We start from the raw sequence: 55,803 nt of genomic DNA on the forward strand, positions 1-55,803 counted from the left end.
CTAGACCAGGTTCCGTACCCGAGTGGGCGAATTGCCCGGACTCAGCCGAGCACCCCGCCGAGCCAGCCCTGGTCCTGCCAGTTGACGATCGCACCGTTCGACACGACCGTCGGTGTGCCGAAACCGCTCTGGCCGCCGCCGAAGTCCTGCGCCAGCTTCGGGTCGTTCTCGATCTGCTGGAACGCGGCGTTGATCTGGTCGTTGTAGGTGCCGGCGTTGACCGTCTGGGCGAACTTCGGGTCGGTGATGCCGACGTTCTTGCCCAGGTCGATCAGCTGCGCCTTGTCGTAGCCGCGCTTGCCCTCTTCGGGCTGGTTCGCGTACAGCGCGTCGTGGAACTGGAGGAACTTGCCGGCGTCGGCCGCGGCGAGCGCCGCGTTCGCCGAGTCGAGCGAGTAGCCGGGCGGGCTCGAACGGTCGTTGAGCAGCGGCACCATGTGGTAGCGCACCGCCAGCTTGCCGTCGTTGACCGCCTGCTCGATCTGCGCCTTGTTGTTCTTCTCGAACGTGCCGCAGATGGGGCAGAGGAAGTCGGCGTAGACGTCGATCGACGACTTCGCGCCGGTCTTGCCGACCGTGACCACCACGCCGTCGCGCGTCTGGGTGACGTCGGCGGCCAGCGCGCTGGTGTTCTGGCCGGGGTTGATGACCTGGCCTTCGGTCTTGTTCTTGTCGGAGATCGTCCAGATCACGCCGCCGATCACGAGCGCGGCCACGACGACCACGGCGGCGATCCCGATGATCCACTTCCGCTTGTCCCCGGACGCGCCCCTGGCCTGGGCCACCGCCCTCGCTCCCCCGGCCTGCGCGGCCTGACGACGCTTCCGAGCGGTCCGCTCAGCTCCACCCACTGTGAATCAATTCCCTTCCGCGATACCCGAGTAGTCGGGCCCGGGTTCGACAGAGTTCCCGCGACCTCGCGCCAGCCAGCCGTCGATCGACAGCCAGGTGCGCGGCCGCGCCAGCAGCCATACGGCCAGCAGCGCGAAACCGGAGTCGCGGAGGATTTCCTGGGGGTACGCGGTCTGCCCCGCCGCCACCTGGCCGCCGCCGCCGAAGCACCCGCAGTCGATGCTCAGCCCGCGCGCCCACGACTGGGCGATGCCGGCGATGAGCACCACGAGCAGCACCAGCGCGGCGCCGGCGACCCACCGGGTCGCCAGGCCGGCGAGCAGGAACAGCCCGAGCACGAGCTCGACGAGCGGCAGCGCGACCGCCACGACGTTCACGAGGGCGCCGGGCAGCACGTCGTACGCCTGGACGGCGATCAACGTCTGACCCGGATCGGCCAGCTTCACGGCACCGGAAACGAGCCAGACGGCCGCCAGCCCGAGCCGGGCGAGCGTGCCGACGGCGTCCAGCACGGGTTGGGACGGTCGCACCACACACTTAGGCTAACGGGACGACCTGAGAACTGCGTGAGGGCCCGACGGGGGCGGAGGGAGCGGCGGGATGCGGTGGCGCGTGCTGGTCTCTTCGGCGTTGCTGCTGGTCACGGTGGCCGCGTGCGGTCCCGCCCACGTTTCGCCGACCGACTCCGTGGTGGCCCGCGCCAGTGCCACGGATCACCTGACCATCGGTATCCGGTTCGACGCCCCGGGCCTGTCGGAGCACACCGTGGACGGCCGGTTCGTCGGTTTTGATGTCGACGTCGCAACTTTTGTGGCGGGTGAGCTCGGCGTCGACGCGAAGGACATCACGTGGCGCGAGACGACGTCGGCGACGCGGGAGACGGACCTCGCCTCCGGGACGGTCGACCTGGTCGTGGCGACCTATTCGATCACCGACAAGCGCAAGCAGCAGGTGTCGTTCGCCGGGCCGTACTTCACGACCGGGCAGGACCTGCTGGTCCGGCGCACGGCGGCCGACATCACCGGGCCGGAGACGCTCAACTCGCGCAAGCTCTGCTCGGTCACCGGCTCGACGCCCGCCCAGCAGGTCAAGGACAAGTTCGCCCAGGCCGTCCAGCTGGTCGAGTACCCGCGGTACCCGGACTGCGTGACGGCGTTGCTGGCCGGGCAGATCGACGCCGTGACGACCGACGGCGTGATCCTGGCCGGCTACGTCGCGCGGGACCCCGAGCTGCTGAAGGTCGTCGGGAAGCCGTTCTCGAAGGAGAACTACGGCGTCGGCCTGCGGAAGGGCGACACGCAGGGGGTGAGCAAGATCGACGACGCGATCGGCCGGATGGTCTCTTCGGGTGAATGGCTGCGCTCGCTCAACGCGAACATCGGCCCGTCCGGTTACCAGCTGCCCCCACCCCCCGAGGTCACCGAGAAGTGAAACTGCCCGACCTGCCCGTGCGGGCCGTGCTGCCCGACGTGCTCGCCGCGTTGGACGCGCACGGCACCGCGGTCCTCGTGGCGCCGCCCGGCACCGGCAAGACGACGCTGGTGCCGCTGGCCCTGATGTCCGGCGACGGCCGGGTCGTCGTCGCCGAGCCACGGCGGCTGGCCGCGCGGGCCGCGGCGGGGCGGATGGCGGCGATCCTGGGCGAGCCGGTCGGCGAGACCGTCGGGTACGCCGTGCGCGGCGACCGGAAGGTGTCCTCGCGCACGCGCGTCGAGGTCGTGACGTCGGGGCTGCTGGTGCGGCGGGTGCAGGGCGACCCCGAGCTGCCCGGGGTGGCGACGGTGCTGCTGGACGAGTGCCACGAGCGGCACCTGGACGCGGACCTGCTGCTCGCGCTGCTCCTGGACGTCCGCGCCGGCCTGCGCGACGACCTGCGGCTGCTGGCGACGTCGGCGACGGTGGCGTCCGGCCGGCTGGCCACGCTGCTCGGTGACGCGCCGGTGATCGAGGCGTCCGCCCGGACCTACCCGGTCACGACGTCCTACCTGCCGCCTGCGCGGAACGAGCGCGCCGAGCCCGCGGTGGCCCGCGCCGTGCGGACCGCACTGTCCGAAGGGGACGGTGACGTGCTGGCCTTCCTGCCGGGCGCGGGGGAGATCGCGCGGACCTCCGGGCTCCTGCGTCTGTCTGATGTGGACGTTCTCCCGCTGCACGGACGGCTTACGGCGGCGCAGCAGGACGACGCGCTACGGCCGCGTGCGCGACGGCGCGTCGTGCTGGCGACGGCGGTGGCCGAGTCGAGCCTGACCGTGCCGGGGGTGCGCGCGGTCGTCGACTCGGGGCTGGCGCGGGTGCCGCGCGTCGACCACCGGCGCGGGCTGCCCGGCCTGGCCACGGTCCGGGTGTCGGCGGCGGTGGCCGCGCAACGGGCGGGGCGCGCCGGACGTGAGGCGCCGGGCCGGGTCTACCGCTGCTGGGCGGAGCACGAGCAGGCCACGCTGCCCGCGTACCCCGAGCCGGAGATCCGGACGGCGGAGCTGGCACGGCTGGCCCTGGAACTGGCGTGCTGGTCGACGCCGGACGGCAGCGGCCTGGCCTGGTGGGACCCGCCCGGCGAGGGCGCGCTGGCGGCGGGGCGCGCACTGCTGGCGACGCTCGGCGCGACGGCGTCAGACGGCACGGTGACCGCGCGCGGACGCCGGATGGCCGACCTCGGCCTGCACCCGCGGCTGGCCCGGGCGTTGCTGGACGGTGCGGAGGCCGTGGGTGCGCGCAACGCGGCGGAGGTCGTGGCGCTGCTCGACGCGGGCGGCAAGCTGACGGACGTCGACGCGGAACTGCGGCGGCTGCGCGGCGCGAGCGACGACGCGGCACGGCGGTGGAAGCGCGAAGTCCAGCGGCTTTCGCGGCTGGTGACCGGCGACGGCAAGCCCGATCCGGCGTTGATCGTCGCCCTGGCGCACCCGGAACGGCTCGCGCGGCGACGTCCCGGCGGCGAACCCGTCTACCTCATGGCCGGCGGCACCGCGGCCGAGCTGCCGCCCGGCAGCGGCCTGGACTCCGCGTGGCTGGCCGTCGCCGAAGCGACCCGCGACCCCGGCCGCGTGCACGGCACGATCCGGCTCGCCGCGGCCGCCGACGAACGCCTCGCCGTGCGCGCCGGCTCGGTGTCCGAAGTGGACGAAGTGACCTGGGCCGACGGCGACGTCGTCGCGCGGCACGTCCGGCGGCTCGGCGCCATCACCCTGGCGTCGCGGCCGTTGAAGAACCCGAACGTCCACGACGCCCTGGTGGCTGGCCTGCGGGCCGAAGGCCTCGGCCTGCTGAAGTGGACCGCCGACGGGACCCGGTTGCGCGAGCGGATGGCGTTCCTGCACCGGGTGCTCGGCGCGCCGTGGCCCGCGGTCGACGACGCCGCACTGCTGTCCGATGTGGACAGCTGGCTGGACCTCTCCGCGGCCCGCCGGCGCGCGGACCTCGCGAACGTCAACGCCGGTACCGCACTGAAGGCGCTACTCCCCTGGCCCGCGGCGTCCAAAATGGACGAACTCGCCCCGGACCGGCTGGAAGTGCCGACAGGGTCGCACATCCGCGTCGACTACGGTGGTGACCAGCCGGTGCTGGCCGTCAAGCTGCAGGAGACGTTCGGCTGGACCGGCACCCCCACGCTCGCCGGCGTCCCGGTCGTCCTGCACCTGCTCTCCCCCGCCGGCCGCCCGGCGGCGATCACCGCGGACCTGGCGTCGTTCTGGACCAACGGCTACCCGGCGGTCCGCGCCGACCTGCGCGGCCGCTACCCGAAGCACCCGTGGCCCGAAGACCCGGCGACCGCCACTCCGACGCGGCACGTCACGCGTCGCCGCACCTGACGAAAGTCGGGGCCGGTCCGCGACCGTCGTCCGATGTCCCGGCGCCGCGAAAACCCCAGACTGGGTTGATGATCACGCTCAGGGGACTCACCAAACGCTACGGGGAGAAGACCGTCGTCGACGCGCTCACCTGCGACGTCGCGGCCGGGCAGGTGACCGGGTTCCTCGGCCCGAACGGCGCCGGGAAGTCGACGACCATGCGGATGACCGTCGGGCTCGACCACCCGCAGGCCGGCGAAGTACGCGTCGGCGGGCGGCGGTACGCCGAACTGCGGCATCCGCTGCGCGAGGTCGGCGCGTTGCTCGACGCCAAGGCCCTGCATCCGGGCCGCAGCGCCGGAAAGCACCTTCTGGCGATGGCGCGCAGCAACGGCATCCCGGCGTCGCGGGTCGAGGAGGTGCTCGCGACGGTCGGGCTTTCGGACGTCGCGGGCAAGCGGGCCGGGCAGTTTTCGCTCGGCATGGGGCAGCGGCTGGGCATCGCGGGCGCGCTGCTCGGCGACCCCGGCGTGCTCCTGTTCGACGAGCCGGTCAACGGCCTCGACCCGGACGGTGTCCGCTGGGTGCGGCAGCTGATGCGCTCCCTGGCGGGCGAGGGGCGGACGGTGTTCGTCTCGAGCCACCTGATGAGCGAGATGCAGCTGACCGCCGACCACCTCGTGGTGATCGGCAGGGGAAAGCTCCTCGCGGACGCGCCGGTCGCCGAGTTCATCGCGGGCAACTCGCGCACGACGGTCTCGGTGCGCGTCCCGGACGCCGCCGAGCGCGACGCGCTGTCCCTGCGCCTGCTGGCGGAGGGCGGCCGCACCGACGTCGGTGACCCGGCCGAGCTGGTGGTCGACGGCATCGGCGTCACCCGCGTCGGCGATCTGGTGCACGAGCTGGGGATCCGGGTGCACGGCCTCGCCGAGCGGACGGCGTCGCTCGAGCAGGCGTACATGGAACTGACAGCTTCTTCGGTGGAGTACGGGGTGTCGGCATGACGGCCGCGGTGTCTGTGGTGCCTGTGATCTCTTCGGAGTGGACGAAGTTCTGGTCGGTCCGCGCGACGTGGTGGACGCTGATCGCCGGGACGGCGCTGATGGCGTTCTACAGCGCGGTGTCGGCGATCTCCCAGCGCTTCGACAGCGAAGACCCGATGGGCGCGAACACGATCGCCCTCGGCGGCGGTTTCTACTTGACGCAGTTCGCGGTGATCGCGCTGGCCACGCTGTTCGTGACAAGCGAGTACGCGGGCGGCGGCATCCGGTCGACCCTGCTGTGGACGCCGGTGCGTTCACGGGTGGTCCTCGCGAAGGCGGCGGTGCTGCTGCCGGTGCTGTTCGTGTACGGCGTGGCGCTGTCGGTCTCGGGAATGGCCTTGGCGGGTGTGGTGAAGGACGGCCACGGCCTGCCGACGTCCGTCGCCGGCGCCCTCACAACAGCTTTCGGCATGGGCGGGTACTTCGCCTTGCTGGGGCTGCTGTGCACCGGGTTCGGCTGGGCGCTGCGAAGCGCGGCGGGGACGTTGGTGACGGTGATCGTGGTGCTGGTGCCGCTGCCGCTGATCGTCGCGTCGCTGGGCCTGCCGGGCTGGGTGCCGTACTTCCCGGGGATCGCCGGGGTGAACGCGATGGTGGAGGCGGGACAACCGAACCCGATAACCCAGGCCGCGGCGCCGTACGCACCTTGGGTGGGGCTGCTGATCTGCGCGGTCTGGACCGCGGTGGCGCTGCTGGCAGGCACCGCGGTGCTGCGCCGCCGGGACGCCTGAAGTCCGTGAATGTCACATTGAGGGACGCTGTGTCCCTCGATGTGACATTCACGGACTTGGGGAGATGCCCAGGCCCGCCAGCACTTCCCGGGCGCCGCGGGTCAGCGCGGCTCGGGAAGGGGGCGCGAGAGAGCCCGTGCCCGCGATCGCGTCGAAGATCGCGCCGTCCAGCCAGGCCACCAAGACCGACGCGTGCCGCTCCGGTTCAAGAGATCCCGCCGCCGCGAGGACCGCCGCGCACCGAGAGCGGATCAGCAAGCCGCCCTTGTCGTACGCCTCCCGCAGCTCCGGCCGTCGGGTCGCCTCCAGGGCGAACTCGTACCGCGCCAGCATCCGCGTCCGCCCCGAAGTGATCGCCGCGTGGACGAAACCCGCGAGGAACTCCGCCAGCCGGCCCGGCGGCGGCTCCAAGTCGACGTTGTCCAGCGTGACCATCCGCGCGATCGCCAGCTCCAGCAGCGCGCCCCGGGTTCGCGCGTAGTACGACGTCGACCCCGCGGGCAGCGACGCCGCCCGATCGACCGCGCGGTGGGTCAGGCCGCGCATGCCTTCCGCCGCGATCACCTCGATCGCCGCGTCACCGATCACTGCCAGACGGTCCACGAACCAGACTCTACAGGTGTAGAGTCCTCTACAGGTGTAGAGGAGGAGTCATGGACGCGGTGGTGGTCGGCGGCGGTATCGGCGGGCTCGCGGCGGCGGTCGGGTTGCGGCAGGTCGGCTGGGGCGTGACCGTCCTGGAGAAAGCACCCGGGATCACCGGCGTCGGCGCCGGGATCTCCCTCTGGCCGAACGCCCGGCGCTGCCTGGACGTCCTCGGCATCGAGGCTCCCCTCCAGGAACAGCGCGACGGCGGCTTGAGGGACAAACGCGGCCGACGGATCACCGGCTGGGACGCGGCCGCCTTCACGAGGAACCACGGGCTTCCCCTGGCCGCGGTTCACCGCCGGGACCTCGTCGACGCGCTCGCGCGAGCACTGCCCCGCGAGACGATAAAGACCGGTGCCGAAGTCACCGAAGTCCGCGACGACGGCTTCGTGCGCTACACCGGCGGAGAACTCCACGCCGACCTCGTCGTAGCCGCCGACGGGATCAACAGCCGGATCAGAAAGGGAGCACCACCTGTCTACAGCGGCAGTACGGCGTTTCGCGGCGTCGCCCACCGGCCCGGGACGCCGCTGAGCACCAACTGGGACCGCGGCGCCGAGATCGGCGTCCTCCCGCTGGCCGGCGGGGACGTCTACTGGTGGATCTCCTACGTCGTCCGGGCCGGCGAACGGACGTCCGACGTCAAGGCCTACCTGAAGCAGCACTTCGGCGACTGGCACGACCCGATCCCGGCGCTCATCGACGCGACGCCGGCCGCGGACATCCTCCACCACGACCTCTACCACCTCGGCACGCCGCTGCCCACCTACGTCCGGGGAAAGATCGTACTCCTCGGCGACGCCGCCCACGCGATGCCGCCGTTCCTCGGCCAGGGCGGCTGCCAGGCCCTCGAAGACGCCGTCGTGCTCGCCCACGCCGTGTCCACAGAGGACACCACGGTGAACGCACTCGGGAAGTACGACCAAGAGAGACGAAAGCGCAGCCAGAAAGTCGCACGAGACTCCGTCCGAGCCGGGAAGATCGGCCCGCAGCTCACCAACCCCGTCGCCACCACCCTGCGCAAAACGCTCCTGAGAATGACTCCCGCCCAAGCCACGGCCAGGATCGGCGCCGGGATCAGTGGCTGGCAGCCGCCGGATCTCCCCCGACCAGACCGGCCTCGTACGCCGTGATCGCCGCCTGCACCCGGTTCTTCGCGCCGAGCCGGGTCAGGATCGTGCTGACGTGCGCTTTCACCGTGCCCTCCACGACGAACATCTTCGCCGCGATGTCCGCGTTGGACAGTCCGGACCCCAGCAACGTCAGCACTTCCCGCTCCCGGTTGGTCAGCGACGCGATCCGCGCGCGGGCCGCCGACGCGCGGGCGAGCCGGCCGCCGGACAGCCGGGCGATCACCCGCTGCGCCACCTTCGGCGAGAGGAACGCGGCCCCGTCCGCGACGGCGTGGATGCCCGCCAGCAGCTCCCGCGGGTCGCCCGACTTGAGCAGGAACCCGCCCGCGCCCAGGCCGAGCGCGCGTTCGATGTAGTCGTCCTCCCCGAACGTCGTCAGCATGATGACGCCGGTCGCCGGCAGCAGCCGCCGGATCTCGGCGGCCGCGCCCAGGCCGTCCAGCACCGGCATCCGGATGTCGAGCAGCACGACGTCCGGGTGCGTGGCCAGCACCTGGTCGACCGCCGCGCGGCCGTCGGCGGCTTCGGCGACGACCTCGATGCCGCCGTCCGCGCCCAGGATCGCCGCCACCCCCGCCCGCATCAACGCTTCGTCGTCGGCCAGCACGACCCTGATCACGAATCCCCCTCGGCGAAGTTGTCCTTCGAAACCAGCTTCCCGTCGGCGAAACACAGCCGATAGGCGGCGTAGTCGTTGTCCATGAACGATCTTCCGGTGCCGTAGTACTCGCACGCGGCCCCGGGCACCGGCGGGAGCGGCGGCTCGCCGCGCGTCGGCCGGGCGCCGCGCTGGTTGCCCGGCAGCAGCGGCGTGACCTCGGCGCGCGGCTGCCCGAGCCGCAGCCGGTCGTAGACCGGGCCGGGCAGCTCCGAGGAGTTCCACAGGTACAGGAACGCGATCCCGGCGACCCCGAGGAGCACCGCGAACAGCCCGAGCGGGACGACGACGGCCTGGATCAGGCTGCGCCGGACGTCGCGCCGGGCCAGCTCCAGCGCCCGCGCGGACGTCGACTGCCCGACGGCGTCGTCGGCGGCCTCGCGCAGCTCCGCGGTCTCCTCGACCGGCGCGGCGTCGTGCGGCAGTGTCGCGGTGACGGCGAAGCCGCCGTCCCGGGGGCCGGCCTGCAGCGTGCCGCCGACCAGCCGGACGCGCTCGCGCAGCCCGATCAGTCCGCGGTGCCCGGACGTGGCGCCCGGCAGCGGTCCGGCGGGCGGCGGCGCGTTGACGACGCCGACGTCGGTCCGCGCACCGGAACTGGTCACCCGGACCGTCACGGCCGCGCCAGGCGCGTGCTTCGCGACGTTCGTCAGCGCTTCCTGGACGACCCGGTGGGCCGCGAGGGTGACCATCGGGGGCGCCTGCGAGCTGTCCACTGTGGAGTCAATGAGCAGCCCGGACGCCCGCGCCCGCGCGATCAGCTCGCCGAGGTCGCCCTGCACCGGTTCGACGGGCGCGGCGTCCTCGCGCAGCACGCCGATGATCTCGCGCAGCCGTTCGGTGGCGGCCGCGGCGCTGGTCCGCAGCTGGGCGGCCGCGCCGCGCTGGTCGTCGCCGAGCCCGCCGGCGACTTCGAGGGCCGCCGCGCGGACGGCGATCAGGCTCAGCTCGTGGCCCAGCGAATCGTGCATGTCGCGGGCGATCCGCGCGCGCTCGCGCAGCCGGGCCTGGTCGGCGATCAGCCGCTGCCGGCTCTCCATCTCCTCGGCGCGGCGCCAGCCGGTGCGGGCGAGCTCACCGCGCAGCCGGACGTAGCGGCCCAGCAGCCACGGCGACAGCCCGGCGAACACCAGCATCACGGCGAGCTCGGCCCAGTCGCCGAGCGCGTTGTCGCCGAACAGCGAGAGCGGCCCGCCGAGCACCGCGACCGCGCCGCCGAGCAGCAGGCCCGGTCGCGCCCGTGGCATCCGCAGGCCGGCCTGGTAACACATCGCGACCAGCACGAAGATCACCCAGACGGGCACCCGGTTGCCGTACGGGAACGGCACGACCAGCGCGCCCGCCAGCGCGATGCCGAGCGAGACGACGGGGAAGCGCCGGGCGGTGACGACCGACCCGAGGACGACGGCGAAGCCGCCGGCCATCTCCCAGTACGCCCGGGTGCCCACCGTGTCCGAGACGACGATGAACGCCAGGAACAGCGCGAGGACGACGTCGAACACCGCCCGCCACCTGCGCTTCGTCGCCTCCCGCACGGAACCGACGCTACAAGCGGGCCGGCGCGCGGACCACTGCCGAAAGTCAACCTTTCAGCGCGTCCAGGAAAGCCAGGGTCTGCGGCCAGGAGAGCGCGAACGCGTCGGCGTTGACCGCGGTGCCGTGCCGCGAGGAGTCACTGAAGCCGTGCTCGGCGCCTGGGAAGTGCTGGGTGAACGTCGCGCCCGCCGGCCGGGACTGCAGCGCGGTCTGGAGCCGGGCGAACGTCTCGTGCGAGACGACCGTGTCGGCCTCCGGGTAGGCGACGAGCACCGGCGCGGTGATCCCTGTCGACAAAGCGACCGTGTCGAGGTCGTGGTTCGGCGGCAGCGGGTCGCGGACCGTCGGGTGGTAGGCGACGACGCCGGAAAGGCGCTGGTCACGGGCGGCGAGCAGGAGCGCGAACCGGCCGCCGAGGCACCAGCCGATGACCCCCGCCGACGTGCAGCCGAGGTCGCCGAGCAGGTGGTCGAGCAACGCCGTCTGCTCGGTCAGCGCGACCTCGTCGGACAGCTCGCCGAGCTTCGCGCCGAGGTCCTCGCGGGAGGTGTTGTCGGTGCTCGCGCCGTGGAAGACGTCCCAGGTCAACGCCGTGATCCCGCGGCCGGCGAGCTCGTCGGCCCAGGCGCGGACCTGCTCGCCGATGCCGGTGATCATCGGCAGCAGCAGCATCCCGGACCCGGAGCCACCGGCCGGGCGGGCCAGGTAGGCGGAGAGGTCGCCGACACGGGTGGTGGACGTCTCGATGCTCATATCCGCACGGTAGCGCCCCGGGTGATGCATCATGATCCACCATGGCCGAGCGCACCCTCGCCGATCAGTTGGGCGGCGACCTCCCCGAAGGCATCGAGGCCCTCGAAGAGCACGAGCGGCAGGACCTCTCCGACGCGCTGCGCGACGCGCGCAGACGCCAGGCGAAGGCGTTGGCCGAAGCGGGCGAAGAGGGCCTCCGCTACGTCCCGGCGTTGCTGCGGGGCGCGGTCCGGAAGGCAGTCGGACTGTGAATGACAAAGCTGTGACTGACAACGCTGCGACCGACAACTACGAGGCCGAAGCCGAGATCCTCAAGCTGGCCCGCGTCCTCGGCGTCGAGCCGGAGCGGCTCGAGTACCTGGCCCGCGTCGACGCCGGTGACCTGCGGGCGTTCCGCGAGAGCGTCACCGACACGCTGTTCGACGCGAACCTCGCCGTGCTGCAGCGGATGGCGCTCGCCGCGCGGATCGTGCCCGGCGCGGTGCTGGCGAAGATCGCCGAGAAGGTGTTCGGCCCATTGCTGTGCGCCCGGATCGCCGGCGTGGTCGACGTCTCCCGCGGCGTCGACGTCGCGAAGCGCCTGAGCCCCCGGTTCCTGTCGGAGGTCGCGGCCGACCTCGACCCGCGCCGCGCGAGCGCGATCATCTCGCGCATCCCCCTCGACACCGTGCTCGCGGTCGCGGCCGAACTGGCCGGCCGCGCGGACTGGATCACGCTCGGCCGGTTCGTCGGGCACCTCCCGGACCCGACGGTGCGGCGCTGCCTCGAGGAGATCGACGACCCCGGCCTGCTGCGGATCGCGTTCGTCCTCGACGACAAGAACCGCATCGACCACGTCGTCGGCCTGCTCCCGGCCCACCGCCTCGGCCGCCTCATCACCGCGGCCGGCGCCGACGAAGACCTCTGGACCCCGGCGCTGGACATGCTGCACCACCTGAGCGCCGAGCGCCGGAACACCCTCGCCCCGATGCTCGGCGGGCTCCCGGACGACCTCCGGGAACGCGCTCAGGCGACGATCAAGTAGATCCCGTACCCGACGATCGCCAGGCAGACGGCGAAGCAGAGGATCGCGCCGGCCAGCGGGCCGGTGCCCGAGCCGCCCGCCTCGCGCGCGGTCTCGCGCTGCGAGAGCCCCACCACTCCGAAGGAGAAGAGGCTCGTCAGCACGACGACCGAGGCGAGGGCGACGACGAAGACGAGACCGAGGGAACCCCAATCGATGTTCACGGCGCTCCTCAGACGTTGGCCGGCTGCGGGGCCGGCTCGGGCTCGGTGATGGTGTTCGCGCTGATCGGGTTCCGCCGCGACGCGAGGTAGATGCCGGCCGCGATGACGACGCCGGCGAGGCCGATCAGGACCGTGCCCCAGGTGCCGAGCGTCGAGACCTCGGCGGCGATCGCGCCGACGATCGCGGCCGCGGGCAGCGTCAGCGCCCAGGCGAGCACCATCTTGCCCGCGACACCCCAGCGGACCTCGGCGAGCCGGCGGCCGAGGCCGGAGCCGATGATGCCGCCCGAGCAGACGTGCGTGGTGGACAGCGCGAAGCCGAGGTGCGCCGAGGTGAGGATGACGGCCGCGGCGCTCGTCTCGGCCGCGAACCCTTGCGGCGTCTGGATTTCGGTGAGCTTCTTGCCCATCGTCTGGATGATCCGCCAGCCGCCGAGGTAGGTGCCGAGCGCGATCGCGGTGCCGGCGGTCAGGATCACCCAGATCGGCGGGTTCGAGCCCGGCGCGAGCGAGCCGGACGCGATCAGCGTCAGGGTGATGACGCCCATCGTCTTCTGCGCGTCGTTCGTGCCGTGCGCCAGCGAAACCAGCGACGCCGAGGCGATCTGGCCGGCCTTGAAGGTGCGGCCCACGGTGTCCTTCTTCGCCCGGTTGGTGATCCGGTAGACGAGGAAGGTGCCCAGCGTCGCGACGATCCCGGCGACGATCGGCGAGGCGAGCGCCGGGATGAGGACCTTCTCGACGACCTTGCCGAAGTGGACGGCGTCCGAGCCCGAGGCGATCCAGGTGGCGCCGATCAGCCCGCCGAACAGCGCGTGCGACGAGCTCGACGGCAGCCCGATCAGCCAGGTCACCAGGTTCCACACGATGGCCCCGACCAGGCCGGCGAAGATGATCACCGGCGTCACCTTCGTGTCGTCGACGATCCCGCCGGAGATCGTCTTCGCGACCTCCACGGACAGGAAGGCGCCGACGAGGTTCAGCACCGCGGACACCCCGACCGCGACCCGCGGCTTGAGCGCTCCGGTGGCGATGGACGTGGCCATCGCGTTGGCCGTGTCGTGGAAGCCGTTGGTGAAGTCGAAGGCCAGCGCCGCGACGATCACCACCAGCACGATCAGCGAGAAGTCCATGCGGGGCTCATTTCCGTCGCCGGAGGCTGTTCGCCGAAAACGCTACTGATCGACCGACCGGAACCCGATCCCTGACGTGTGACGGCTCCCTGAACTCTCCATGAACCCGGAAGCGCTTTCCGGGAGGAACCGCGCATTTCCGGCAGGTAGGGCCAACCCGACCACGAAGACGGTGGTCCGGCCCAGTGTGTCCCGCCGCCGCCCCTGCGAACGTCGGGTCATGAGCAGACTGGGGCCGGGCTGGCCGATCGTCGCGACAGCGGTGTCGGGCGTGTTGTTCTTCTTCGGGACGGGCTTGGACCCGGTCCCCGAGCTGGCGTGGTGGGCACCACTGCCGATCCTGCTGCTCGCGCCGCGGGTGTCCGGAGTGACGGCGCTGCTCTGCGCGTTCGTCGCGTACGCCGCGGGCAGCACCGGCACGTGGAGCTACTTCTGGCACTCGCTGGCGGTCCCGCGGCCGGCCGCGATCGCGATCCTCGGCGGCAGCGCGGTGCTGTTCGCCCTGGCCGCCGGCCTGTTCCGGCTGCTGGTGCGACGTCGGCACGAGGTGCTGGCCGTGCTCGCCGCGGCCGGGCTGTGGACCGTCGCGCTCTACGCGGTCTCCCTGCTGAACCCGACCGGCCTGATGGGGACGCTGATGACGACCCAGGCCGACCGGCCGGCGGTCCTGCAGCTCGCCTCGGTGACCGGCGGCTGGGGCGTCGAGTTCCTGGTGCTGGCCGTCCCGGCCGCGGTAGCCGCGATCTGCGCGCCCGGCGTCAGGGGCCGCTCCCGGCTGATCTCGGTGGTGGCGGTCGCCGCCGCGCTGACCGGGCTGTTCTTCTGGAGCACCGCGCGGCTGAGCAGCCCCGCGGGGACCACGGTGAAGGTCGCGCTGGTCGTCCCCGCGAACGCGGGCTGGGCCACGGACGTCGCGACGCCGCAGGGCGCCACCCTCCTGCAGTCCTATGTGGACCAGATCGGCGCGCTGCCGGACGACGTCCGCGTCGCGGTCCTCCCCGAAGCCGCTTTCGCCGTGGACGACACTTCGCGGGCCGGGTTCGTCGAGCAGCTCCGGCGCACCGGCGTCGAGGTCGTCACCGGCGTCTACGACACCACGCCGCAGGGCCGGTTCAACGCGGCGCTCGACGTGCCGCCATCCGGGCCGACGATCGAATTCCGCAAGTGGCACAACGGGGATTCGAAGAACATCGCCGACGGCACGGACCTCGCGTACCTCGCGGGCCCGGCGAAGATCGGCCTGCTGGTCTGCATGGACGTCAACTTCGCGAACCCCAGCGGCGGCTACGGCGAGGCCGGCACCGGCTTGGTCCTGATCCCGGCGTCCGACGAGGACGTCGACGGCTGGGAACACAGCCGCACAGCGCTGATCCGCGGCGTCGAGAACGGGTTCTCGGTGGCGTGGAGCGCCACCCGCGGCACGCCGATGCTGTCCGACGCGCACGGCCGCGTCCTCGCCGACACCCACACGGGCGCGCAGCCGTTCTCGGTGGTGACCGCCGATGTCCCGCTCGGCAGCGGCGGCACGCCGTACGCCCGCTTCGGCGACTGGTTCGCGTGGCTGTGCGGACTGCTTGCGCTGGCCGGGATCGCGGCCGCGGCGAGCCGGGAGCGCGTCGACGCCTAGTCCGCGGCGCGGGCCACCACGGCCGCGCCGAGCAGCGTGACGTCCGCCGTCGACGTCGGGTCCAGGCCGGTCAGCGCCTGAACCCGGCGCAGCCGGTAGTCGACGGTGTTCGGGTGGACGTGCAGCTGGGCCGCAGTCGTCCGGCGGTCGCCGAGGCGCAGGTACGCCCGCAGCGTGTCGAGGAGATCCGCCTTGTCCGCCAACGGTTCCAGCATCTCCGCGAGCCGGTCGCGGGCCTCGCTCGGGCAGGACAGCTGGTACTCCAGCACGACGTCGTCCAGCCGGTAGACGCCCGGCGGGCGGCCGAAGGTCCGGGCCACCGCCAGGATCCGGCGGGCACAGGGTGCGGCCGCGGCGACGCCGTCGGGTTCGGCGACGACCACGCCGGCCGTCACGTCGACCGCCGCCGCGCGGGCCATCTCCCGGACCACGCCGTCCAGCCACGGCAGGTCGCGCTCGGGCAGCAGCGCCAGCCCGCCGTCCGTGGTCAACGACGTCAGCATCGGCTCGCGGACCTGCCGCTCCAGCTCGGCGCGCAGCCGCCGCAGCTTCCGGCGGGCCGCCACCAGCGGATCGACGTCCGCCGACGTCTCGTCCGGGTGCGCGCCGAACCCGAACGCCACGACCAGGTACGACGTCGGCAGCCGCAGCCCGGCCTGGTCGGCCGCGGCCTGCGCGGGCTCGCCGCCGAGCAACGCGGCCAGCAGGCTCTGCCGGGCCGAATGCTCGTCGCCGGAGATGGACTGCTGCTGCGCGAGGTAACCCGCCGCGACGGCCGGGGTGATCAGCTCGAGGTAGCGCAGCAGGAGCGCGTTGACGGCCATGACGTCGGCGAGGTCGCCGGGCCGGGCGTCGGCGGTCATCGTGTCCCAGGCGACCTGGATGCCGACGTGGTAGGCGGTCAGCACCACCTCGATCGGGATGCCCTCCTCCGCGCGCCGGGCCGCCGACTCGCGCAGGAACGCCACCTCGGCCGCCGTCGGCAGCGTCTTCGACCGGAGCACCGCGACGAACGACCGCAGGTTCTGCTCGATCACGCGGCTGATGTCGCCGGCCAGCTCCTCGCCGGGCATCAGCCGGTACGCCGTGAGCCGCGCGACCAACTCCTCGATCACCGCCCGGGTCAGCGCCGGCAGCGCACCGGTCAGCCGGTCGGCCAGCGCTTGCCCGCCGATCCGGAAGGCTTTGTCATCTTTCACAACAGCCTCCGGTCAAGTCTGAGCGTCATCCCATGTCGCGAACCGCGGGTTGTGCCACATCATGACACTCGTCACTACTGACGGGTAACTGGAGGCAACGGAAATGCGGGTCACCAACGGCGGTGTCAAGCGAATCCTGACCGCGCTCGTCGCGGCGGTCACTCTCGGCGTCGCGGCTCCGGCGGTCGCCGAAGCGGCGCCGAGCAGCGGCTGGAACGACTGGTCGTGCCAACCCTCGGCCCAGCATCCCCAGCCCGTCGTGCTGGTGCACGGCCTCGGCGCGAACGACACCGTCAACTGGTTCTTCCACGCGCCGAAGATCGCCGCGCAGGGCTACTGCGTCTACTCGCTGACCTACGGCACCGGCGTGCTCGGCCCGCTCGTCGGCGGTCTCGCGTCCATGCGGGACAGCGCCGCCGAGCTGGGCCGGTTCGTCGACCGCGTCCGGAGCACGACCGGCGCGGCGAAGGTCGACATCGTCGGGCACTCCGAGGGCAGCACAATGCCCGCGTATTACCTCAAGTTCGGCGGTGGCGCGGCGAAGGTCGCGCACTTCGTCGGCTTCGGCGCGAACTACCGCGGCACCACGCTCGGCGGCCTCGACGCGCTCGCCAAGGCCCTGCTGACCTCGGTGCCCGGGCTCGACGGAATCCTCCGGACGGCGTGCGGCTCGTGCAAGGAATACCTGGCACCGTCGGCGTTCCTGGACGACCTCGCCCGGGGCGGTGTGCACGTCGCCGGGCCGACGTACACGAGCATCGTGAGCCGCTACGACGAGGTCGTCACCCCCTACACCAGCGGGATCCTCAACGAGCCGGGCGCGACGGACATCGTGCTGCAGGACTTCTGCCGCTCCGACGTCTCCGGCCACCTCGGCCAGGCCGTCGACCCGAACGTCACGGGCCTGATCCTGCACGCCCTCGACGCGAAGTACACCCCGCGCTGCACGCCGTTCATCCTGCCGCTGTAGCCGCTCGTGAGTGTTTAGGGCGGTTCTAACCGCCCTAAACACTCACGAGGCGTCAGACCGGGAGCGGGTTCTGGCCCATGAACCGCCGGCCGTTCGCCGCGGACTCCCGGACGGCCGCGAAGCCGTAGTCCACCATCGCGGACTCGTACGCCGCGACGGCGTCGAGCAGCGGAGCCCCGGCCAGCGCGGACGCCAGCGCCGCACCATCACGCAACGCGGTGTTGGCACCCGCGCCGGCGGCGGGGCTCATCGCGTGGATCGCGTCGCCGATCAGCGTCACCCGCGACGGTGACCACGGCCCGATCGGCACGCTCGTACGGATCGGCTGCGGGAACGTCGCGGTGTCGTCCCAGTGCTCGACCATCGCGCGGGCCCGCGGCGCGAAGTCCTTCACCAGCCCGAAGCCAGCTCCTGCAGCTCGGCCGGCGGCATCGCGGCCAGTTCGGCATCGCTCAGCCCGACGACCTCGCGACGGGCACCGACCGCGCACGTCATGTACGGCTCGTGGTCCCGCAGTTCGAGCCCCGGCACCAGCCGCGCGGCCGCCTCGGCGACGGGCTCCGGGTAGTCGACCGGCGCGAACCCGACCATCGTCCGATCGGGCGCGACGGCCATCGAGAACACCGCGAACATCTCCGGGTCGAACAGCGCGCGGGTGGGCGCGGTGAGTGGAATCCGGCCGTACAGCTGGAGAAGCCCGGTGTCGACGACTTCGGCGTGCGGCAAGTACTGGCGCCGCACCGGGGAGTTGACGCCGTCCGCGCCGACCAGCAGGTCTCCGCGGGCCGACGTGCCGTCCGCGAAGTGCGCGGTCACGCCGCCGGCGTCCGTCGTGTAGTGCGTGAACCGCTTGTCGTAGCGCACATCCAGGCCGTGCAGCAGGATCTGGCGCACGGTGAAGCGGTTGATGTTGAGGTGGGGCCCGGTCTCGGCGAGGATCAGCTCATCGACGCGGCGCAGCTGCTCGTCGTAGATCTGGGTGGCGGGCAACGCCCGGCCGGCGGTCGCCCGGAAGAGTTGGTGCAGCTCGGCTGGCAGGACTTCACGCAACGCCGAGTCGCCGACGTGGTCGATGTGCAGCCGGTACCCCTGCACCCGCGCGCCGGGTGCAGCGTCTCGTTCGTAGACCTGGCAAGGGATTCCGGCGCGGTGCAGTCCTTGGGCGAGGCTCAGGCCACCCATCCCGGCGCCGATGATGATGACAGACACACTTGTCCCTTCGTCGCTGGCGATGAAGGGACGCACGGGTGAGCGCTGGAACGGGTGCCCGGACTAACCCATACCGGACCGTGCGTTCGCGCGTCCTCTGCGATCCACGTTAGCGCACGAGATCTCCGGCGCGCCACACCACTTTCGTGAGCGGCACTCCGGGGCGGTAGGCCAAATGTGTGACGGACGGCGCGTCGAGCACGTGGACGTCGGCCCGCGCGCCGGGCCGCAGCACGCCGACGTCGTCGCGGCGCAACGCCCGCGCGCCGCCCGCCGTCGCGGCCCAGACGGCCTCTTCGATCGTCATGCGCATCTGCAGCACCGCCGTCGCCACGCAGAAGGCCATCGATGTGGTGTACGAGCTGCCCGGGTTGGCGTTGCTGGCCAGGGCGACGGTCGCGCCCGCGTCGAGCAGCCGCCGCGCCGGAGCGAGCGGCTGCCGGGTCGAGAGGTCGCACGCGGGCAGCAGCGTCGCCACGGTTTCGGACGCGGCCAGCGCCTCGACGTCCGCGTCGCTCAGGTACGTGCAGTGGTCGACGCTCGCCGCGCCCAGCTCGACGGCCAGCCGGACGCCGGGGCCTTCGCCGAGCTGGTTGCCGTGCACCCGCAGCCCCAGTCCGCGTTCCGCGGCGGCCTTGAGCACCCGCGCCGACTGGGCCTCGTCGAAGGCACCCGTCTCGCAGAAGACATCCGCCCAGCGCACGCTTTCCGCGACGGCGTCGAGCATCTCGCCGCAGACGAGGTCCACATAGGACTCGGCGTCGGCGCCCGGCGGGACCAGGTGCGCGCCGAGGAAGGTCACCTCGTCGGCGACCTCGCCTGCGATCCGGGCGCTGCGCGCTTCGTCCGCGACGGTCAGCCCGTAGCCGGTCTTGGTCTCCAGGCAGGTCGTCCCCTGCCGGGCCGCTTCGTCGACGTGCCGGCGCAGGTTCGCGGCCAGCTGCTCGTCGGACGCCTCGCGCGTCGCGCCGACGGTGATCGCGATTCCGCCTGCGGTGTAGGGATTTCCGGCCATCCGGGCTTCGAACTCGGCGGTGCGGTCGCCGGCGAAGACGAGGTGCGTGTGGCTGTCGACCCAACCCGGCAGCACCGCGCGGCCTTCGACGTCGACGTGCTCGTCGGCGTCCGGCGCCTGCGCGCTCGGGCCCACCCACGCCACCTTCGTACCCTCGAGGACGAGAGCCGCGTCGGTCAGGCGGCCCAGCTCGGGGTCGTTGGTCGTCAGCTCGCCGATCCCCGTGATCACGACAGCCACAGTTCCTCGATCTCCTTCGCCAGAACGGTTTCCGGTCGTTCGACCAGCTGGTGCGTCCCGTCGCGGACGACGTCGCGGCCCGCGACGACGACGTGCCGGACGTCGGCCCCGGACGCGGCGAACACCACTCCGGACGGCTCGATCCCGGCCGTCCGCACGGAGTCCAGCCCGACCGTCACGAAGTCCGCACCCGCGCCTTCCTCGAGGCGCCCGGCCTCCGGCCACCCGACGGCGGTGTGGTCGGTGCCCGCGGCCAGGAGTTCCTCGGCGGTGAACCGGCCGCGTTCCTCACTGGCCAGCCGGTCGTCGAGTTCGAGCGCGCGGGTTTCCTCGAAGGCGTCGACGACGGCGTTGCTGTCGCTGCCGACGCCGAGCCGCACACCCGCGTCCCGCAGCGCGCGGGCCGGGCCGATGCCGTCGCCGAGGTCGCGTTCGGTGGTCGGGCAGAAACACGCCCCGGCGCGGGCGGCGCCGAGCCGGTGGATGTCCGACGTCGTCAGGTGCGTGGCGTGCACGGCGACCAGGCGATCGGTCAGCACGCCGTGGTCGTCCAGGAGTTCCGCCGGAGTGCGACCGTAGGCGGTCAGGCACTGCTCGTTCTCGGCGCGCTGCTCGGAGAGGTGGATGTGGACCACGCGCGCACTGTCCACAAGCGACAACTGATCGGCCGGGACCGCACGCACCGAATGGATCGCGGCGCCGACGCGGAACAGCTCGTCTTCTTTCAGCGAGGCGACCCGCGAAGCCCACTGTGAAGCCGAGCCGTCGGAGAACCGCCGTTGCACCTCGTCGGGTTCGACGCCGATGCCTCCGGCGAGGTAACACGTGTCGAGCAGGGTCAGCCGGATCCCGGCGTCGCGCGCGGCTTCCCGCAGCGCCTCCCCCATCGCGTTCGGGTCGGCGTACGGCTTGCCGCCAGGCGCGTGGTGCAGGTAGTGGAACTCGCCGACGCTCGTGTACCCGCCCAGGACCATCTCGGCGTAGACACCGCGGGCGAGCCGGTAGTACGAGTCCGGATCGAGCCGCGACGCGAGCGTGTACATCCGCTCACGCCACGTCCAGAACGTGCCGCGCTCGTGGTGCGTCCGGCCGCGCAACGCCCGGTGGAACGCGTGCGAGTGGCCGTTCGCGAACCCGGGCAGCGTGAGTCCATTCAGGATGGTTCCGACACGGGGCGAGTCCGACGTGACGCCGGTGATCCGCCCATCGGCGACGTCGATGCGCACCCCGCCCGCGATCCCGCCGGGCAGCCACGCCTGCTCGCACCAGTACGTCATCGCGTCAGCTGCTCCAGCGCGGTGGCGAGCGCCTGGGCCCCGGCCTCGACGTCGGCGGCCTCGGCGAACTCCTCCGGCGAGTGGCTGATGCCGGTCGGGTTGCGCACGTACAGCATCCCGGCCGGCACGAACCCGGCGAGGATCGCCGCGTCGTGGCCGGCGCCGGTCGGCAGTTCCGGCACGCCGCCGAGCCAGCCGCCGAGGTTCCGGCGCAACGCGTCGTCGAACACGACGTCGCCGGAGTACGACTCGCGCGTCACCCTGACCTGGCAGCCCTCTTCCGCCGCCGCGGCCGACGCCGCGCGGCTGATCTCGGCGACCAGCCCCGGCGTGCCCTCGCCGGGCACCCGCGCGTCGAGCCACAGGTCCACTGTGGACGCGATGACGTTGGTGCCGCCGGGCGTCGGCACGAGCCGGCCGACGGTCGCGCGCGCGTCCGGCACGCCCGAGGCCAGCCGACGGACGGCGGTGACCGTCGCGGCGGCGGGCAGCATCGGATCCGCGCGGTCGGCCAGCAGCGTCGCGCCGGCGTGGTTTCCCTGTCCCTCGAAGGAGAACCGCCACCGGCCGTGCGCGATCACGGTGCTGCCGACGGCCACCGGCGCGCCGAGGTCGATCAGCCCGCGGCCCTGCTCGACGTGCAGTTCGAGGAACCGCCCGATCCGGTCGAGACGCTCTTCGTCCGGCCCCATCCGCGCCGGGTCGATCCCGGCCTTCTTGGCCGCTTCGGCGAACGTGACGCCGTCGGCGTCGCGCAGGCCACGCGCCTTGTCGGCGTCGATGGTGCCGGTGAGCAGCCGCGAGCCGAGGCACGGGACGCCGAACCGGCCGCCCTCTTCTTCGGCGAACACGACGACGGCGAGCGGCTTGCGCGGCCGGAACCCCTGGGCCCGCAGGGTTTCCACGGCGGAGAGAGCGCTCGCGACCCCGAGCGGGCCGTCGAACGCCCCGCCGCCGGGCACCGAGTCGAGGTGGCTGCCGGTGACGACGGCGTTGCGCCCCGGCGGTCCCCACCAGGCCCAGATGTTGCCGTTGCGGTCGGTCTCGACGTCCAGCTCGAGCCCGAGCGCACGGTCGACGAACCATTCACGCAGGTCGTGCTCGGGCGCGTCGAAGGCGTGGCGGGAGTACCCGCCGCGCTTCGGGTCGCGTCCGACGTCGGCGATTTCTTCCAGATAACCAGCTGTGTTCATGCCACCTCCGCGGGAAAGAGTACGTCGGCGGTGGTCACGCATCCTCCTGCATCGGCACCCGCACGCCCCGCTCGTCGGCGACGTCGGCCGCGCGATCGTAACCGGCGTCGACGTGCCGGATGACGCCCATTCCCGGGTCGTTGGTGAGCACGCGCTCCAGCTTCTGCGCGGCCAGAGCCGTCCCGTCGGCCACGCTGACCTGGCCGGCGTGGATCGAGCGGCCCATGCCGACGCCGCCACCGTGGTGGATCGACACCCAGCTGGCGCCCGAAGACGTGTTGACCAGCGCGTTCAGCAGCGGCCAGTCGGCGATCGCGTCGGAGCCGTCGGCCATGCCCTCGGTCTCGCGGTACGGCGAGGCGACGCTGCCGGAGTCGAGGTGGTCACGGCCGATGACGACCGGCGCCTTCAGCTCGCCGCTGGCGACCATCTCGTTGAACCGCAGGCCGGCCAGGTGCCGCTCGCCGTAACCGAGCCAGCAGATCCGCGCCGGCAGGCCCTGGAACGCCACGCGCTCGCCGGCCAGCTTGATCCAGCGCGCGAGGGATTCGTTCTCCGGGAAGAGTTCCAGCATCGCGCGGTCGGTCGCCGCGATGTCCTCGGGGTCACCGGACAGGGCCGCCCAGCGGAACGGGCCGTTGCCCTCGCAGAACAGCGGGCGGATGTAGGCGGGCACGAACCCGGGGAAGTCGAACGCACGCTCGCAGCCGCCGAGCTTCGCCTCACCGCGCAGCGAGTTGCCGTAGTCAAAGACCTCCACACCCTTGTCGAGGAAGCCCAGCATGGCCTCGACGTGCTCGGCCATCGACTCGCGCGCGCGGTCGGTGAACTCGTCGGGCTTCTTGGCCGCGTAGTCGTGCCAGTCGGCGACGTCGACACCCTTGGGCAGGTACGACAGCGGGTCGTGCGCGGACGTCTGGTCGGTGACGATGTCGACCTCGACGCCGCGGCGGAGCAGCTCCGGCAGCACGTCGGCGGCGTTGCCGACGACACCCACCGACAGCGCGCGCTTCTCCTGCTTCGCCTTGGTGACGCGGGAAATCGCGTCGTCGAGGTCGTCGGCGACCTCGTCCAGGTAGCGCGTCTCGACGCGGCGGTGCGCGCGCTGCGGGTCGCACTCGATGACCAGCGCGACACCGTCGTTCATGGTCACGGCGAGCGGCTGCGCGCCGCCCATGCCACCGAGGCCGGCGGTCACCGTCAAAGTTCCGCGCAGCGAGCCGCCGAACTTCTTCTTCGCGACGGCGGCGAACGTCTCGTAGGTGCCCTGGAGGATGCCCTGGGTGCCGATGTAGATCCACGAACCGGCCGTCATCTGGCCGTACATCGTGAGGCCCTGCTGCTCGAGGCGGCGGAACTCGGGCCAGGTGGCCCAGTCGCCGACCAGGTTCGAGTTCGCGATGAGCACGCGCGGCGCCCACTCGTGGGTGCGGAACACCCCGACCGGCTTGCCGGACTGCACGAGCAGCGTCTCGTCGACGTCCAAAGTGGTCAGTTCGCGGGTGATGGCGTCGAAGCTGGCCCAGTTGCGGGCGGCCTTGCCGGTACCGCCGTAGACGACCAGGTCCTCGGGCCGCTCGGCGACGTCGGGGTCGAGGTTGTTGTGGAACATCCGCAGCGCGGCTTCGGTCTGCCACGACTTCGCGGTGAGCTGGGTGCCGCGGGCGGCACGGACGACACGGGACATGCTCAGACCTCCAGGTAAGCGGTCGTGAGTGTTTAGGGCGGTTAGAACCGCCCTAAACACTCACGAGAGCGGCGGCGTCGAGGACGGCGCCGGAGCGGACGAGTTCTTCGGCGGCCGCGATCTCGGGCGCCAGGTGCCGGTCGGGGCCGGGGCCCTCGACCTTGGTGCGGAGCAGGTCCCGGACGCGGCCGGTGACCGGTGACGGCTCGAGCGGCGCCCGGAAGTCGAGCGCCCGGGCCGCCGTCAGCAGCTCGATGGCGAGCACGGTCGTCAGGCCGTCGACGGCCTTGCGCAGCTTCCGCGCGGCCGACCAGCCCATGGAGACGTGGTCCTCCTGCATGGCGCTGCTCGGGATGGAGTCCACGGACGCCGGCACGGCGAGCCGCTTCAGCTCACTGACGATGGCGGCCTGCGTGTACTGCGCGATCATGTGCCCGGAGTCGACGCCGGGGTCGTAGGCGAGGAACGGCGGCAGGCCGTGCGAGCGCGCCTTGTCGAGCATCCGGTCGGTGCGGCGCTCGGCGATGCTGGCCAGGTCGGCGATCGGGATGGCGAGGAAGTCCAGCACGTACGCGACGGGCGCGCCGTGGAAGTTGCCGTTGGACTCGACCCGGCCGTCGGCCAGCACGACGGGATTGTCCACCGCGGACGCGAGTTCGCGTTCGGCGACGAGTTCGGCGTGCGCGAGGCTGTCGCGCGCGGCGCCGTGGACCTGCGGGGCGCAGCGCAGCGAATACGCGTCCTGGACGCGGTTGCAGTCCGGGCCGCGGTGGCTCTCGACGATCTTCGAGCCCTGCAGCGCGTCCCACATCCGCGCGGCGCTGAGGGCCTGACCGGGGTGCGGCCGCAGCGACTGCAGATCGGCGGCGAACGCGCGGTCGGTGCCCAGCAGCGCCTCGACGCTCATCGCGGCGGTGAGGTCCGCGATGTCGAACAGCCGGTGCAGGTCGGCGGCGGCGAGCAGCAGCATGCCGAGCATGCCGTCGGTGCCGTTGGTGAGGGCGAGGCCCTCCTTCTCGGCGAGGACGACCGGCTCGATCCCGGCGTGCTTCAGCGCTTCTCCTGCGCTCATGACCTCGCCGCGGTACTCGACGTCGCCCTCCCCCATCAGCGCCAGCGCGACGGCCGCCAAAGGCGCGAGGTCGCCGGAGCAACCGAGGGACCCGTACTCGTGGACGATCGGCGTGATCCCGGCGTTGAGCAGGGCCGCAAGCGTTTGCGCGGTGCCCGGGCGGACGCCGGTGTAGCCGCTGGCGAGGGTCCGCAGCCGCAGCAGCATCAGCCCGCGGACGACCTCGGTCTCGACGGCGGGCCCGGCGCCGGCGGCGTGCGAGCGGATCAGGCTGCGCTGCAGCGCGGTCCGGCTCTCGACGGGGATGTGGCGGGTGGCCAGCGCGCCGAATCCGGTCGAGACGCCGTACGTCGGTGAGACGGCGTGGGCGAGGTCTTCGATGTGCTGGCGGGTCGCGGCGAGGTTCTTCTCGGCCGCGTCCGTGAGCCCGACGGGCGCGTGGCCGCGGACGACGTCGACGACCTGGGCGGCGGTCATGGGTTCCGCACCCAGGAGCACTTTTTCCGGCATGGGCCCATTGGACACGGCGCTTCCCGCTGGTGGGATGCCCCACCGAGTGGTTTCGTCTGGGATCCCAGACATTAGGCTGGGGTCATGGGCGAGAGCAGCGAGGTCCCGGCGCTGCGCCGCGGGCTGGCGGTGCTGCGGCTGCTGGCGACGCGCCCCGGCCCGGTCACGGCGTCGGCGATCGCCCGCGAAGCCGGCCTCCCCCGCTCGACGACGTACCACCTGCTCAGCGAACTCGAAGCCGCCGGTTTTGTCGTGCACCTGCCCGCGGAACGCCGCTACGGCCTGGGCATCGCGGCGTTCGAGCTGGGCTCGGCGTACCTGCGCCACGACCCCCTGGAACGGCTGGCCGGCCCGTTGCTGCGCAAGCTCGTCGACCGCGCCGGCCACACGGCCCACCTCGGCGTCCTGCACGGCAACGAGTCGCTGTACCTGATCAAGGAACGCCCGGCCCGCCCGGAAACGCTGGTGACGGAGGTCGGCGTCCGGCTCCCGGCCCAGCTGACGGCATCAGGCCGCGCAATCCTCCGGCACCTGCCCGCTCCGCACGTCCGGGCGCTGTTCCCGTCGGCTTCGACGTTCGTCCTCCGCACCGGCCGCGGCCCGAGCACCCTGGCCGAGCTGCGCCGCACGCTCACCGCGGAACGCCGGCTGGGCTGGTCGATCGAAGACGGCCACGTCACGGATGGTTTCGCCTCGGTGGCCTGCCCGGTCTTCGACCACGGCGCCCGCCCGCTGGCCGCGATCAGCGTGACCTTGCGCCACCACTGCACGTCAGAGCCGTGCGAAGAGACGTGGCCGGCGCTGGCGGCGGAGGTAGCGGCCACGGCAGCCGAACTGACCACCCGCATCGGCGGCCACCCGGGTTAGCCATCGAGCGCTCCGGCCGCGTCCCGGATGCCGGCGCCCATCGCCAGCATCAGCTCCGGAGCCCGGACTGCTCGCGCGTCGTTGGCCAGCCTGCCCAGCACGTCGTCGTCCTCGACGATCCGGAGCAGCACCTGCACTCCTTCGTCGTCGAGCAGCCCGGGCAACTGCGAGCCCAGGAGCCAGGCGCCCGCGAGCTCGTGATCGAAACCGAATCGGCCGAGCAGGTCCACGTACTCGTCGTACAGAAGATCGAAGTACGTCCCTGATGAGTACCAGGAGATCATCGTGGCGAGGTCGATCGCGTCGCGAGTGGTGAGAACCCGGCGATCCCACCAGGTCAGCAGCTTGAGCAAGGCCAGCGCGGGCACAGCGGGAACCCGGACGGTGAGCCCGCTGGGCAGGAGAACGGACTCAGCTGACGCCACCGCCTAGCGCATGCCGCGGACGTTCATCCGATGGTCGTCGGGCCAGAGGATGGTGCGGTCCGGTTGTTCGATGCCGCCGTAGGGCAGCACGTCGACTTCGATCCCGTCGACGAGGAACGAATGCTCACTGCGGCCGTGCTTTTCGAGCTTGCCGGCGAGCCGTCGGAAATCGTCCCAGCTGCTGACCTCGGCAGCGATGTCGACGTCCCGGGTGGCCCGCTCGGTGACCGTCCGATCAATCCCAGCGACAGGATCGTGCGCGCCGTCGCGCCGACCACCAGGTAGTCCACTCCGGCCGCTCGGGCCGCGGCGTCCACCTGGGTCAGCGCCCGGGTGGCCAGGAGGATTTCAGGATCGGCCGAGGCGGATAAGTCGATCATCACTGGTTCGGATCCGGTCTCCGTGTTCGCGCTGGCGGGGATCTCCCGAAGCCAGCAGGTCGGCGTAGATCAGTGGGGATGGCACCGTCCAAGCATCGGGTTCGGGCCTGTGCCAGAACCGTTCCCGGATGTGGACGTTGCCCCGGTCCTCGGCCCGGACCAGGCGGTGCCGGCCGATGAACCGGGCCGGGAGCTGTTCGGCGTAAAGCGTGAGGGAGGCGGGCCGCAGGTGCGGGTCGATGAGGCCGGCCCCGGCCTCTCCCCCCACCTGGATCCCCAGCGAACGCATCTCGGATTCCGAGTCCGGCCACCACGAGAGGTCGTCCACGGAAAACTCTCCAAGAGCGAGCGCGGCGTGCAGGTTGATCGAATATGCCTCCGACCAGTGGTCGAGCAACTCCCCACCGCGGGCCAGCCTGCGGCCTTCCGCCCCCGTGTAGAGGTAACCGGCCCCGGTGAGCTCGTCGATCACCGCCTTGACGGTTCCCAGCGAGGCTCCGCTCGCTCCGGCCAGCACCCGGTACGGCTGGGCCGCCATGTCCGGCCAGCTGAGGAGGACGAACACCACCCGCAGACCCGCCCGGCCGAAAGCACCGGCCCCGCTCGGCGAAGTTCTCGAACGCGGGACCGCCGGATTGCGACGTCCCCGGACATCGACGAGGACGTCGTCCCAGGCGAGGTGGGCGTTGCCCGCGGTGTCCACGTAGTCGATCCCCAAGGCACGCAGCCGCTCGGCGACCGGTTCGCTGATGTAGGTCGTGACCAGCAACGCCGGGAACCGCGTGGACAGGTTGAGGCTGGTGGCCAGCTCAGGCGTCAGCCGGGGCTTGATCTCGACCCCGTAGGTCCGGGTGACCCCCGACCCCGCCGTGAGCCGCAGCACGGCGTCGACCCGGTGCCTCTCCGCGGATTCGGCGTGTTCCACGGCGAGCACCTCACCGCGGAGCCCGAGCTCGCCCAGCCGCTCGACTGCCACACCGGCCAAGCTTTTCGCGTTCAACGAGCGAGCATGTTCATTTGAATTGAACATGCTCCTATTCTGAACACTCTTCCGCTTCTCCGCAACCCGCCGGGCTGACCTCCACCCGGCGGGCACCCGGCTGGTGCGATCGGGGCAACTGTCACCGAACGCCTCGATTCCGCTCCGCTGGGTGATTACCTTTGGTGCGCAAGAGACACCGGTCGTGGGGGCACGAGGGGAACCGGCGGATGGACGACGTCGTGGCAGCGTGGCAGCCGGGGCACCGATGGTGACCCGGGTGGGCTTCGGCGCGGTCCTGGCCGTCGCCGAGTTCCGGGCGATGTGGGCCGCCGAGCTGCTGTCGATCTGCGGTGACCAGCTCGCCCGCGTCGCGCTCGCCGTCCTGGTGTTCCAGCGGACCGATTCGGCCGCGCTGACCGGCCTGACCTACGCCCTCACCTACGTCCCGTCGCTGCTCGGCGGGGTCCTGCTGGCCGGCGCGGGCGACCGGTGGCCGCGCCGCGACGTGATGATCGGGTCCGACCTGGCGCGGGCCGCGCTGGTCGCCGTCATCGCGATCCCCGGCGTCCCACTGTGGGTCCTGTGCGTGCTCGTCGCGGTGATGACGGCGCTCGGCGGGCCGTTCAAGGCGGCGCAGCAGGCGCTGCTGCCGTCCGTCCTCGAAGGCGAGCGCTACCTCGTCGGGATGGCCCTGCGGAACGTCACGATCCAGGGCGCCCAGCTGGCCGGGTTCGCCGGCGGCGGCCTGCTGATCGCGGCCCTCGCCCCGACGGCGGCGCTGGCTCTGGACGCCGTGACGTTCCTGCTCTCGGCCGCGCTGCTGGCCTCCGGCGTGCGACGGCGGCCGGCCGTGGCCGCCCCGACGACGACCGGCGGTCGTGCCTGGCTGGCGTCGACGACGGCCGGCGCCCGGCTGATCCGGCGCGATCCGGCGCTGCGGACGCTGGTCGCGCTCAACTGGCTGGCCGGCTTCTACATCGTCCCGGAGGCGCTGGCCGCGCCGTACGCGGCCGGCATCGGCGCGGGCGCGACGCTGGTCGGGCTGATCATGGCCGCGGACCCGGCGGGCAGCGTGCTCGGCGGGTTCGTCTTCGGCAAGTGGATCCCGGAAGCGACGCAGGTCCGTGTGCTCGGCTGGCTGGGCATCGCGGCCGGGCTGCCGCTGATCGTGTTCGTCGTCCGGCCGGGGCTCGTGCCGGCGGTGCTGCTGCTGGCCGCGTCCGGGCTACTGGCGACCGGCTACAACATCCAGGGCACGGTCTCGTTCATGCGGCGGGTGCCGGACGAGCACCGCGCGCGGTGCGCCGGCGTGAACTCCGCGGGCCTGATCACCGTGCAAGGGGTGGGCGCGGCGGCCGCCGGCGTGCTGGCCGACGTGCTGAGCCCGGCGCACACCATCGCGGTGGCCGGCGCGGCGGGGGCCGCCGTGGCCGTGCCGATCGCGCGTGCGTGGCGCCGGGTCAGACTGCTGGACTCGGAGGGAGAGCGATGACATCAGTTGTCGCGACCGCACATGGCGCGCCTCCTTTCGCCGGCTCGACCCGTGCCGCCTGCGTCACCGGGCGGACACCATGAGTATGCGGAGCGGCGGTGGAGCATCGCGCGTTGTGCCACGCTTTCGTGACGTCTTCGTCTCGCCACGGCGCTGGGCACTGTGGCGGCAAGGCCTGCGGGTGACCACGTATTGCCTGGTCAGCGAGGCCATCGCGGTGGTGCTGACAGTGAAGCCGTCGCCCATCGAAGTCGATCGGCGGACGCTGGCGATCCTCGGCGTCCTGCTGGCGCTCGGCGTGCTGCAGTCGGAGACGGGACGCCGTGTCGAGCGGATCCGCCGCCGCGTCTCGGGCACGCCGCACATCAACATGACGTCGGTCTGGACGTTCGCCGGTGTGCTGCTGCTCCCGCCGGCGCTGCTCGCGGTGCTGGTCGGCGGCCTGTACCTGCACCTGGCGATGCGCAGCTGGTACCGCCTGCAGCGCGTCCCGGCGTCCCGGACGATCAGCAACGCGGCGATCATCCTGCTGTCCTGCTACGCGGCCCAAGGCGTCCTGCGCCTGGCGGGCTTCGACGACGTCCGCGCGGCGCTGGCCCACCCGTGGCCCGGCACGTTCGCGGTAGCAGGAGCCGGCGCGACGTTCTTCGTGGTCAACGCCCTGCTGGTGCTGCCCGCGCGAAGGGAGATCGGCCGTACCCCGGAAGCCCTGTTCGGCACGTGGTCCGACAACGGCCTGGAGGTGGCGACGCTGTGCCTGGGCGCGTTGAACGCGCTGGCGATCACGCTGTTGCCGGGCTTGGTGGTGCTGGTCCTGCCGCCGCTGTTGTTGCTGCACCGCACGGTCCTGGTCAAGCAACTGGAGGTGGCCGCCCACCGGGACGACAAGACGGGTCTGTACAACACGAGCGGCTGGCACGCCCAGGCCGAGCGCACGCTGGCCGGCGCGGCCCGGCAGGGCGGCACGTTCGGTCTGCTGATGCTGGACCTGGACCACTTCAAGCAGGTCAACGACACCTATGGCCATCTGGCCGGTGACGCGGTGCTCCGAGCGGTGGCCGAGGCGATCATCGCGGCGGTCCGTGGCCGCGGCGACGCGGTGGGCCGGTTCGGCGGTGAGGAGTTCGTGGTCCTGTTGCCGGGAATCGCCCACCCGGACATCAGCGCGGTGGCGGAGCGGATCCGCCGGGCGATCAGTGCGCTGAGTGTCCCGGTGGGGCAGCTGCAGGTGACGGGCCTGTCAGTCTCGATAGGCATCGCGGCCTACCCGAGCGCAGGTACGGCGCTGCAAAGACTCCTGGACGCCGCGGACACCGCTCTCTACCACGCGAAAGCCACGGGCAGGAACAAGGTGGTCCACGTAGCGGACCTGGTCTAGCAGGGGTTATGAGGCCCGGACGAAGCGACGTCGCCCGGAAGAGGCATCGAGCCCCAGCATGGCGAGCAGTTCGGCACACTCGGTGACGTCCGAGGAGTGCCCGGCAACGGTGATGACGGCTTTGTCGTTCTGCTCGGCAAGCCGTTCGGCTTCCTCAGCCCGGATAACACCCATCCGGCTGTCTTCGTCGTTGGCGGTGGAGCTGCCATTGGATCGGGCCCAGGTCATCTGGCACCTACTTCCGGCACGGGCATCCCCGGCCGAGACCGACCGGAACCCACAACCATTCGTCGACCCACAGCATGACATCCCGAGTGAAATCACCCACAAGGAGGTCCCCCACAGCACCCTCAGTGAACACCCCAACACGACAACCTGAGCCCCACCCAGCCACCCGGACGAGACCCAAACCCCCCACTAGAACCAAAGCAAACACCCACACACGCCCCGCACCCAAAAGCACCCCAAGACCCCCACAAAGCAAGCCAGCCAAACAAACGCCCAGCAAACCAGCCCCAGCAAACCAGCCCCGGCACACCAAGCCCCCACAAGCCAGACAGGCAACCAAGACCCCAGCAAAGCCAGACAGGTGCACCAAGACCCCCAGCACAGCTAGACAGGTGCACCCACACCCCCAGCGAAACCAGACAGGTGCACCAAGGCCCCCAGCGAAACCAGACGGGTACACCAACACGCCCAGCGGAGCCAGACAGGCACACCCACACACCCAGCGCAGCCAGACAGGTGCACCAACACGCCCGAGTCAGCCACGGGAGCAGGGGCAAGGGGCGGCAGCCCCAGGGGGGGTCCAGGGGGCGGAGCCCCTTGGCGGGGGTCTGGGGGTCCGACCCCCAGAGACAATGGACGAAACCGAAGAGAAGGCCCAAGCTCCGAAGGAGCGAGGGCCTTCTCGAAGGTGGAGGTGCCGGGAATTGAACCCGGGTCCTCTGGCGTATCGACAGGACTTCTCCGTGCGCAGTCCGCTTCGTCTCTACTCGGCCCCTTCAATCACGCGAACAAGCTGAAGTGACGGGCCCAGCCACTGTTTGCTTCACGGCAGGTCCCCGTGGCCGGGACTGCCGCTGAGCCTCCTAGCTGATGCCGGTACCCGGGTCGGAGGCACACCCGGGCCGACAGAGACGCACTCGCTCAGGCGGCGAGGGCGTACTCGCGCTGATTGGAATCGGCGCTTATTCGATTGCGATGACGCTTACGGTGGTCTCTCGCCTGCACCGGCACGCTTCTCCTGGCTCAACGTCCAAAGTCGAAACCGTTCACCCCCTTGGTGGGACACAACCCGTACAGCATAACGCGTGGCGCCAGCCCTTTAGTCCAGGGCGGGGTAGGGCCAGCCCTACCGGCGGGATGCCCGCGCGCACCATGTCGGCCGGCGGTCCGGCGAACGATGCTTGGGGGCATCGTGGGACTGAAGGGAGCCAGGTCATGGCTAGCGAGAGGCGGGATCCGCCGTTCGGCGGTTCGGTGGTTTTCCTGCTGATGAACCTGCCGTTGGGGGTGGCGGCGTTCACGGTCTTGACGTCGTTGACGGCGGCCGGGCTGGGGACGGTCGTGGTGTGGGTGGGGGTTCCGCTGCTGGCGTTGCTGGTGCTGGGGATCCGCGGCGCGGCGCGGATGGAGCGGGCGCGGGTCTACGCGTTGCTGGACCGGTACATAGATCTGCCGTACCTGCCGTTGCCGGCGGGGAAGCAGAGCCTGCGCTGGAAGGCGCGGCTGAAGGATCTGTCGACGTGGCGGGACCTGCTGTACTTCTTCGTGTTGTTCCCGCTCGGGCTGATCGAGTTCACGCTGGTGACGGCGTTCTGGTCGACGAGCCTGGCGCTGGCGGGGCTGCCGGTCTACTTCCGGTGGCTGCCGGGTGGCGCGTACTACTTCCCGTCGGACGACGTGCGGTGGTTGACCGTGGACTCGACGGTGGACGCGCTACCGTGGGCGGCGCTGGGGGTGTTGTTCATCGCGTTGTCCGTGGCGCTGACCAAGGCGCTGGCGGGGACGCACGCCCGGCTCGCGAACGCGCTGCTCGGCCCGACCGTCGCCCAGCGCCGTCGGATGGAGCGCTGGTGGGAAGAAGCCGAAGAGAAGCACCTGGTGGCGGGATGACGCCGGAGCAACGCCAGCTCGAGCACCCGCGGCCGCACCCGGCTCGCACGATCGGGTACATGCTCCTGAGCTTCGTCTTCCGGCTGCTGCAGTTCGTGCTGATCGTCACGGGGATCTCGGTGGGGGTCGGCACGGCGGTGGTGTGGGTCGGGTTCCCGATCCTGCTGGCGACGACGAGCTTCATCCGCTGGTCGGCGGATCGGGAGCGGGGCTGGGCCGGGCGGATGCTGCGGGTGCCGTTGCCGCCGGTGGAGCGGCGGGCCTACGGCGACGAGCCGGTGCTGCGGCGGTGGCTGATCCGGTTGAGCGACCCGACGACGTGGCGGGACCTGGCGTACCTGATGGCGGCGTTCCCGCTGGCGTGCGCGGAGTTCGCGATCGCGATCGCGTCGATCGTGCTGCTGCCGATGGCGATCTGGGTGACGCCGTGGCTGGGCTGGCTGCACGGGGAGCTGGCGATCGCGTTGCTGGGCCCGAACCGCACGAAGCGGCTGGAGCAGAAGGCCGAGCGGCTGCAGGCTTCGCGGGCGCGGGGTGTGGACGCGGCCGAGGCGGAGCGCCGGCGCATCGAGCGTGACCTGCACGACGGCGCGCAGCAGCGGCTGGTGGCCGTCGCGATGAGCCTGGGGCGGGCGAAGTCGAAGTTCGACCACGATCCCGAGGCCGTCCGCGAGCTGATCGACGAGGCGCATTCGGACGCGAAGCTCGCGGTGTCGGAGCTGCGTGACCTGGCCCGCGGGATCTACCCGGCGGTGCTGGGCGACCGCGGCCTGGACGCGGCGCTGTCGGCTCAGGCGGCGAAGTCGCCGATCCCGGTGGACGTCACGGTGAACGTGGACCCGCGGCCGCCGGCGGCGGTGGAGACGACGGCGTACTTCATCGTCGGCGAGACGCTGACGAACATCGCGAAGCACTCCGGCGCGAAGGAGGCCGAGGTGAAGGTGTGGCGCGACGACGCGCACGTCGTCGTCGAGATCACCGACAACGGCCACGGCGGCGCCGAGATGCGGCCCGGCGGCGGTCTGGCCGGCCTGGCCGACCGCGCCGCGACGATCGACGGTGTGATCACCGTGGTGAGCCCGGTCGGCGGGCCGACCGTAATCCGGGCTGACCTCCCCTGCGAATGGTGAATAGGCTGGGCCCCGATCATCGGAGAACCTGGGGGCCGGATGCGGGTAGTGATCGCCGAGGACGCCGTGCTGCTGCGGGCCGGGGTCACCCGCCTGCTCGCCGACGAAGGCATCGAGACGGTGGCGGCCGTCGACAACGGGGACGAGCTGCTGGGCGCGGTCCTGGAACACCGCCCTGACCTGGCGATAGTCGACGTCCGCATGCCCCCGACGTTCACCGACGAGGGCCTGCGCGCCGCCCTCGCGGCCCGCAAGGAGGTGCCGGGGCTCCCGGTGCTGGTGCTCTCGCAGTACGTCGAGGAGTCGTACGCGGTCGAGCTGCTCTCAGGTGGCGCCGGCGGCGTCGGCTACCTGCTGAAGGAGCGCGTGGCGGACGTCGCGGACTTCCTCGACGCGGTCCGCCGGGTGGCGAACGGCGGCACGGCGATCGACCCGGACGTAATCGCCCAGCTGATGGCCCGCGGCCGCCGCAACCCACTGGACGCCCTGACCGCGCGCGAGTCCGAGGTGCTGGGCCTGATGGCCCAGGGCCTGTCGAACACGGCGATCGCCAACTCTCTGGTGGTCTCGCACGGCGCGGTGGAGAAGCACATCGGCAACATCTTCGCGAAACTCGGCCTGGAGGCGAGCGCGGAGGAACACCGTCGCGTCCGTGCGGTCCTCACCTATCTCGGCCGGTGAGCGGACGCTCGGTGACCGAAAGCCCCGTAAGGTGGACGCTGGGTCACCCGTTCTGGCGGCGGCGTCCTCGAGTCCCCTCACCTACCATGAGCGGACCCGACGGAGAGAGGAGAGCGCGGATGTCCGACCAAGCCCGCTGCGTCCGCTTCTTCGGTGGACCGCTCGACGGCCGGGTCCAGGAGCTGGGCGACAACGAGCCCGGCGCCGTCATCCGGCACATCCACCTCCACGCCGGCCCGAAGATCGAGACGCGTTACGAGCTCGGCCTCACCGAGGACGGCTGGGAGTACCGCGTCGCCGCGTCGTCGCGCAGTGAGGCCGAACCCGACGGCATCCGGGAGTCCTGAGCCGTCCGGCGGTAGGGAGAACCCCCGGAGGACGCGGGGGTGAACAGGACCCCCAAGAGGGCGGTCAGCACCGCTGTTCCGGCAGGTCGAAGCGACCAGGCTCTACCGCATGCAGACAAGCCAGGGGGTCGCGCGAGGCGGCCGGGACAGGTTCCTCGACGTCGTCCGGGCGGGGGCCATCCTCGCCGTCATCGCCCAGCACTGGGTCATGCCGGTGCTCTCCTACTCCGACGGCAACCTCGCCACCGGCAACGCGCTGGCGACGCCGGGCTGGTGGGTCGTCACCTGGCTGTCGCAGGTGATGCCGCTGGTCTTCTTCGCCGGGGGCGCCGCCAACCTCATCTCGCTGCGTCGCGCCGAGTCGCCGCGCACGTGGCTCGCCGCGCGGGTCCGGCGGCTGATGGTGCCGGTGCTGCCGCTGCTGGCCGTCTGGCTGGTCGTGCCGGACTTCCTGCGCGGCCTGGGCATCCCGCCGCAGCCGTTGCAGGTCGCCAGTGCGATCGCCGCGCAACTGCTGTGGTTCCTCGCGGTGTACGTCCTGGTCGTGCTGCTCACGCCGGTGATGGTCGCCGCGCACCGCCGCTGGGGCCTGAAGGTGCCGCTGGTGATGGGGGTGGCCGGCGTGCTCGTCGACGTCGCGCGCTTCAACGACCTCGGCTACATCGGTTACGCCAACGCGATCTTCGTCTGGGTCGCGGTGCACCAGCTGGGCTTCCACTACGTCGAAGGCCGCCTCGGTTCGCTGACCCGCCGCGGCGCGCTGGCACTGTCGGGCGCCGGCTTCGGCATCACGGCGCTGCTGGTGGCGTTCGGCCCGTACCCGGCCAGCATGATCGGCATGCCGGGTGCGCCGGTGTCGAACATGAGCCCGCCGACCGTGCTGCTCGCTTTCCTCGCCGTCGGCCAGATCGGCTTGCTGCTCGCCTTCCGCCCGCAGCTCAACGCGCTTGCGGAGCGGCCTGGCATCGGGAACGTCCTCGGCTGGCTCGGCGCGCGGTTCATGAGCGTCTACCTGTGGCACATGCCGGCGCTGATCGTGGTGGCGGGCGTGACGGTGTACGGCCTCGGTTACGAGACCCCGGCGCCGGGGACGCTGCTCTGGCTGGTCATGGCGCCCGCGTGGTTCGCGGTGTGCGGCCTGGTCCTGCTGGGCCTGCTGCGGCTGTTCGCCCACTTCGAGATCCAGCGCGACACCTTCGCGGTGACGGCGAAGCTGCCGCAGCTGATCGTGGCCGGGCTGATGGTCTCCGGTGGCCTGCTCGGCCTCGCCGCCCACGGTTTCGCCCCGCTGTCTGAGGGCATCGTGCACGGCCCGGTGCCGTGGGTGCTCCTCGCGACGGCCGGCTTCCTCTTGGCGGGCAAGCACATCCCGGTGACGGACCTGGGCACCCGGCTGCTGGGCCGCGCGGTGACCGTCTCGGAACGGGCCACCGTCAGGCGTTGAGCAACCGCAGCGGGGTGTCGTGCAGGACGGCCCGCAGGAACGGCTCCCCCAGGCGATCGTCGGCCGCCCAGCCGGCGATCGCCTGCAGCTGTGTCGCGTAGGAGTACGGGATGTTCGGGAAGTCGGTACCCAGCACCACCCGGTCGGCGACGTCCGCGAGCCGCGACGTCCAGTCCGCCGGCAGCGGCGACATCGCCTCGGCGAACGGCACTCCGACCATCGTGGTGTCGAGGTGCACCCGCGGGTACTTGGCGAGCAGGTCGAACGCGGCGCCGAACTCCGGCATCGCCGAGTGCGCGAGCACCGCCGTCAGCCGCGGATGGCGCGCCAGCACCTCTTCGAACACCCGCAACCCGGTGAAGTCGCCCCGCAACGGTCCGTGTCCACAGTGGACGACCACGGGCACGCCCGCGTCGGCGAGCGAACCCCACACCGGCGTCAGGTGCTCGTCACGCGGGTCGTACGCACCGACCTGGACGTGCGCCTTGAACACCTTCGCACCCGCCCGCAGCGCACTGTCCACACCGGACCCCGCGCCCGGCTCCGGGTAGAACGTGCCGGTCGGCACGGCGTCCGGGACCCGCGCCGCGAACTCGAGCGCCCACTCCGTCAGCCACTGCGCCATGCCCGGCTTGTGCGGGTAGACCAGCGGCGCGAACCGCCGGACTCCCAGCGTCTTCAGGGTGGCGATCCGGTCCTGCTCGTCGGTGCGGTAGTGCACCGGCCACTCGGTGCCGTAGTGCGTCGTGGCCCGGTCGAAGTACGCCCAGACCTTGTCCATCACCGGTTTCGGCAGGAAGTGGACGTGCAGGTCGACCAAGCCCGGCAGGCCCAGCGACGACGTCCAGCGGGCGACGTCGGCGTCGTCGGCGGGCCCGGCCGTCACTCCGTGAACCGGCCCTTCAGGGCGCGGCCCATGGCCTTGCTGATGTCCCGCTCCGCGTCGCGCTTGGCGAGCGTCTGCCGCTTGTCGTAGGCCTTCTTGCCCTTGGCCAGAGCGATCTCGACCTTGACCTTGCCGTCCTTGAAGTACATCGACAGCGGCACCAGCGAGAGCCCGCTCTCCTTGGTCTTGCCGATGAGCTTCTCGATCTCGCGGCGGTGCAGCAGCAGCTTCCGGGTCCGTCGCGGGGTGTGGTTGGTCCACGTGCCCTGCGTGTACTCCGGGATGTGCACGTTGCGCAGCCAGACTTCGCCGTCGTCGACGGTCGCGAACGCGTCGGCCAGCGACGCCTTGCCCTCGCGCAGGCTCTTGACCTCGGTGCCGACGAGCACGAGACCGCACTCATAGGTGTCGAGGATGGAGTAATCGTGCCGCGCCTTGCGGTTCGACACGATCACCTTCTGGCCAAGTTCCTTGGGCATACGACCACTCTACGTGATTCTCCGGGCGGCAAGCAGCTGCTTTACGTCAGTGCCGGACGTACAGCCGCAGCGTCACGTAACCGGTGAGGGCGGAGATCAGCACGGACACCCCGAGCAGGATCGGCGCGACCGGGAACAGCAGTTCCAGCATGGTGATCTTCGGGAACACGTCGCCGGTGAACACCGAGTCCAGGAAGCCGGCCTTGGTGATGATCAGCATGATGATCCCGAGGATCGCGCCGACCGCGCCGGCGACCACCGCCTCCAGGAGGAACGGTAGCTGCGTGTACCACCGCGTCGCGCCGACGAGCCGCATGATGCCGACCTCCGTGCGCCGGGTGAACGCGGACACCTGGATCGTGTTGGCGATCAGCAGCAGGGCGGCGATCGCCATGATGAGCGCCGCGCCGAAGGCCATGTTCCGGACGCCGTTGAAGGCGTTGAACACGCGGTCGAGGAACTTCTTCTGGTCGTCGACCTTCCGCACGCCCGGCTTGGTGCTGTAGGCCTGCACGATCGACTCGCTGCGGTCCGGGTCCTTCAGCTTCACGTGCAGTGACGCGGGCAGCGACTCGGGGCCGGTGAGGGCGATCAGCTCGGGCTGGCTCTCGAAGATCTTCTTGAACCGGTCGAAGGCCTGGTCGCGGTTCTCGAACACGACCGACTCGACGCCGTCATTGCCCTGCAGGTCCGAGCGCAGCGACTCGCACAGCGACTGGGTGCAGTTCTTGTCGTTCGCGCTGATGTCGTCGGTGAGGTAGACCGAAACCTCGACGTCGGCGAGGAAGTTGGACTTCATCTTGTCGATCGTCCGCACGGCCAGCAGGCCGCCGCCGAGCATGGCGAGCGACACGGCCGTGGTCAGCATCATCGCGATGGTCATCGTGATGTTCCGGCGCAGGCCGGTGATTACCTCACTGAAGACGAAACTGGCGCGCATGTCGGGTGCAGGTCCTTGGGGTCGGGGGCGTGCGGGGGTGGGCGGTCAGCGGCCGATGCCGTAGACGCCGCGGGCGTCGTCGCGGACCACCCGGCCGAGCTGCAGCTCGACGACGCGGCGCCGCATGGAGTCGACGATGCCGTGGTCGTGGGTCGCCATCAGGACGGTCGTGCCGGTGCGGTTGATCCGCTCCAGCAGCAGCATGATGTCCTGGCTGGTGTCGGGGTCCAGGTTCCCGGTCGGTTCGTCGGCGAGCAGCACCAGCGGCCGGTTCACGAACGCGCGCGCGATCGCGACGCGCTGCTGCTCACCACCGGAGAGCTCGTTGGGCAGCCGGTCCGCCTTGCCGTCGAGGCCGACGAGCTCCAGCACCTCGGGGACGACCTTCTTGATGGTCGGGCCGGGCTTGCCGATGACCTCGAGGGCGAACGCGACGTTCTCCGCGACGGTCTTGTTGGCCAGCAGGCGGAAGTCCTGGAAGACGCAGCCGATGGTCTGCCGCAGGCGGGGGACCCGGCGGCGGGCCAGCTTGGCGACGTCGAAGTTGGACACCACCACGCGGCCCTTGCTGGGAGTCTCTTCGCGCAGCAGGAGCCGGAGAAAGGTCGACTTCCCCGATCCCGAAGGACCGATGAGGAAGACGAACTCACCCTTTTCGATGTCGACGGACACCCGCTCGAGCGCGGGCCGCGTCGAGGTCTTGTAGACCTTGGAAACCTCTTCGAGCCGGATCACGATTCGGCATACTACCCACCGGTCTCGTGAAGCCCCGGTTGCCTGTGCCACCCGGGTGGAGCAAGGGGCGTTTGCGCACGGTGAGCGGTCACACAACCACCCCTTGCACCGTTAAACGGCAGCGGACTGCTTCCGCCAGCGGATGCCGGCGTCGAGGAAGCCGTCGATCTCGCCGTCGAGCACCGCGGACGGGTTGCCGACCTCGAACTCGGTCCGCAGGTCCTTCACCATCTGGTACGGGTGCAGCACGTAGGAGCGCATCTGGTTGCCCCAGCTGGACCCGCCGTCCTTGAGAGCGTCCATCTCGGCGCGCTCTTCCTCCTTCTTCCGCAGCATCAGCCGGGCCTGGAGGACCTTCAGCGCGGCGGCCTTGTTCTGCAGCTGCGACTTCTCGTTCTGGCAGGAGACGACGATGCCGGTCGGCAGGTGCGTGATGCGCACCGCGGAGTCGGTCGTGTTGACGCTCTGGCCACCGGGGCCCGACGAGCGGTAGACGTCGACGCGGATGTCCTTCTCCGCGATGTCGACGTGGTCGACCTCTTCGACCTCGGGCAGCACCTCGACGTGCGCGAACGACGTCTGGCGGCGGCCCTGGTTGTCGAACGGCGAGATCCGGACGAGCCGGTGGGTGCCCTGCTCGACCGAGAGGGTGCCGTAGACGTAGGGGGCGGTCACCGTGAACGTCGCCGACTTGATGCCCGCCTCTTCGGCGTAGGAGATGTCGTAGACGTTGGTCGGGTAGCCGTGCCGCTCGGCCCAGCGCATGTACATGCGAAGCAGCATCTCGGCGAAGTCCGCGGCGTCGACGCCGCCGGCCTCGGAGCGGATGGTGACGACGGCGTTGCGGTCGTCGTACTCGCCGGAGAGCAGGGTGCGGACCTCGAGGCCGTCGATGGCCTTGCCGAGTTCGGTCAGCTCACCCTCGGCCTCGCCCATGCTGCCGGCGTCACCCTCGTCACCGGCGAGCTCGTACAGCACGCCCAGGTCGTCGAGCCGCTGGCGCAGGTCGCTGACCCGCCGCAGCTCGCTCTGCCGGTGGGAGAGCTGGCTGGTCACCTTCTGCGCCGCTTCGGGGTCGTCCCAGAGGTTGGGGCTCGAAGCCTGCTGCTCCAGGTCGGCCACCTGCGCGCGCAACGCGTCGAGGTCCATCACCGACTCGATCTGCGTCAGCTTGCCGGTCAGGTCCTTCAACGCCGCGTCGAACTCATCACTCACGTTTGTCGAGGTTACGGCAAAACCCACGACCGGTCGCGAGCACCGGTCGTGGGCGCGTGAACGTCAGGCCGACGGGATGGCGTCGAGCAGCTTCAGCGCGGCCTTGGCCTGCGCCTGGGCGAACTCGGCGACGGCCTTTTCGTAGGGCCCTTCGGCCGACTTGGTGGCTGTCTTCGCGTCGTCGAGCTGCTGGCCGTAGCTGGTGCGCGCCGACTCGAGCAGCGACCCGCGCTGCTTCGCGGTCAACGACCCGGCGTGCACGAGCCGCAGGATGAGCGGGCTGCGCAGGTGGTCGGGACCGGCCTCGGACGTCAGCCAGGCCTTGAAGGCCTTCTTGCCGGCGGCGGTGATCAGGTACTGCTGGCTGGAGCGCGGACCCTGCTTGCCGAGCCGGACGAGACCTTCCTTGGACAGCGCCGGGAGCTCCCGGTACACCTGGCTGCGGGTGACGCTGAAGAAGGCACCGAAGCGCTCACCGGCGCCCGCGACGAGCTGCCCGCCGGTGGCGGGACCGTCGTGGAGCAGACCGAGCAGGGCGGCGGCTGTTGCATTCAATTCGGACACGCCCTCTACATTCCCACTTATCGGCGCCTGTGTCCACAGTGGTCAGCAGATCTGTCCATTGTGGCTAGTGAGATCCCCTCGTTCGGCCCAATCCGCTCTGGTCCACAGTGGACCCCGGACACGCAGCGCAACCACGGTGGCCACACATTGGTCCGACCAGCCGCATGCGGACGGCCCTGACAACCACCAGGCAGGTGAGTTCGGCGGACGACCGTCCTCAGTTGGCCCACTGTGGACACGCACCGCAACCACGCGAAACCCGGCTTCATCCGACGGAATCCGCAGTCATTCGACAGTTTCGCGGAAAAGTCGGCGGCGAAAGTCGTACGAACATGACAAAAGAGGCGCGTTCCCGGTTTCCCGAGAACGCGCCTCCTGGTGGTAGCGGGGACAGGATTTGAACCTGCGACCTCTGGGTTATGAGCCCAGCGAGCTACCGAGCTGCTCCACCCCGCGCCGTTGTGGTACTTGAGAAAGATTACACGGGGTCGCCAAGGCCTTTACACGGGGGGTACCGAAACTCGCTGACCTGGGGTTATCCCGTTTTGAGCCAGCCACGGGCACCACCGAGGACGATCTCCAGGCCGTCGTCGAACCGCGCGTCGACGTCCGTGAGCACCGCGCCGCCCGGCGCCCCGCGGTAGCGCTCGTCCAGCTGCCCCGGCGTCGGGTAGACGGCCTGCTCTTCGATGGTGAAGCCGACGACGAAGCTGTAGACGGTGAAGAGCACCTGGTCGGCCCGCCGTCGGTCCAGGCCGGCGTTGACGCTCCGGCGGAACGGGTACTCCCCGACCAGGCCCAGGTCGCCGAGGTAGGTCCCGGCGAAGACCTTCCCGCCGTCGCGGTAGCCGAGCATCATCCGGCGCAGCGCCCGGGCGCGGTAGGCGACGGTCTCCCACTCCCCCAGCGGCTCCGGCGGCTCCCGGTCCGCGTCGGCGTACATCTGGGTCGCCATCTCGTCGAGCAGCTCCTGCTTGCTCTTCAGGTGCCAGTAGAGCGCCGGCGCCTTGACGCCGAGATCGGCGGCGATGAGCCGCAGCGTGAGCCCGTTCAGGCCCACCTCGTTGAGCAGCTTCAGCCCGGCGCGGGCGATGTCCCGCCTGGTCAGGGCCATGTTCGCGGTCTCCTCAGCTTCCCGGCTTGACAGTTTAACGATGTTAAGGGCATCCTCGGGACACGTCAATTTAACGTTGTTAAGGGGATTTCATGAACGAGCTGACGGCGGAGGTGGTCGTCGCCGGGGCGGGGCCGACCGGGCTGATGCTGGCGAACGAGCTGGCCCTGGCCGGGGTGGCCGTCGTGGTGCTGGAGCGCCTGGCGGAGCGCACCGGCCTGTCGAAGGCCTTGAACCTCCAGCCACGCACCGCGGAGGTCCTGGACCTGCGCGGCCTGCTGGGCCGGGCGGAGCAGCGGTCGTTCGCGACGGTCGCGGAGGGCCATTTCGCGATGCTCCCGGTGAGTTACGCCGGCTGGGACACGCGCCACCCGTACCAGCTGGGCATCCCTCAGGCCCAAGTGGAGGCGGCGCTGGAGGAGCGCCTGGCCGAGCAGGGCACGAAGGTCCTCAGAGGCCAGGAGCTGACGAGCTTCACCCAGGACGCCGAAGGCGTCACGGTCACCACGACCACCACGACGATCCGAGCGGCGTACCTGGTGGGCTGCGACGGCGGCCGAAGCGCCGTCCGCAAAGCACTGCGGCTGCCGTTCGAGGGTATCGACGGCCGAGGCCACGGAGTGGTGGCGGACGTCCGGTTCGCGGCAACCCCACCAGGCGCCCAGAGCGAGTGGCGCTCGATGCGCAACATCGTCACCGCGGACGGCGTCGGCAAGTACACGGGCCTGATCCCGTTGTCGGAACCGAACCTGTACCGCCTGGCCTACGGAGACCGCCTGAACCGCCCGGCGAACCTCCGAGCGGAAGTGACGGACGGAGAAGTCCGCGACGTGATCACCAAGACGTACGGCGCGGCGACGAAGGTCGAAGAGATCCGCTGGGCATCCCGTTTCGGAGACGACTCGAGGCTGGCCGCGAAGTACCGAGTAGGCCGGGTTCTCCTGGCGGGCGACGCAGCCCACACGCATTTCCCGGCAGGAGGCCAGGGTCTCAACCTGGGCGTCCAGGACGCCATGAACCTGGGCTGGAAACTGGCCGCACAGCTGAAAAGCAAGGCCCCGGCGAACCTGCTGGACACCTACGAACAGGAACGCCGCCCGGTGGCGGAGGCAGTGGTACAAAACGTAGCGGCCCAGTCGGCGCTGATCCCCGCGACCCCCGAGCTTTTGGCGCTGCGAACAGTCTTCCGGGCGATGTCCGAACTCCCGGAAGCCCAGCATTACTTGTCAGGCTTGGTATCAGGCCTGAGCATCAGCTACAAGGCCCCCCAGAACGCCCACCCGGCAACAGGAACCCGCCTACCGGACTTCAAAACCAGGACGGGCCACGCAAGCGACTGGTTCCACAAGGGAAAGTTCGTCCTGCTGACCACAACCCCCACAGAACCCCCACACCCCGACGTAGAGGTAGCAGCAGTACCCGAACTCCCCTGGCCAGACCTGACAAGGGCCCTGATCCGCCCAGACGGCCACGTAGCAAACACAACTGGGAAGACCAAGGGCTGGCTGACCTGAGAACCCAGCCACACGAAGGGGGGGTCCAGGGGCGGCGAAGCCCCCCTGGCGGGGGTCTGGGGGTCCGACCCCCAGGGGAAATGCGAAGGAGGCCCGGCCGACGCGTTCCGTCGGCACAGGCCTCCTACATCCGTAGCGGGGACAGGATTTGAACCTGCGACCTCTGGGTTATGAGCCCAGCGAGCTACCGAGCTGCTCCACCCCGCGTCGTGTCCCTTACTTTACGCCTTGGTTTCCGTGGGGCGCAAAGCAGGGGTCACTTAGGTAATCGACGTCACCCGCCGGGCTGGCTGGTGGGGGTGGTGCTGGGTGTGGTGGCCGGTTGTGCCTTGGCCGATTGGTAGGCCTTCGCGGCCGTGTCGAGGGCGGCCAGGGCCGCTCCCTGGTCGGCGAAGTTGCCGGATTTCTGGGCGGCTTGGAGTTTCACGATGGCCGCTTCGATGTCGGCGGCGGCCTTGTCGAGGGCCGCGTTGCCGCCGCCGGTGTTGGGCGGTGTCGTGGTCGGTGTGGTCGGCGTGGTCGTGGTCGGCTGGCCGGTCTGGGGTGGTGTGGTCGTGGACGTTCCGGTGCCGAAGACCTGGTCGAGAGCTTCCTGGAGGGTGGCGCCGTAGCCGACCTTGGGTCCGTAGGAGACAAGGACACGGGCCAGCTGCGGGTAGCTGTTCTGGTTGCGCTGCCGGATGTAGACGGGTTCGACGTAGAGGAACCCTTCGGCGACCGGCAGCGTGATCAGGTTGCCGTAGATCGGGATGACGTTGGGGTTGTTGAACAGGGTCCGGTCCTGCGCGACGCGTGGATCGCTCTGGAACCGGTTCTGGACCTGGACCGGTCCGTCGACCTGGGTGGCTCCGGTGGCCGCGCTGGGCAGCTGGAGGACGCGGATCTTGCCGTAGTCGACCGGGTCGGAGGACACCGACATCCAGGACGCGAGGTACTGGCGTTGGAGGCCGGTGAGGGAGCTGGTCAGCTGGAACGTCGGTTTGGTCTGGCCCGGGGTGTCGGCGAGGACGTAGTAACCGGGCTGGTTGGCGGCGCCGGCCGCGGCGGGGTTGGCGCCGCCTTCGGCGGTCGGGTCCTGCGGGACGCTCCAGAAGGCCTGCTGGGAGTAGAACTCCTGCGGGTTGCTCACGTGGTAGCGGGACAGGAGCTCACGCTGGATCTTGAAGAGGTCTTCGGGGTACCGGAAGTGGGACCGCAGGTCCGGGGAGATCTCGGAGCTGGGTTTCACGAGTCCGGGGAAGACCTTCTCCCAGGCGTTGAGGACCGGTTCCTTGTCGTCGATCGAATACAGGTTCACGGTGCCGTTGAAGGCGTCGACCGTGGCCTTGACCGAGTTCCGGATGTAGTTGATGGAGCTGTTGCCCTGGCGCGCGACGCCGTTGAGGGAGTCGTTCGTGGCCGCGCCGAGCTGCGTCTGCTGCGAGTACGGGAAGTTGTTGATGGTGGTGTAACCGTCGATGATCCACTGGATCTTGCCGTCGACGACCGCGGGGTACGGGTCGCCGTCGAGGGTCAGCCACGGCGCGACCTTGCTGACGCGATCGCGCGGGTCGCGGTTGTACATGATCTTCGAGTTGTCGCCGATGGCGTCGGAGAACAGGATGTTCCGTTCGCCGTACTCGGCGGCGAAAGCCAGGCGGTTGAACCAGTTGTCGATCGGGACGCCGCCGGTGCCGTTGTAGGTGTAGCGGTCGGTGGCGGTGTCGTACTCGCCGGGCGCGTTGCCCGAGGTGCCGCCGACGATGGCGTAGTCGGAGTCTGCGGCGGACAGCTCGCCGTAGTAGATGCGGGGCTGCTTGACCTCGATGCCGGGGGCGCCGCCGTTGGCACCGGCGCCGGTCGGGTTCTGGGTGTCGCTGGTGGTGGCGATCGGGTAGCCGCCGTCGGAGTTGGCGTCCTTGACCGCGCGGTCGATCGTGTTGGCCGGCGCGGCGACGAAGCCGTTGCCGTGGGTGTAGACGAGGTGCTTGTTGATCCAGCTGGTCTGGTTGCCGGTCAGGCCCTCGGTCTTGATCTCCTTGGCCGCGACGATGTAGTCCTGCGTGGTGCCGCCGACGGTGTAGCGGTCGATGTCGAGCTTGGCCGGGAAACCGTAGAAGTTTTCGCGGCCGACGCGCTGGGTGAACGTGTCGGAGAGGACGTTCGGGTCGAGCAGCCGGATGTTCGACATCGTCCCGGTGTCGGCGTTGACCTGGGCCGCGGTCGCGTCGGACTTGCCGGTGTACTGCTGGTACTGGACGTCGGTCAGGCCGAACGCCTTGCGGGTGGCGTCCATGTTGCGCTGGATGGACGTCGCTTCCTTCTCGTTCGCGTTCGGCTTCACCGAAAACTGGTCGAGGATGGCGGGCCAGGCGACGCCGACCAGGATGCTCGACAGGATCAGCAGCACGAGCGCGATGGCCGGCAGCTGCAGGTTGCGCAGGGACGCGCCGGCGAAGAACGCGATCGCGCAGATCACCGAGATGCACAGCAGGATCAGCTTGGCGGGCAGGACCGCGTTCAGGTCGGTGTAGGTGGCGCCGATGAACAGCGGCGCGCCCCGGTCGGACAACAGCAGGTTGTACCGGTCGAAGAAGTACTCCGCGGCCTTCAGCAGCACGAAGAGGCCGACCGTGATGGCGAGCTGCGCGCGGGTCGGGCCGGCGAGCTGGCCGCCCTTGCCGGCGAGCCGGATGCCGCCGAAGACGTAGTGCGAGATCAGCGCGCCGAAGAAGGAGATGACGACGGTGATGAACAGCCAGCCGAGCAGCCAGTTGAAGAACGGCAGGTCGAAGGCGTAGAAGCCGACGTCGTTGCCGAACTCGGGATCGGTCTGGCCGAACGAGGTGCCGTTGAGGAACAGCTGCACGACCTGCCAGTCGCCCTGGGCGGACAGCCCGGCGATGAGGCCGGTGAGCACCGGGATGCCGATGCCGAAGAGGCGGATCCGGGCGACGATCGCGGAGCGGTAGCGCGCCAGCGGGTCGTCGGCGCCGGAGATCGGCACGAACACCGGGCGGCTGCGGTAGGCGATCATCAGGCTGATCGCGAGGGCTCCGCCTACGAGCAACCCGACGGCGAAGAAGAGCACGATGCGAGTGACCAGCTGGGTGGTGAACACCGATCGCGCGCCGACCTCGCCGAACCACAGCCAGTCGACGTACGTGTCCAGCAGGCGGGCCCCCAGCAACAACGCGAGCACGATCACCGCGGCGATGATGAGGAGGATCCGGCTGCGCCGGGACAGCTTCGGCAGGCTCACCGGGGGCCGAGTCGCCACGGCACACGCTCCTGTCTTCGTGAATGCTTACACGGGGGCGCGTGCGCCCCCTGGTGACCTAACTCTACGGATGCCGGGGGAAGTTCCCGGGACCCGCCCAAACCGGACTCGCGACGCCGTCGCGCGGGGGCGCCTGCGACCATGTGCGCATGAACGAACCGCACCCGGCCGTCCCCGGTGTCGCCGCACTCGCCCGTGAGATCGAGGAGTTCATGGCCGCGGCCGGCTGGGACCAGCCGCCGCAGCTGTTCGCCCTGGTGCCGACGGCGGCGCTGCTGGACGAGCAGCCGGAGCTGGCCGGGCAGCTGGACCGGGCCAACCCGCTGACGCCGGTGGCGCAGGAGGCCCTGCCCGAGGGCGACCTCGCCGAGGCGCTGGGCCGGATCGCCTGGCCCGATCTGGTCATCGGGTGCGCGCTGGCGCAGGAGATCATCGTGCTGCCGCCGGGCTCGGAGTCGGAGCTGCCGGACGTCGCCGAGGCGGACGCGGAGAGCCTGCGGCGCGCGGCCGCCGACCACCCCCAGCGGACCGAGGCCCGGCTGGTGGCCGCGGTGCTGCGCGAGGGCGACCGCTCGTGCGTCATGCGCCTGCGCGGGATCGGCACGGCCGAAGACGGCGACGAGAGCATCGACGAGATCGTGGAAAGCCCCGACCTGGCCCCGAATCTGATCGAGGCGCTGAAGGCGACGCTGATCCCCTGACGGCCGCTGGGTGCCCGGCCGCTCAGCACGACGCGGTCGGCCGTCCCGCCTTGAGGTTGGCCAGCTGGGCGAGCGCGTCGTCCAGTGTGGACACCTTGATGAGGTTCAGCCCCGACGGCGCCGTGGTCTTGGCCTCGGCGCAGTTGTGCTCGGGCACGAGGAAGTCGGTGGCCCCGGCCTCGCGGGCGCCGACGACCTTGAACGAGATCCCGCCGATCGGGTCGACCTCACCCGTCTCGGTGATCTCGCCGGTGCCGGCGATGTGCCGCCCGCCGGCCAGGTCGCCGGGCTGGAGCCGGTCGATGATCGCGAGGGTGAACATCAGCCCGGCCGACGGGCCGCCGACGTCCTGCAGCGAGATGGTCACGTTGAACGGCGCGTCGGCCCGGTCGACCGCGGTGAGGCCGATGAAGCCCTCCTTGCGGTCGGGGCGCGAAGCGAGGGTGAGCGGCACGGTCCGCTCCGGCTGGCCGTCGGACTGGAAGGTGATCTGCACGGTCTGGCCGGGCAGGGTGCCGGCCAGCGCGGCCCGCACGTCCCCGGCCTCGACGATCTTCTTGTTGTTGACCGTGATCAGCTTGTCGCCGGGGGCCAGCACGTGGTCGGCGGGGCTGCCGGAGACGATCTCCTTCGCCAGCACCTTGACCGGGTAGCCGAGCTTGCGCAGCGCGGCGACCTGGGCGTTGGTCTGCGAGTCCTGCAGCTGCTGGATGTTCTCCTGCTTGACCTGTTCGTTGGTCTCGCCGGGCTTGAAGTACTCCTCGCGCGGCGCCAGCGCGTACCGGCCGCTCGCCCAGAAGCCGAGGCCCTGGAACAGGGTGACGCCGTCGTGCAGGGAAACGGTCGTCATCCGCAGCTCGCCGGTGGTCTGGAAGGTGCTGTGACCGGCGACCTGGATGACCGGGTTGCCCGCGGCGTCGCGACCGAGCGTGTCGTAGGTCGGGCCCGGGCTGATCGCCACGAACGGCACCGGCACGACCGAACCAAGCACGACGAACACCAGGAACAGCGAGCCGCTGACCACGAGCGTCCAGCCCCGGCGGGTCATCCGCCGGGCCTCGCCCGTCCGCTCCGGCGGAGTTTCCGGCGGGGTCGTCGCGGGGGCGGTCTCGGTGCTCTCCTCGGAGGACTTGGTCACGCCCGACAGCGTACGGTGACCGTGTTCGCTTCTCGGTGAAGGCCACGCACATGGGTCCGGTTGACGCGCTCCGGGGCGCCCGACCCGCGTACGGTGGACCCATGAGCAAACCCCCGTTCGGCTTCGGACCTTCCGATCCCGACAAACGAGGTGAGAACGACCCCTCGGAGGGCGGGCAGCAGTCCGGCGCCGAGGCCTTCAACCAGCTCGGTCAGATGCTGAGCCAACTGGGCCAGATGCTCAGTCAGGCCGGCACTTCCAGCGGGCCGGTGAACTACGATCTCGCCAAGCAGATCGCCCTGCAGAACCTGGGCAGCGCCGGCAACACCGGCGAGAGCCGGCTCGGTTTCTCCGGCGGTGACGACTCGAACGCCGCCGTGCGTGACGCGGCCCACCTCGCCGAGATGTGGCTCGATCCGGCGACGTTCCTGCCCGCGGGCGCGACGTCGACGGTCGCCTGGTCGCCGCGCACCTGGGTGGAGAAGACGCTCCCGACGTGGCAGCGGCTCTGCGACCCGGTCGCCCAGCGGATCTCGGGTGCCTGGATGGAGGCGCTGCCGGAAGAGGCCAAGCAGGCCGCCGGCCCGCTGATGCAGATGATGGGGCAGATGGGCGGGATGGCCTTCGGCTCCCAGCTCGGCAGCGCGCTGGCGCAGCTCGCGTCGGAGATGCTGACGTCGTCCGAGATCGGCCTGCCGCTGGCGCCCCCCGGGACGTCGGCTCTGCTGCCGGCGAACATCGAGAAGTTCGCCGAGGGCCTGGAGCTGCCGAACAGCGAGATCCTCGTGTTCCTGGCCGCCCGCGAAGCGGCGCACCAAAGGCTCTTCACGCACGTGCCGTGGCTGCGTCAGCGGCTGCTGGCGACGGTCGAGGAGTTCGCCCACGGGATCTCGGTCGACACGTCGGCGCTGGAGTCCCTGGCCGGCCAGATCGACCCGTCGAACCCGGCGAGCATCGAAGAGGCCATGTCGTCCGGGCTGCTGGAGCCGCAGACGACGGAGGAGCAGAAGGGCGCGCTGAACCGCCTGGAGACGTTGCTCGCCCTGGTCGAAGGCTGGGTCGACGTCGTCGTGGCCGAAGCGGTCGGCGACCGACTCCCGGGTGCGGACGCACTGCGCGAGACCCTGCGCCGCCGCCGCGCGACGGGTGGCCCCGCCGAGCAGACGTTCGCGACCTTGGTCGGCCTGGAGCTGCGCCCCCGCCGCATGCGAGCGGCGTCGACGCTGTGGAACATGGTGGGTGAGCAGCACGGCATCGAGAAGCGCGACGCCCTGTGGTCCCACCCGGACCTGATGCCGACGGCCGAGGACCTCGACGAGCCCCTGGACTTCTCGGCGCGAGTCGGCCGGAGCGGCACGGCGGACGACCTGGACCCGATGGCCGAGCTGGAGCGCACGGAGCGCGAAGAGCGGGAGAAAGCGGACCCCCCGACCGGCGACGACACCCCGGACGACACCAAAAGCTGAGCTTCACCCCTGGACCGGGCGCCCCGCCACCGCGAGGCGCCCGTTCCGTCCCCCCGCCCACCCACCGTGTAGACCCCCAATCACACGAGCCGACCTTCCAGGCACGCGAACCGACCCTCCAGGCACGCGAGCCGACCCTCCAGGTACGCGTGTCGTCCGTCCAGGTACGCGTGTCGTCCGTCCGAGTACGCGTGTCGTCCACTCAAGTACGCGAGCCGATCACCCAGGCACGCCGGCCGACCCTCCAGGCGCGGAGCCGACCCTTCACGAGTTCGCCACCCCGCGCCCTCAAACGCAACCGGGGTGACCCGCACCAGCGGATCACCCCGGTTCCGTCCGAAACCGTCACCCGGTCAGTCCTCGGTGGAGATCCCCCACCCGGCGGCCGCCGACAGTCCTTCGAGGTACCCCATCGCGCGCTCCGCTTTCGGGTACCGCTGCACCAACGCCCAGAACGCCGCGTCGTGCCCGGGCTCGCGCAGGTGCGCCAGCTCGTGCACCAGGACGTAGTCCAGGACCCACGGCGGGACCTTCCGCAGCCTGTCGCTGACCCGGATGGTCGCGTCGACCGGTGTGCAGGACGCCCACCGCGTGCGCATCGGCGGCACCCAGCGGACGCTCGCCGGTACCGCGGTGCCGCCCAGGTACTTGCCCGACAGCTGCGCGCAGCGCGCCAGCAGGGCTTCGTCCGACGCCTTCGGGGACGCCGGCCGACGTGGTTCCGAGCGCTGCAGCTTGCGCTCCATCTCGGCGACCCAGTGTTTCTCCTCCGCCCTCGTCATCCGCGCCGGGATGAGCACGACGAGCGTGTCGTCGTTCCAGTACGCGGTGACCGTCCGGTGCCGGCGCTGGCTGCGCCGCACTTCGACCTTGTGTTCGGGTGTGTCCGATGAGGGGTTGTCTTCCCCTCGACCCCTCAGCGAGGGCATCCGTGCTTCGACCACTCGACAACGGTAAGGCCACCCACCGACAACTCCGAGCGCCTTAAGGTCACAGACGCGAGTTGTCCACAACTACTCCCACCTGTGGATAACTCGGCGCTTCCGGGTCGTTCGGACGTCTGCGGGTCGCCGGCGGGTGCGATTCTGCGGACATGCTGCTCTCCCCTGCGGACATGCCACCGGTGCTGTTGCCGGCCTTTCCCGCCCTGCTCCCGGGCCTGACCGTGCTGGAACGCGGCCCCGGCGAGATCCAGATCGGCCTCGACCCGCGCCACGGCGTGGCCATCGAAGGCCTGCCCCCGAACCTCGTCACGCGGTTGCGGCTGCTCGACGGCCAGGCGCCCGTCGAACGGATTCTGCTCGCCGAGAGCGAACACCGTGATCAGCTGCGCGCCCTCCTGCTCCAGCTGACCGCACTCGGCCTGGTCACCGAGGCCGGCTCGGCCGACCGCGCCGCGCTTCGCGGCGAGTCGGGTCTGTGGTCGCTGCGAGCCCGTCACCACCAGGCCGCATTGACCGACCGGCGGCGCACGACGGCGATCTCGGTGCACGGCGACGGCCGGCTGGCGGTCGCCGTGGCGATCCTGCTGGCCAACGCCGGGATCGGGCACGTCGAGCCGCGGCTACCCGGCACGGTGGCCGAACACGACCTCGGCTCCGGCTTCACCGAGGCGGATCTGGGCCGTCCCCGGCGCCACGCCCTCGCCGACCTGCTCCGCCGGGTCGACCCGCGGGTCCGCGTCACCCGGCTCCACGACCGGTACCCCGACCTGGTGCTGCTCACCGACGCCATCGTGCCCGCGCCCGAGGTCGTCGCGGAGCTGATGGAGGACGGCGTTCCCCACCTGGCGGTCCGCGTGCGCGACGGGACCGGCATCGTCGGGCCGCTGGTGGTGCCGGGCCGGAGTTCGTGCCTGCGCTGCGCCGACCTGCACCGGACCGACCTCGACCCGTGCTGGCCGCGGGTCGCCGGGCAGCTCGCCGGCCGGCACCAGCGGCCCGACCTCGGCGCGGTCCAGGCGTGCGCGTCCCTGGCCGTCGCCCAGGCCATGCGGCTGCTCTCCCCCGCCGAGCTGGCGCCGCCGGCGTGGAACGCGACCCTCGAGTTCGACGCCTTCGACGGCCGCATCCGCCACCGCGGCTGGCCACCGCATCCGCGGTGCGGATGTGGTCCACCCGCGCCGCCACAGGAGACGTAGACCACTAAGACGTCACGAGCAGGCTGCGCTCGGCCGCGTGCGCAAGGCAGAATCGACGGGGTGACCGACTTCCGCGACGCCGCCGATCGTGACACCGCGATGCCGAGCAAGGGTGCGGCCCGCACCGCCAAGCTCGCCAGCCTCCCGCTCGGGATGGCCGGGCGGGCCGTCACCGGCTGGGGCAAGCGGCTGGCCGGCCAGAGCGCGGAGCAGGTGAACGCGACGCTCTCGGCCAAGGCCGCCGAGCAGCTGTTCGAGGTGCTCGGCACGCTCAAGGGCGGGGCCATGAAGTTCGGCCAAGCGCTGAGCGTGTTCGAGGCGGCGGTGCCGGACGACATGGCGAAGCCCTACCGCGAAGCGCTGACGAAGCTGCAGGCCGCGGCGCCGCCGATGGCGGCCCGGCAGACCCACCGGGTCCTCGCCGAGCAGCTGGGCCGCAGCTGGGCCGGCCGGTTCACGTCGTTCGACGACGAGCCCGCGGCGGCCGCGAGCATCGGCCAGGTGCACCGCGCGGTCTGGCACGACGGGCGCGAGGTCGCGGTCAAGGTCCAGTACCCGGGGGCCGACGAGGCGCTGCGCAGCGACCTGCGGCAGCTGCAGCGGTTCAGCAGGCTGTTCCAGGCCTTCGTGCCCGGCACCGAGGTCAAACCCCTGCTGGCCGAGCTCGCCGCGCGGATGAACGAAGAGCTCGACTACCAGTCCGAGGCCCAGCACCAGCGGGCCTTCGCGAAGGCGTTCGACGGCGACCCCGGCATCCTGGTGCCGCGCGTCGTCGCCAGCGCGCCGAAGGTCGTCGTGACGGAGTGGGTCACCGGCACGCCGCTGTCGAAGGTGATCGCCGACGGCGACCGCGAGACGCGGAACCTGGCCGGCCGGCTGCTGGCGGAGTTCCACTACTCGTCGCCCGAGCGCGTCCACCTGCTGCACTCGGACCCGCACCCGGGCAACTTCATGATCACCCCGGACGACAGGCTGTGCGTCATCGACTTCGGCGGCGTGGCGCGGCTGCCCGAGGGCATCCCCCGCCACCTGGGCGAGATGACCCGGCTGGCCCTCGACGGCGAGTCCGCGGAGTTGATGCGCCTGCTGCGCGAGAACCGGTTCATCCGGCCGGACAGCGACCTGACCGCGGACGAGGTGCTCGGCTACCTGGCGCCGTTCACCGAGCCGCTGGCCGAGCCGACGTTCCACTTCACGCGCAAGTGGATGCAGCGGCAGGCGGGGCGGGTCGGCGACAGCCGCGGCAACGACTTCCGGGTCGGCCGTTCCCTCAACCTGCCGCCCGAGTACCTGATGATCCACCGCGTCACGGCGGGCTCGACGGGCATCCTCTGTCAGCTCGACGCGGAGATCCCGGCGCGGGGCATCGTGGAGCGCTGGCAGCCCGGATTCGCCGGCTGAGTTGTCCACAGGCCGGGCCGCGAACGGGCGGATTCCGCCGAGTTGTCCACAGCTGCGGGAAGCGGGGTTCCACCCGGTTGGAGGAGCGTTCATGCTCGATCCATGACCGCTACGCATCGCACTGATCCTCTCGCCCTCGGTAACCCCGACACGTGCGAGGTGATGAACCTCGAACAGCTACGCAGGGCCGGGGTGTCCGATCGAAGAACCCGGCGGCTCTGCGGCCCCGGCGGGCCGTGGCGCCGCCTGCACCCCGGTGTCGTCCTGCTGCGCAACACCGCGCCGACGCGGCAGCACCTGCTGCACGCGGCGATCGTGCGGTACGGGTCGAAGGTGGTGATCAGCGGCGCCGACGCCCTGCGGGCCCACGGCGTGAAGTGCCCGGCGGCCGGCGAGATCGAGCTGCTGGTGCCCGACTACTGCCGCGTCGCGACGAAGGCGGGGATCCACGCGACCCGGACGTCCCGGCTGCCGGATCCGGTGCTGGTGGACGGCCTGCCGTTCGCCCCACCGGCCCGCGCGGCCCTGGACCTGGCGCGAGCCGAACCCGACCCGGCACGGATCCGGCAGCTGCTGACGCTGCCGCTCTACTGGGGGCTGTGCGACCGCCAGCAGCTGCTGGCCGAGCTCGAGGCGGGTCCGCAGCGCGGCTCGTCGGCGGTCCGGAAGGTCCTGCGCCGCCTCGACGAAGGCCCGATCCGCGCGCACGGCCTGGCGGCGCGAGTCCTGGACACGGCCCTGCTCCCACCGCCGAACTGGGACGTCACGATCTGCGACCGCCGCGGCCGCCGCATCGGCGAGGCCGACGCGTGGTGGGACGAGATCGGCCTGGCCTGGCAGTACCACTGCGGCCCCGGTATCAACAGCGGCTTCACCCACCTGGCCCTGGCGGCGACGGGAATCATCCTGGTCCGCTGCACGGTCCGCCAGCTACGCCAGGTCCCCCGCGACGTGGCGAAGGAGCTGGTCCAGGCCTACGGCGAGGCATCCCGGACACCCCGCCCCCGAGTCCGGGCCCTGACCACGCCCCCGATCGGCGACGCAGCATGAGCCGGCCAAGGGCATTTGCGGCGCTCGGCAACCCGCCGTCGAGACCCAGCACCGCTCCAACCCTCAACCGGCGACCCGGCACGAGCGGCTCCGGGGAACCGCACTCCCGAACCCAGGCTCCGCCCCGGCCCTTGATCGGCGGTGCAACTTAAGCAAGCCGAACGCATGCACCGCCCGCGCGAACTCCAATCCCAAGCCCGAGCCTGCTCAGCCCTAGACCGACGGCGACATGAACCCCGACGAGAGCATCCGCACCGCCCGCGGGAACCCGCGAGCCCGAGTCCACGCCCAGCTCCAGCCCTCGATCGGCGACGACATGAGCCCGTTCAAGGCGTCCGCACTGCCCGCCCGACCTGCACCTCAAGTCCGAGCCTGCTCCAGCCCATGACCCGACAGCGACATGAGCCCGTCAAAACATCCGCACCGCCCGCACCGCACCCCAAGTCCGAGCCCAGC

At 71.1% G+C, this 55,803-nt stretch carries 53 protein-coding genes, 2 tRNA genes and 1 other RNA gene; 24 read left to right on the top strand and 32 right to left on the bottom strand.

Features of this window, described 5'->3' with window-relative positions; translation table 11 throughout:
* Positions 1 to 41: 41 nt before the first annotated feature.
* Positions 42 to 785 carry a DsbA family protein gene (locus tag OG494_RS30355; RefSeq protein ID WP_328444510.1) on the bottom strand — a complete coding sequence of 248 codons (744 nt, stop codon included), beginning with the start codon at positions 783 to 785 and terminating at the stop codon, positions 42 to 44.
* 72 nt (positions 786 to 857) lie between these two features.
* Entirely contained in the window at positions 858 to 1,364 is a 507-nt protein-coding gene (locus OG494_RS30360; RefSeq protein ID WP_328459067.1) for a MauE/DoxX family redox-associated membrane protein, read from the bottom strand.
* Positions 1,365 to 1,452: 88 nt separating this feature from the next.
* On the opposite strand from OG494_RS30360, the gene OG494_RS30365 reads away from it, so the two are divergent.
* The 4 genes from OG494_RS30365 to OG494_RS30380 all read left to right on the top strand — a co-directional run bounded on the left by OG494_RS30365 (position 1,453) and on the right by OG494_RS30380 (position 6,414).
* Positions 1,453 to 2,283, top strand: coding sequence for a glutamate ABC transporter substrate-binding protein (locus tag OG494_RS30365; RefSeq protein ID WP_328444512.1), 831 nt, complete (start codon positions 1,453 to 1,455; stop codon positions 2,281 to 2,283).
* Positions 2,280 to 4,661 carry an ATP-dependent helicase HrpB gene (hrpB, locus tag OG494_RS30370; RefSeq protein WP_328444514.1) on the top strand — a complete coding sequence of 794 codons (2,382 nt, stop codon included), beginning with the start codon at positions 2,280 to 2,282 and terminating at the stop codon, positions 4,659 to 4,661. Before OG494_RS30365 ends, hrpB begins: the two co-directional genes overlap by 4 nt.
* 68 nt (positions 4,662 to 4,729) lie before the next feature.
* A complete protein-coding gene (locus OG494_RS30375; RefSeq protein WP_328444516.1) occupies positions 4,730 to 5,644 on the top strand; it encodes an ATP-binding cassette domain-containing protein in 915 nt (304 codons plus the stop codon).
* Positions 5,641 to 6,414, top strand: a complete 774-nt coding sequence (locus OG494_RS30380) for an ABC transporter permease (RefSeq protein ID WP_328444518.1) — start codon at positions 5,641 to 5,643, stop codon at positions 6,412 to 6,414. Before OG494_RS30375 ends, OG494_RS30380 begins: the two co-directional genes overlap by 4 nt.
* 48 nt (positions 6,415 to 6,462) lie before the next feature.
* On the opposite strand, the gene OG494_RS30385 is transcribed toward OG494_RS30380, so the two are convergent.
* On the bottom strand, positions 6,463 to 6,960 hold the full coding sequence (locus OG494_RS30385; protein WP_442874508.1) for a TetR/AcrR family transcriptional regulator: 498 nt from the start codon (positions 6,958 to 6,960) through the stop codon (positions 6,463 to 6,465).
* Between the two features lie 107 nt (positions 6,961 to 7,067).
* On the opposite strand from OG494_RS30385, the gene OG494_RS30390 reads away from it, so the two are divergent.
* Positions 7,068 to 8,195 carry an FAD-dependent monooxygenase gene (locus OG494_RS30390; RefSeq protein WP_328444522.1) on the top strand — a complete coding sequence of 376 codons (1,128 nt, stop codon included), beginning with the start codon at positions 7,068 to 7,070 and terminating at the stop codon, positions 8,193 to 8,195.
* Here the strand turns inward: OG494_RS30390 and OG494_RS30395 are convergent.
* Genes OG494_RS30395 through OG494_RS30405 form a run of 3 tightly spaced genes read right to left on the bottom strand, consistent with a single transcriptional unit; the run spans position 8,140 to position 11,142 of the window.
* On the bottom strand, positions 8,140 to 8,814 hold the full coding sequence (locus tag OG494_RS30395; RefSeq protein WP_328444524.1) for a response regulator transcription factor: 675 nt from the start codon (positions 8,812 to 8,814) through the stop codon (positions 8,140 to 8,142). The two genes, OG494_RS30390 and OG494_RS30395, sit on opposite strands and share 56 nt — an antisense overlap.
* Entirely contained in the window at positions 8,811 to 10,388 is a 1,578-nt protein-coding gene (locus tag OG494_RS30400) for a sensor histidine kinase (RefSeq protein WP_328444526.1), read from the bottom strand. Before OG494_RS30400 ends, OG494_RS30395 begins: the two co-directional genes overlap by 4 nt.
* 46 nt (positions 10,389 to 10,434) lie before the next feature.
* Positions 10,435 to 11,142: a dienelactone hydrolase family protein gene (locus tag OG494_RS30405; protein WP_328444528.1), complete on the bottom strand. Its 708-nt coding sequence runs from the start codon at positions 11,140 to 11,142 to the stop codon at positions 10,435 to 10,437.
* Positions 11,143 to 11,183: 41 nt separating this feature from the next.
* Here OG494_RS30405 and OG494_RS30410 point away from each other — a divergent pair, with 41 nt between their 5' ends.
* Both OG494_RS30410 and OG494_RS30415 read left to right on the top strand, forming a co-directional pair.
* On the top strand, positions 11,184 to 11,393 hold the full coding sequence (locus OG494_RS30410; RefSeq protein ID WP_328444530.1) for a hypothetical protein: 210 nt from the start codon (positions 11,184 to 11,186) through the stop codon (positions 11,391 to 11,393).
* A gap of 11 nt (positions 11,394 to 11,404) precedes the next feature.
* Positions 11,405 to 12,166 (top strand): hypothetical protein, encoded by a 762-nt coding sequence (locus OG494_RS30415; RefSeq protein ID WP_328444532.1) that lies wholly within the window; start codon positions 11,405 to 11,407, stop codon positions 12,164 to 12,166.
* On the opposite strand, the gene OG494_RS30420 is transcribed toward OG494_RS30415, so the two are convergent.
* Positions 12,148 to 12,369, bottom strand: a complete 222-nt coding sequence (locus OG494_RS30420) for a hypothetical protein (protein WP_328444534.1) — start codon at positions 12,367 to 12,369, stop codon at positions 12,148 to 12,150. The two genes, OG494_RS30415 and OG494_RS30420, sit on opposite strands and share 19 nt — an antisense overlap.
* A gap of 8 nt (positions 12,370 to 12,377) precedes the next feature.
* Positions 12,378 to 13,502 carry an inorganic phosphate transporter gene (locus OG494_RS30425; RefSeq protein ID WP_328444536.1) on the bottom strand — a complete coding sequence of 375 codons (1,125 nt, stop codon included), beginning with the start codon at positions 13,500 to 13,502 and terminating at the stop codon, positions 12,378 to 12,380.
* A 220-nt stretch (positions 13,503 to 13,722) separates the two neighbouring features.
* Between OG494_RS30425 and OG494_RS30430 the strand changes: the two genes are divergently transcribed.
* Positions 13,723 to 15,129, top strand: a complete 1,407-nt coding sequence (locus tag OG494_RS30430) for an acyltransferase (protein WP_328444538.1) — start codon at positions 13,723 to 13,725, stop codon at positions 15,127 to 15,129.
* Here OG494_RS30430 and OG494_RS30435 read toward each other — a convergent pair.
* Positions 15,126 to 16,328: a PucR family transcriptional regulator gene (locus OG494_RS30435; RefSeq protein ID WP_328444539.1), complete on the bottom strand. Its 1,203-nt coding sequence runs from the start codon at positions 16,326 to 16,328 to the stop codon at positions 15,126 to 15,128. The genes OG494_RS30430 and OG494_RS30435 overlap by 4 nt on opposite strands.
* 103 nt (positions 16,329 to 16,431) lie before the next feature.
* Here OG494_RS30435 and OG494_RS30440 point away from each other — a divergent pair, with 103 nt between their 5' ends.
* Complete coding sequence (locus OG494_RS30440) at positions 16,432 to 17,298, top strand: lipase (protein WP_328444541.1); 867 nt, start codon at positions 16,432 to 16,434, stop codon at positions 17,296 to 17,298.
* A 52-nt stretch (positions 17,299 to 17,350) separates the two neighbouring features.
* On the opposite strand, the gene OG494_RS30445 is transcribed toward OG494_RS30440, so the two are convergent.
* From OG494_RS30445 to hutH, 7 genes are all read right to left on the bottom strand, one after another.
* On the bottom strand, positions 17,351 to 17,692 hold the full coding sequence (locus OG494_RS30445) for an FAD-dependent oxidoreductase (protein ID WP_328444543.1): 342 nt from the start codon (positions 17,690 to 17,692) through the stop codon (positions 17,351 to 17,353).
* Positions 17,689 to 18,507: an FAD-dependent oxidoreductase gene (locus OG494_RS30450; protein WP_328444545.1), complete on the bottom strand. Its 819-nt coding sequence runs from the start codon at positions 18,505 to 18,507 to the stop codon at positions 17,689 to 17,691. The genes OG494_RS30445 and OG494_RS30450 overlap by 4 nt, the downstream gene beginning before the upstream one ends.
* A gap of 109 nt (positions 18,508 to 18,616) precedes the next feature.
* On the bottom strand, positions 18,617 to 19,762 hold the full coding sequence (gene hutI / locus OG494_RS30455) for an imidazolonepropionase (protein ID WP_328444546.1): 1,146 nt from the start codon (positions 19,760 to 19,762) through the stop codon (positions 18,617 to 18,619).
* Positions 19,750 to 21,039, bottom strand: coding sequence for a formimidoylglutamate deiminase (locus OG494_RS30460; protein ID WP_328444548.1), 1,290 nt, complete (start codon positions 21,037 to 21,039; stop codon positions 19,750 to 19,752). The genes hutI and OG494_RS30460 overlap by 13 nt, the downstream gene beginning before the upstream one ends.
* Entirely contained in the window at positions 21,036 to 22,232 is a 1,197-nt protein-coding gene (locus OG494_RS30465) for an allantoate amidohydrolase (RefSeq protein ID WP_328444550.1), read from the bottom strand. Before OG494_RS30465 ends, OG494_RS30460 begins: the two co-directional genes overlap by 4 nt.
* Before the next feature lie 34 nt (positions 22,233 to 22,266).
* Complete coding sequence (gene hutU, locus OG494_RS30470; protein ID WP_442874509.1) at positions 22,267 to 23,925, bottom strand: urocanate hydratase; 1,659 nt, start codon at positions 23,923 to 23,925, stop codon at positions 22,267 to 22,269.
* Positions 23,926 to 23,971: 46 nt separating this feature from the next.
* Positions 23,972 to 25,501, bottom strand: a complete 1,530-nt coding sequence (gene hutH, locus OG494_RS30475; protein WP_328444553.1) for a histidine ammonia-lyase — start codon at positions 25,499 to 25,501, stop codon at positions 23,972 to 23,974.
* 84 nt (positions 25,502 to 25,585) lie between these two features.
* On the opposite strand from hutH, the gene OG494_RS30480 reads away from it, so the two are divergent.
* Entirely contained in the window at positions 25,586 to 26,368 is a 783-nt protein-coding gene (locus OG494_RS30480; RefSeq protein WP_328444555.1) for an IclR family transcriptional regulator, read from the top strand.
* On the opposite strand, the gene OG494_RS30485 is transcribed toward OG494_RS30480, so the two are convergent.
* Positions 26,365 to 26,793 (bottom strand): hypothetical protein, encoded by a 429-nt coding sequence (locus OG494_RS30485; protein ID WP_328444557.1) that lies wholly within the window; start codon positions 26,791 to 26,793, stop codon positions 26,365 to 26,367. The two genes, OG494_RS30480 and OG494_RS30485, sit on opposite strands and share 4 nt — an antisense overlap.
* 30 nt (positions 26,794 to 26,823) lie before the next feature.
* Between OG494_RS30485 and OG494_RS30490 the strand changes: the two genes are divergently transcribed.
* Positions 26,824 to 27,078, top strand: a complete 255-nt coding sequence (locus tag OG494_RS30490; protein WP_328444559.1) for a hypothetical protein — start codon at positions 26,824 to 26,826, stop codon at positions 27,076 to 27,078.
* 63 nt (positions 27,079 to 27,141) lie between these two features.
* On the opposite strand, the gene OG494_RS30495 is transcribed toward OG494_RS30490, so the two are convergent.
* Complete coding sequence (locus tag OG494_RS30495; protein ID WP_328444561.1) at positions 27,142 to 28,149, bottom strand: type IV toxin-antitoxin system AbiEi family antitoxin; 1,008 nt, start codon at positions 28,147 to 28,149, stop codon at positions 27,142 to 27,144.
* Between the two features lie 271 nt (positions 28,150 to 28,420).
* Here OG494_RS30495 and OG494_RS30500 point away from each other — a divergent pair, with 271 nt between their 5' ends.
* Both OG494_RS30500 and OG494_RS30505 read left to right on the top strand, forming a co-directional pair.
* Entirely contained in the window at positions 28,421 to 29,647 is a 1,227-nt protein-coding gene (locus OG494_RS30500) for an MFS transporter (RefSeq protein WP_328444563.1), read from the top strand.
* Between the two features lie 85 nt (positions 29,648 to 29,732).
* Positions 29,733 to 31,025, top strand: coding sequence for a diguanylate cyclase (locus OG494_RS30505; RefSeq protein WP_442874510.1), 1,293 nt, complete (start codon positions 29,733 to 29,735; stop codon positions 31,023 to 31,025).
* 6 nt (positions 31,026 to 31,031) lie between these two features.
* Here OG494_RS30505 and OG494_RS30510 read toward each other — a convergent pair whose 3' ends face one another.
* Together OG494_RS30510 and ssrA are read right to left on the bottom strand one after the other, a co-directional pair.
* Positions 31,032 to 31,253, bottom strand: coding sequence for a hypothetical protein (locus OG494_RS30510; protein WP_247061315.1), 222 nt, complete (start codon positions 31,251 to 31,253; stop codon positions 31,032 to 31,034).
* A gap of 686 nt (positions 31,254 to 31,939) precedes the next feature.
* Positions 31,940 to 32,307, bottom strand: a transfer-messenger RNA (tmRNA) gene (ssrA, locus tag OG494_RS30515).
* A gap of 161 nt (positions 32,308 to 32,468) precedes the next feature.
* On the opposite strand from ssrA, the gene OG494_RS30520 reads away from it, so the two are divergent.
* The 5 genes from OG494_RS30520 to OG494_RS30540 all read left to right on the top strand — a co-directional run bounded on the left by OG494_RS30520 (position 32,469) and on the right by OG494_RS30540 (position 36,745).
* Positions 32,469 to 33,143: a sensor domain-containing protein gene (locus OG494_RS30520; RefSeq protein WP_328444567.1), complete on the top strand. Its 675-nt coding sequence runs from the start codon at positions 32,469 to 32,471 to the stop codon at positions 33,141 to 33,143.
* On the top strand, positions 33,140 to 34,273 hold the full coding sequence (locus tag OG494_RS30525; protein WP_328444569.1) for a sensor histidine kinase: 1,134 nt from the start codon (positions 33,140 to 33,142) through the stop codon (positions 34,271 to 34,273). Before OG494_RS30520 ends, OG494_RS30525 begins: the two co-directional genes overlap by 4 nt.
* 39 nt (positions 34,274 to 34,312) lie before the next feature.
* Positions 34,313 to 34,954: a response regulator transcription factor gene (locus tag OG494_RS30530; RefSeq protein WP_328444571.1), complete on the top strand. Its 642-nt coding sequence runs from the start codon at positions 34,313 to 34,315 to the stop codon at positions 34,952 to 34,954.
* A gap of 119 nt (positions 34,955 to 35,073) precedes the next feature.
* Positions 35,074 to 35,301: a hypothetical protein gene (locus tag OG494_RS30535; RefSeq protein ID WP_328444573.1), complete on the top strand. Its 228-nt coding sequence runs from the start codon at positions 35,074 to 35,076 to the stop codon at positions 35,299 to 35,301.
* A 109-nt stretch (positions 35,302 to 35,410) separates the two neighbouring features.
* A complete protein-coding gene (locus tag OG494_RS30540) occupies positions 35,411 to 36,745 on the top strand; it encodes an acyltransferase family protein (protein ID WP_328444575.1) in 1,335 nt (444 codons plus the stop codon).
* On the opposite strand, the gene OG494_RS30545 is transcribed toward OG494_RS30540, so the two are convergent.
* The 8 genes from OG494_RS30545 to OG494_RS30580 all read right to left on the bottom strand — a co-directional run bounded on the left by OG494_RS30545 (position 36,735) and on the right by OG494_RS30580 (position 42,678).
* Positions 36,735 to 37,631 carry an amidohydrolase family protein gene (locus OG494_RS30545; protein WP_328444577.1) on the bottom strand — a complete coding sequence of 299 codons (897 nt, stop codon included), beginning with the start codon at positions 37,629 to 37,631 and terminating at the stop codon, positions 36,735 to 36,737. The genes OG494_RS30540 and OG494_RS30545 overlap by 11 nt on opposite strands.
* Positions 37,628 to 38,110: an SsrA-binding protein SmpB gene (smpB, locus tag OG494_RS30550; RefSeq protein ID WP_247061279.1), complete on the bottom strand. Its 483-nt coding sequence runs from the start codon at positions 38,108 to 38,110 to the stop codon at positions 37,628 to 37,630. Before smpB ends, OG494_RS30545 begins: the two co-directional genes overlap by 4 nt.
* A 46-nt stretch (positions 38,111 to 38,156) precedes the next feature.
* Positions 38,157 to 39,050, bottom strand: a complete 894-nt coding sequence (gene ftsX, locus OG494_RS30555) for a permease-like cell division protein FtsX (protein WP_328444579.1) — start codon at positions 39,048 to 39,050, stop codon at positions 38,157 to 38,159.
* A gap of 45 nt (positions 39,051 to 39,095) precedes the next feature.
* Positions 39,096 to 39,785, bottom strand: a complete 690-nt coding sequence (ftsE, locus tag OG494_RS30560) for a cell division ATP-binding protein FtsE (RefSeq protein WP_247061275.1) — start codon at positions 39,783 to 39,785, stop codon at positions 39,096 to 39,098.
* A gap of 111 nt (positions 39,786 to 39,896) precedes the next feature.
* Positions 39,897 to 41,000, bottom strand: a complete 1,104-nt coding sequence (prfB, locus tag OG494_RS30565; protein WP_328444581.1) for a peptide chain release factor 2 — start codon at positions 40,998 to 41,000, stop codon at positions 39,897 to 39,899.
* 63 nt (positions 41,001 to 41,063) lie between these two features.
* On the bottom strand, positions 41,064 to 41,564 hold the full coding sequence (locus OG494_RS30570; protein ID WP_328444583.1) for a PadR family transcriptional regulator: 501 nt from the start codon (positions 41,562 to 41,564) through the stop codon (positions 41,064 to 41,066).
* A 379-nt stretch (positions 41,565 to 41,943) separates the two neighbouring features.
* A tRNA-Met gene (locus tag OG494_RS30575) sits at positions 41,944 to 42,020 on the bottom strand.
* A gap of 79 nt (positions 42,021 to 42,099) precedes the next feature.
* Complete coding sequence (locus OG494_RS30580) at positions 42,100 to 42,678, bottom strand: TetR/AcrR family transcriptional regulator C-terminal domain-containing protein (protein WP_328444585.1); 579 nt, start codon at positions 42,676 to 42,678, stop codon at positions 42,100 to 42,102.
* Positions 42,679 to 42,770: 92 nt separating this feature from the next.
* On the opposite strand from OG494_RS30580, the gene OG494_RS30585 reads away from it, so the two are divergent.
* Positions 42,771 to 44,192 (top strand): FAD-dependent monooxygenase, encoded by a 1,422-nt coding sequence (locus OG494_RS30585; protein WP_328444587.1) that lies wholly within the window; start codon positions 42,771 to 42,773, stop codon positions 44,190 to 44,192.
* A 133-nt stretch (positions 44,193 to 44,325) separates the two neighbouring features.
* On the opposite strand, the gene OG494_RS30590 is transcribed toward OG494_RS30585, so the two are convergent.
* Both OG494_RS30590 and OG494_RS30595 read right to left on the bottom strand, forming a co-directional pair.
* A tRNA-Met gene (locus OG494_RS30590) sits at positions 44,326 to 44,399 on the bottom strand.
* 67 nt (positions 44,400 to 44,466) lie between these two features.
* On the bottom strand, positions 44,467 to 47,451 hold the full coding sequence (locus tag OG494_RS30595; RefSeq protein WP_328444589.1) for a UPF0182 family protein: 2,985 nt from the start codon (positions 47,449 to 47,451) through the stop codon (positions 44,467 to 44,469).
* A 149-nt stretch (positions 47,452 to 47,600) separates the two neighbouring features.
* Between OG494_RS30595 and OG494_RS30600 the strand changes: the two genes are divergently transcribed.
* A complete protein-coding gene (locus OG494_RS30600; protein WP_328444591.1) occupies positions 47,601 to 48,152 on the top strand; it encodes a PPA1309 family protein in 552 nt (183 codons plus the stop codon).
* 22 nt (positions 48,153 to 48,174) lie between these two features.
* Here the strand turns inward: OG494_RS30600 and OG494_RS30605 are convergent, their stop codons facing one another.
* Complete coding sequence (locus OG494_RS30605; protein WP_442874511.1) at positions 48,175 to 49,200, bottom strand: YlbL family protein; 1,026 nt, start codon at positions 49,198 to 49,200, stop codon at positions 48,175 to 48,177.
* Between the two features lie 191 nt (positions 49,201 to 49,391).
* Here OG494_RS30605 and OG494_RS30610 point away from each other — a divergent pair, with 191 nt between their 5' ends.
* On the top strand, positions 49,392 to 50,756 hold the full coding sequence (locus OG494_RS30610; RefSeq protein WP_328444595.1) for a zinc-dependent metalloprotease: 1,365 nt from the start codon (positions 49,392 to 49,394) through the stop codon (positions 50,754 to 50,756).
* Positions 50,757 to 51,109: 353 nt separating this feature from the next.
* Here the strand turns inward: OG494_RS30610 and OG494_RS30615 are convergent, their stop codons facing one another.
* On the bottom strand, positions 51,110 to 51,619 hold the full coding sequence (locus OG494_RS30615; RefSeq protein WP_326946449.1) for a M48 metallopeptidase family protein: 510 nt from the start codon (positions 51,617 to 51,619) through the stop codon (positions 51,110 to 51,112).
* A 230-nt stretch (positions 51,620 to 51,849) separates the two neighbouring features.
* On the opposite strand from OG494_RS30615, the gene OG494_RS30620 reads away from it, so the two are divergent.
* From OG494_RS30620 to OG494_RS30630, 3 genes are all read left to right on the top strand, one after another.
* Positions 51,850 to 52,896: a hypothetical protein gene (locus tag OG494_RS30620; RefSeq protein ID WP_328444599.1), complete on the top strand. Its 1,047-nt coding sequence runs from the start codon at positions 51,850 to 51,852 to the stop codon at positions 52,894 to 52,896.
* Positions 52,897 to 52,956: 60 nt separating this feature from the next.
* On the top strand, positions 52,957 to 54,297 hold the full coding sequence (locus OG494_RS30625) for an ABC1 kinase family protein (RefSeq protein ID WP_328444601.1): 1,341 nt from the start codon (positions 52,957 to 52,959) through the stop codon (positions 54,295 to 54,297).
* 162 nt (positions 54,298 to 54,459) lie between these two features.
* The gene (locus tag OG494_RS30630; RefSeq protein WP_328444603.1) at positions 54,460 to 55,347 is read left to right on the top strand and encodes a hypothetical protein; all 888 of its coding nucleotides are present in this window, start codon (positions 54,460 to 54,462) and stop codon (positions 55,345 to 55,347) included.
* Positions 55,348 to 55,803: the final 456 nt, after the last annotated feature.

It is taken from the genome of Amycolatopsis sp. NBC_00438, from assembly GCF_036026695.1.
Taxonomy (GTDB): domain Bacteria; phylum Actinomycetota; class Actinomycetes; order Mycobacteriales; family Pseudonocardiaceae; genus Amycolatopsis.

What these genes read in the sequence shown, in the direction of transcription:
- OG494_RS30505 (WP_442874510.1), top strand. Translation starts at nt 29,733, where the DNA reads ATGCGGAGCGGCGGTGGAGCATCGCGCGTTGTGCCACGCTTTCGTGAC.
- ftsX (WP_328444579.1), bottom strand. Translation starts at nt 39,050, where the DNA reads ATGCGCGCCAGTTTCGTCTTCAGTGAGGTAATCACCGGCCTGCGCCGG.
- OG494_RS30410 (WP_328444530.1), top strand. Translation starts at nt 11,184, where the DNA reads ATGGCCGAGCGCACCCTCGCCGATCAGTTGGGCGGCGACCTCCCCGAA.
- OG494_RS30385 (WP_442874508.1), bottom strand. Translation starts at nt 6,960, where the DNA reads ATGCGCGGCCTGACCCACCGCGCGGTCGATCGGGCGGCGTCGCTGCCC.
- OG494_RS30375 (WP_328444516.1), top strand. Translation starts at nt 4,730, where the DNA reads ATGATCACGCTCAGGGGACTCACCAAACGCTACGGGGAGAAGACCGTC.
- OG494_RS30520 (WP_328444567.1), top strand. Translation starts at nt 32,469, where the DNA reads ATGGCTAGCGAGAGGCGGGATCCGCCGTTCGGCGGTTCGGTGGTTTTC.
- OG494_RS30630 (WP_328444603.1), top strand. Translation starts at nt 54,460, where the DNA reads ATGAACCTCGAACAGCTACGCAGGGCCGGGGTGTCCGATCGAAGAACC.
- OG494_RS30460 (WP_328444548.1), bottom strand. Translation starts at nt 21,039, where the DNA reads ATGACGTACTGGTGCGAGCAGGCGTGGCTGCCCGGCGGGATCGCGGGC.
- OG494_RS30430 (WP_328444538.1), top strand. Translation starts at nt 13,723, where the DNA reads ATGAGCAGACTGGGGCCGGGCTGGCCGATCGTCGCGACAGCGGTGTCG.
- OG494_RS30490 (WP_328444559.1), top strand. Translation starts at nt 26,824, where the DNA reads ATGGTCGTCGGGCCAGAGGATGGTGCGGTCCGGTTGTTCGATGCCGCC.
- smpB (WP_247061279.1), bottom strand. Translation starts at nt 38,110, where the DNA reads ATGCCCAAGGAACTTGGCCAGAAGGTGATCGTGTCGAACCGCAAGGCG.
- OG494_RS30480 (WP_328444555.1), top strand. Translation starts at nt 25,586, where the DNA reads ATGGGCGAGAGCAGCGAGGTCCCGGCGCTGCGCCGCGGGCTGGCGGTG.
- OG494_RS30365 (WP_328444512.1), top strand. Translation starts at nt 1,453, where the DNA reads ATGCGGTGGCGCGTGCTGGTCTCTTCGGCGTTGCTGCTGGTCACGGTG.
- OG494_RS30390 (WP_328444522.1), top strand. Translation starts at nt 7,068, where the DNA reads ATGGACGCGGTGGTGGTCGGCGGCGGTATCGGCGGGCTCGCGGCGGCG.
- OG494_RS30605 (WP_442874511.1), bottom strand. Translation starts at nt 49,200, where the DNA reads ATGACCCGCCGGGGCTGGACGCTCGTGGTCAGCGGCTCGCTGTTCCTG.
- OG494_RS30580 (WP_328444585.1), bottom strand. Translation starts at nt 42,678, where the DNA reads ATGGCCCTGACCAGGCGGGACATCGCCCGCGCCGGGCTGAAGCTGCTC.
- OG494_RS30585 (WP_328444587.1), top strand. Translation starts at nt 42,771, where the DNA reads ATGAACGAGCTGACGGCGGAGGTGGTCGTCGCCGGGGCGGGGCCGACC.
- OG494_RS30535 (WP_328444573.1), top strand. Translation starts at nt 35,074, where the DNA reads ATGTCCGACCAAGCCCGCTGCGTCCGCTTCTTCGGTGGACCGCTCGAC.
- OG494_RS30620 (WP_328444599.1), top strand. Translation starts at nt 51,850, where the DNA reads ATGCTGCTCTCCCCTGCGGACATGCCACCGGTGCTGTTGCCGGCCTTT.
- hutH (WP_328444553.1), bottom strand. Translation starts at nt 25,501, where the DNA reads ATGCCGGAAAAAGTGCTCCTGGGTGCGGAACCCATGACCGCCGCCCAG.
- OG494_RS30440 (WP_328444541.1), top strand. Translation starts at nt 16,432, where the DNA reads ATGCGGGTCACCAACGGCGGTGTCAAGCGAATCCTGACCGCGCTCGTC.
- OG494_RS30500 (WP_328444563.1), top strand. Translation starts at nt 28,421, where the DNA reads ATGGTGACCCGGGTGGGCTTCGGCGCGGTCCTGGCCGTCGCCGAGTTC.
- OG494_RS30425 (WP_328444536.1), bottom strand. Translation starts at nt 13,502, where the DNA reads ATGGACTTCTCGCTGATCGTGCTGGTGGTGATCGTCGCGGCGCTGGCC.
- OG494_RS30405 (WP_328444528.1), bottom strand. Translation starts at nt 11,142, where the DNA reads ATGAGCATCGAGACGTCCACCACCCGTGTCGGCGACCTCTCCGCCTAC.
- OG494_RS30525 (WP_328444569.1), top strand. Translation starts at nt 33,140, where the DNA reads ATGACGCCGGAGCAACGCCAGCTCGAGCACCCGCGGCCGCACCCGGCT.
- OG494_RS30600 (WP_328444591.1), top strand. Translation starts at nt 47,601, where the DNA reads ATGAACGAACCGCACCCGGCCGTCCCCGGTGTCGCCGCACTCGCCCGT.
- OG494_RS30380 (WP_328444518.1), top strand. Translation starts at nt 5,641, where the DNA reads ATGACGGCCGCGGTGTCTGTGGTGCCTGTGATCTCTTCGGAGTGGACG.
- OG494_RS30530 (WP_328444571.1), top strand. Translation starts at nt 34,313, where the DNA reads ATGCGGGTAGTGATCGCCGAGGACGCCGTGCTGCTGCGGGCCGGGGTC.
- OG494_RS30540 (WP_328444575.1), top strand. Translation starts at nt 35,411, where the DNA reads ATGCAGACAAGCCAGGGGGTCGCGCGAGGCGGCCGGGACAGGTTCCTC.
- OG494_RS30610 (WP_328444595.1), top strand. Translation starts at nt 49,392, where the DNA reads ATGAGCAAACCCCCGTTCGGCTTCGGACCTTCCGATCCCGACAAACGA.
- OG494_RS30510 (WP_247061315.1), bottom strand. Translation starts at nt 31,253, where the DNA reads ATGACCTGGGCCCGATCCAATGGCAGCTCCACCGCCAACGACGAAGAC.
- OG494_RS30465 (WP_328444550.1), bottom strand. Translation starts at nt 22,232, where the DNA reads ATGAACACAGCTGGTTATCTGGAAGAAATCGCCGACGTCGGACGCGAC.